Source organism: Streptomyces sp. NPDC107454, assembly GCF_055582885.1.
The window spans coordinates 107137-163043 of sequence record NZ_JBVJPA010000024.1 but is presented as its reverse complement, the minus strand read 5'-3'; the positions used below and the strand labels follow the sequence as shown (position 1 = coordinate 163043).

49 protein-coding genes and 3 pseudogenes (1 of these 52 running past the window's edge) are annotated in these 55907 nt (G+C 72.5%); 20 read left to right on the top strand and 32 right to left on the bottom strand.

What is annotated here, in order from left to right:
• From ACZ69M_RS44385 to ACZ69M_RS44375, 3 genes are all read left to right on the top strand, one after another.
• Positions 1-1270 carry the 3' portion of a SpoIIE family protein phosphatase gene (locus tag ACZ69M_RS44385; RefSeq protein ID WP_470059197.1) on the top strand. The gene continues 1205 nt to the left of window position 1, outside the view, so the window shows 1270 of its 2475 coding nt (coding positions 1206-2475); the start codon falls outside the window, past its left edge; the stop codon is at positions 1268-1270.
• A gap of 134 nt (positions 1271-1404) precedes the next feature.
• Positions 1405-2235, top strand: coding sequence for an alpha/beta hydrolase (locus ACZ69M_RS44380; RefSeq protein WP_470059195.1), 831 nt, complete (start codon positions 1405-1407; stop codon positions 2233-2235).
• Positions 2232-2951 carry an SDR family oxidoreductase gene (locus ACZ69M_RS44375; RefSeq protein ID WP_470059193.1) on the top strand — a complete coding sequence of 240 codons (720 nt, stop codon included), beginning with the start codon at positions 2232-2234 and terminating at the stop codon, positions 2949-2951. The genes ACZ69M_RS44380 and ACZ69M_RS44375 overlap by 4 nt, the downstream gene beginning before the upstream one ends.
• Before the next feature lie 107 nt (positions 2952-3058).
• On the opposite strand, the gene ACZ69M_RS44370 is transcribed toward ACZ69M_RS44375, so the two are convergent.
• The 7 genes from ACZ69M_RS44370 to ACZ69M_RS44340 all read right to left on the bottom strand — a co-directional run bounded on the left by ACZ69M_RS44370 (position 3059) and on the right by ACZ69M_RS44340 (position 12397).
• Complete coding sequence (locus ACZ69M_RS44370; RefSeq protein ID WP_470059237.1) at positions 3059-4798, bottom strand: RICIN domain-containing protein; 1740 nt, start codon at positions 4796-4798, stop codon at positions 3059-3061.
• 80 nt (positions 4799-4878) lie between these two features.
• On the bottom strand, positions 4879-7026 hold the full coding sequence (locus tag ACZ69M_RS44365) for a beta-galactosidase (RefSeq protein WP_470059191.1): 2148 nt from the start codon (positions 7024-7026) through the stop codon (positions 4879-4881).
• 36 nt (positions 7027-7062) lie between these two features.
• The gene (locus ACZ69M_RS44360; protein WP_470059189.1) at positions 7063-7998 is read right to left on the bottom strand and encodes a carbohydrate ABC transporter permease; all 936 of its coding nucleotides are present in this window, start codon (positions 7996-7998) and stop codon (positions 7063-7065) included.
• On the bottom strand, positions 7995-8930 hold the full coding sequence (locus ACZ69M_RS44355; protein WP_470059187.1) for a carbohydrate ABC transporter permease: 936 nt from the start codon (positions 8928-8930) through the stop codon (positions 7995-7997). The genes ACZ69M_RS44360 and ACZ69M_RS44355 overlap by 4 nt, the downstream gene beginning before the upstream one ends.
• 2 nt (positions 8931-8932) lie before the next feature.
• Positions 8933-10330, bottom strand: a complete 1398-nt coding sequence (locus ACZ69M_RS44350) for an ABC transporter substrate-binding protein (RefSeq protein ID WP_470059185.1) — start codon at positions 10328-10330, stop codon at positions 8933-8935.
• A 374-nt stretch (positions 10331-10704) separates the two neighbouring features.
• The gene (locus tag ACZ69M_RS44345) at positions 10705-11748 is read right to left on the bottom strand and encodes a LacI family DNA-binding transcriptional regulator (RefSeq protein ID WP_470059183.1); all 1044 of its coding nucleotides are present in this window, start codon (positions 11746-11748) and stop codon (positions 10705-10707) included.
• A gap of 244 nt (positions 11749-11992) precedes the next feature.
• Positions 11993-12397: a hypothetical protein gene (locus ACZ69M_RS44340; RefSeq protein WP_470059181.1), complete on the bottom strand. Its 405-nt coding sequence runs from the start codon at positions 12395-12397 to the stop codon at positions 11993-11995.
• Between the two features lie 164 nt (positions 12398-12561).
• Here ACZ69M_RS44340 and ACZ69M_RS44335 point away from each other — a divergent pair, with 164 nt between their 5' ends.
• Together ACZ69M_RS44335 and ACZ69M_RS44330 are read left to right on the top strand one after the other, a co-directional pair.
• Entirely contained in the window at positions 12562-12690 is a 129-nt protein-coding gene (locus tag ACZ69M_RS44335) for a hypothetical protein (protein ID WP_470059179.1), read from the top strand.
• Between the two features lie 66 nt (positions 12691-12756).
• Positions 12757-13278 carry a hypothetical protein gene (locus tag ACZ69M_RS44330; protein WP_470059178.1) on the top strand — a complete coding sequence of 174 codons (522 nt, stop codon included), beginning with the start codon at positions 12757-12759 and terminating at the stop codon, positions 13276-13278.
• Between the two features lie 112 nt (positions 13279-13390).
• On the opposite strand, the gene ACZ69M_RS44325 is transcribed toward ACZ69M_RS44330, so the two are convergent.
• Complete coding sequence (locus ACZ69M_RS44325; RefSeq protein WP_168515926.1) at positions 13391-13777, bottom strand: hypothetical protein; 387 nt, start codon at positions 13775-13777, stop codon at positions 13391-13393.
• Between the two features lie 212 nt (positions 13778-13989).
• Between ACZ69M_RS44325 and ACZ69M_RS44320 the strand changes: the two are divergent.
• Positions 13990-14130, top strand: a pseudogene (locus ACZ69M_RS44320) (TMEM175 family protein); the annotation flags it as partial.
• Positions 14131-14208: 78 nt separating this feature from the next.
• Here the strand turns inward: ACZ69M_RS44320 and ACZ69M_RS44315 are convergent.
• Positions 14209-15156: a DUF5996 family protein gene (locus tag ACZ69M_RS44315; protein ID WP_470059175.1), complete on the bottom strand. Its 948-nt coding sequence runs from the start codon at positions 15154-15156 to the stop codon at positions 14209-14211.
• 219 nt (positions 15157-15375) lie between these two features.
• Here ACZ69M_RS44315 and ACZ69M_RS44310 point away from each other — a divergent pair, with 219 nt between their 5' ends.
• Positions 15376-16230: an NmrA/HSCARG family protein gene (locus tag ACZ69M_RS44310; RefSeq protein WP_470059173.1), complete on the top strand. Its 855-nt coding sequence runs from the start codon at positions 15376-15378 to the stop codon at positions 16228-16230.
• A gap of 253 nt (positions 16231-16483) precedes the next feature.
• Here the strand turns inward: ACZ69M_RS44310 and ACZ69M_RS44305 are convergent, their stop codons facing one another.
• From ACZ69M_RS44305 to ACZ69M_RS44295, 3 genes are all read right to left on the bottom strand, one after another.
• Positions 16484-16654 (bottom strand): hypothetical protein, encoded by a 171-nt coding sequence (locus ACZ69M_RS44305; protein ID WP_037652668.1) that lies wholly within the window; start codon positions 16652-16654, stop codon positions 16484-16486.
• 158 nt (positions 16655-16812) lie between these two features.
• On the bottom strand, positions 16813-17388 hold the full coding sequence (locus ACZ69M_RS44300) for a transcriptional regulator (RefSeq protein WP_470059171.1): 576 nt from the start codon (positions 17386-17388) through the stop codon (positions 16813-16815).
• Between the two features lie 133 nt (positions 17389-17521).
• Complete coding sequence (locus tag ACZ69M_RS44295; RefSeq protein WP_470059169.1) at positions 17522-19027, bottom strand: helix-turn-helix domain-containing protein; 1506 nt, start codon at positions 19025-19027, stop codon at positions 17522-17524.
• 224 nt (positions 19028-19251) lie between these two features.
• Between ACZ69M_RS44295 and ACZ69M_RS44290 the strand changes: the two genes are divergently transcribed.
• Positions 19252-19986, top strand: a complete 735-nt coding sequence (locus tag ACZ69M_RS44290) for a hypothetical protein (RefSeq protein ID WP_470059167.1) — start codon at positions 19252-19254, stop codon at positions 19984-19986.
• A gap of 182 nt (positions 19987-20168) precedes the next feature.
• On the opposite strand, the gene ACZ69M_RS44285 is transcribed toward ACZ69M_RS44290, so the two are convergent.
• A complete protein-coding gene (locus tag ACZ69M_RS44285) occupies positions 20169-21092 on the bottom strand; it encodes an RNA polymerase sigma-70 factor (RefSeq protein ID WP_470059165.1) in 924 nt (307 codons plus the stop codon).
• Between the two features lie 105 nt (positions 21093-21197).
• Complete coding sequence (locus ACZ69M_RS44280) at positions 21198-21671, bottom strand: carboxymuconolactone decarboxylase family protein (RefSeq protein WP_470059163.1); 474 nt, start codon at positions 21669-21671, stop codon at positions 21198-21200.
• 256 nt (positions 21672-21927) lie between these two features.
• Between ACZ69M_RS44280 and ACZ69M_RS44275 the strand changes: the two genes are divergently transcribed.
• A complete protein-coding gene (locus tag ACZ69M_RS44275) occupies positions 21928-22749 on the top strand; it encodes a maleylpyruvate isomerase family mycothiol-dependent enzyme (RefSeq protein ID WP_470059161.1) in 822 nt (273 codons plus the stop codon).
• Between the two features lie 30 nt (positions 22750-22779).
• Here ACZ69M_RS44275 and ACZ69M_RS44270 read toward each other — a convergent pair whose 3' ends face one another.
• Both ACZ69M_RS44270 and ACZ69M_RS44265 read right to left on the bottom strand, forming a co-directional pair.
• Positions 22780-23316: a hypothetical protein gene (locus ACZ69M_RS44270; RefSeq protein ID WP_470059159.1), complete on the bottom strand. Its 537-nt coding sequence runs from the start codon at positions 23314-23316 to the stop codon at positions 22780-22782.
• A 216-nt stretch (positions 23317-23532) separates the two neighbouring features.
• Positions 23533-25413: a glycoside hydrolase family 15 protein gene (locus tag ACZ69M_RS44265; RefSeq protein ID WP_470059157.1), complete on the bottom strand. Its 1881-nt coding sequence runs from the start codon at positions 25411-25413 to the stop codon at positions 23533-23535.
• A 497-nt stretch (positions 25414-25910) separates the two neighbouring features.
• Between ACZ69M_RS44265 and ACZ69M_RS44260 the strand changes: the two genes are divergently transcribed.
• Together ACZ69M_RS44260 and ACZ69M_RS44255 are read left to right on the top strand one after the other, a co-directional pair.
• On the top strand, positions 25911-26387 hold the full coding sequence (locus ACZ69M_RS44260) for a hypothetical protein (protein WP_470059155.1): 477 nt from the start codon (positions 25911-25913) through the stop codon (positions 26385-26387).
• A 2-nt stretch (positions 26388-26389) separates the two neighbouring features.
• Positions 26390-27136 carry a hypothetical protein gene (locus ACZ69M_RS44255; protein ID WP_470059235.1) on the top strand — a complete coding sequence of 249 codons (747 nt, stop codon included), beginning with the start codon at positions 26390-26392 and terminating at the stop codon, positions 27134-27136.
• 177 nt (positions 27137-27313) lie between these two features.
• Here ACZ69M_RS44255 and ACZ69M_RS44250 read toward each other — a convergent pair whose 3' ends face one another.
• A complete protein-coding gene (locus tag ACZ69M_RS44250; RefSeq protein ID WP_470059153.1) occupies positions 27314-27544 on the bottom strand; it encodes a response regulator transcription factor in 231 nt (76 codons plus the stop codon).
• A 308-nt stretch (positions 27545-27852) separates the two neighbouring features.
• On the opposite strand from ACZ69M_RS44250, the gene ACZ69M_RS44245 reads away from it, so the two are divergent.
• Complete coding sequence (locus tag ACZ69M_RS44245) at positions 27853-30408, top strand: SpoIIE family protein phosphatase (RefSeq protein ID WP_470059152.1); 2556 nt, start codon at positions 27853-27855, stop codon at positions 30406-30408.
• A 27-nt stretch (positions 30409-30435) separates the two neighbouring features.
• On the opposite strand, the gene ACZ69M_RS44240 is transcribed toward ACZ69M_RS44245, so the two are convergent.
• A complete protein-coding gene (locus ACZ69M_RS44240) occupies positions 30436-31671 on the bottom strand; it encodes a PP2C family protein-serine/threonine phosphatase (protein ID WP_470059233.1) in 1236 nt (411 codons plus the stop codon).
• Positions 31672-31824: 153 nt separating this feature from the next.
• On the opposite strand from ACZ69M_RS44240, the gene ACZ69M_RS44235 reads away from it, so the two are divergent.
• The gene (locus tag ACZ69M_RS44235; protein ID WP_470059150.1) at positions 31825-32784 is read left to right on the top strand and encodes an amidohydrolase family protein; all 960 of its coding nucleotides are present in this window, start codon (positions 31825-31827) and stop codon (positions 32782-32784) included.
• A 78-nt stretch (positions 32785-32862) separates the two neighbouring features.
• On the opposite strand, the gene ACZ69M_RS44230 is transcribed toward ACZ69M_RS44235, so the two are convergent.
• The 6 genes and pseudogenes from ACZ69M_RS44230 to ACZ69M_RS44205 form a co-directional block, all read right to left on the bottom strand.
• On the bottom strand, positions 32863-33453 hold the full coding sequence (locus ACZ69M_RS44230; protein ID WP_470059148.1) for a hypothetical protein: 591 nt from the start codon (positions 33451-33453) through the stop codon (positions 32863-32865).
• A 152-nt stretch (positions 33454-33605) separates the two neighbouring features.
• Positions 33606-34070: a DUF1153 domain-containing protein gene (locus ACZ69M_RS44225; RefSeq protein ID WP_470059146.1), complete on the bottom strand. Its 465-nt coding sequence runs from the start codon at positions 34068-34070 to the stop codon at positions 33606-33608.
• 176 nt (positions 34071-34246) lie between these two features.
• Positions 34247-34840 (bottom strand): hypothetical protein, encoded by a 594-nt coding sequence (locus ACZ69M_RS44220; RefSeq protein ID WP_470059144.1) that lies wholly within the window; start codon positions 34838-34840, stop codon positions 34247-34249.
• Positions 34841-35951: 1111 nt separating this feature from the next.
• Positions 35952-37208: pseudogene (locus tag ACZ69M_RS44215) on the bottom strand (DUF6777 domain-containing protein); the annotation flags it as partial.
• A 248-nt stretch (positions 37209-37456) separates the two neighbouring features.
• Entirely contained in the window at positions 37457-38521 is a 1065-nt protein-coding gene (locus ACZ69M_RS44210; protein WP_470059142.1) for a serine/threonine-protein kinase, read from the bottom strand.
• 130 nt (positions 38522-38651) lie between these two features.
• The gene (locus ACZ69M_RS44205) at positions 38652-39965 is read right to left on the bottom strand and encodes an aminotransferase class V-fold PLP-dependent enzyme (RefSeq protein WP_470059140.1); all 1314 of its coding nucleotides are present in this window, start codon (positions 39963-39965) and stop codon (positions 38652-38654) included.
• 334 nt (positions 39966-40299) lie between these two features.
• On the opposite strand from ACZ69M_RS44205, the gene ACZ69M_RS44200 reads away from it, so the two are divergent.
• On the top strand, positions 40300-40848 hold the full coding sequence (locus ACZ69M_RS44200; RefSeq protein WP_470059138.1) for a hypothetical protein: 549 nt from the start codon (positions 40300-40302) through the stop codon (positions 40846-40848).
• 235 nt (positions 40849-41083) lie between these two features.
• Entirely contained in the window at positions 41084-41407 is a 324-nt protein-coding gene (locus ACZ69M_RS44195; protein ID WP_403704988.1) for an acyl carrier protein, read from the top strand.
• A 91-nt stretch (positions 41408-41498) separates the two neighbouring features.
• Here ACZ69M_RS44195 and ACZ69M_RS44190 read toward each other — a convergent pair whose 3' ends face one another.
• A complete protein-coding gene (locus tag ACZ69M_RS44190; protein ID WP_470059135.1) occupies positions 41499-42167 on the bottom strand; it encodes a nitroreductase in 669 nt (222 codons plus the stop codon).
• Positions 42168-42770: 603 nt separating this feature from the next.
• Between ACZ69M_RS44190 and ACZ69M_RS44185 the strand changes: the two genes are divergently transcribed.
• Complete coding sequence (locus ACZ69M_RS44185; RefSeq protein ID WP_470059133.1) at positions 42771-44246, top strand: condensation domain-containing protein; 1476 nt, start codon at positions 42771-42773, stop codon at positions 44244-44246.
• Positions 44247-44366: 120 nt separating this feature from the next.
• Here ACZ69M_RS44185 and ACZ69M_RS44180 read toward each other — a convergent pair whose 3' ends face one another.
• The 4 genes from ACZ69M_RS44180 to ACZ69M_RS44165 form a co-directional block, all read right to left on the bottom strand.
• Positions 44367-45245, bottom strand: coding sequence for an ABC transporter substrate-binding protein (locus ACZ69M_RS44180; protein WP_470059131.1), 879 nt, complete (start codon positions 45243-45245; stop codon positions 44367-44369).
• A gap of 65 nt (positions 45246-45310) precedes the next feature.
• On the bottom strand, positions 45311-46075 hold the full coding sequence (locus tag ACZ69M_RS44175) for an SDR family NAD(P)-dependent oxidoreductase (protein ID WP_470059129.1): 765 nt from the start codon (positions 46073-46075) through the stop codon (positions 45311-45313).
• Positions 46072-46689 carry a TetR/AcrR family transcriptional regulator gene (locus ACZ69M_RS44170; protein ID WP_470059127.1) on the bottom strand — a complete coding sequence of 206 codons (618 nt, stop codon included), beginning with the start codon at positions 46687-46689 and terminating at the stop codon, positions 46072-46074. The genes ACZ69M_RS44175 and ACZ69M_RS44170 overlap by 4 nt, the downstream gene beginning before the upstream one ends.
• Before the next feature lie 805 nt (positions 46690-47494).
• On the bottom strand, positions 47495-47632 hold the full coding sequence (locus ACZ69M_RS44165; protein WP_159055364.1) for a hypothetical protein: 138 nt from the start codon (positions 47630-47632) through the stop codon (positions 47495-47497).
• 207 nt (positions 47633-47839) lie between these two features.
• Between ACZ69M_RS44165 and ACZ69M_RS44160 the strand changes: the two genes are divergently transcribed.
• Positions 47840-48301 (top strand): DUF2871 domain-containing protein, encoded by a 462-nt coding sequence (locus tag ACZ69M_RS44160; protein WP_403705000.1) that lies wholly within the window; start codon positions 47840-47842, stop codon positions 48299-48301.
• A gap of 162 nt (positions 48302-48463) precedes the next feature.
• Here ACZ69M_RS44160 and ACZ69M_RS44155 read toward each other — a convergent pair whose 3' ends face one another.
• On the bottom strand, positions 48464-49084 hold the full coding sequence (locus ACZ69M_RS44155; RefSeq protein WP_470059124.1) for a TetR/AcrR family transcriptional regulator: 621 nt from the start codon (positions 49082-49084) through the stop codon (positions 48464-48466).
• A gap of 173 nt (positions 49085-49257) precedes the next feature.
• Here ACZ69M_RS44155 and ACZ69M_RS44150 point away from each other — a divergent pair, with 173 nt between their 5' ends.
• The gene (locus tag ACZ69M_RS44150) at positions 49258-50877 is read left to right on the top strand and encodes a condensation domain-containing protein (RefSeq protein ID WP_470059122.1); all 1620 of its coding nucleotides are present in this window, start codon (positions 49258-49260) and stop codon (positions 50875-50877) included.
• A 599-nt stretch (positions 50878-51476) separates the two neighbouring features.
• Here ACZ69M_RS44150 and ACZ69M_RS44145 read toward each other — a convergent pair.
• Both ACZ69M_RS44145 and ACZ69M_RS44140 read right to left on the bottom strand, forming a co-directional pair.
• A complete protein-coding gene (locus ACZ69M_RS44145; RefSeq protein ID WP_403703769.1) occupies positions 51477-52661 on the bottom strand; it encodes a glycosyltransferase in 1185 nt (394 codons plus the stop codon).
• 214 nt (positions 52662-52875) lie between these two features.
• Positions 52876-53196 (bottom strand): annotated as a pseudogene (locus ACZ69M_RS44140) (zinc ribbon domain-containing protein); the annotation flags it as partial.
• Positions 53197-53351: 155 nt separating this feature from the next.
• On the opposite strand from ACZ69M_RS44140, the gene ACZ69M_RS44135 reads away from it, so the two are divergent.
• Entirely contained in the window at positions 53352-54752 is a 1401-nt protein-coding gene (locus tag ACZ69M_RS44135; protein ID WP_470059120.1) for an NDP-hexose 2,3-dehydratase family protein, read from the top strand.
• A 29-nt stretch (positions 54753-54781) separates the two neighbouring features.
• Positions 54782-55747: a Gfo/Idh/MocA family protein gene (locus ACZ69M_RS44130; protein WP_470059118.1), complete on the top strand. Its 966-nt coding sequence runs from the start codon at positions 54782-54784 to the stop codon at positions 55745-55747.
• Positions 55748-55907: the final 160 nt, after the last annotated feature.

The following is a 55907-nucleotide window of genomic DNA, read 5'->3' as shown; positions in this document are numbered from 1 at the left end:
GGGCGTGGCGCTGTTCGTCCGCACAGAGGATCCCGTGCCGTTCCAGGAGGTCGATCTCCTCCTGGCCGAAGAGCTCGTCGGCCGCGCCGCGCAGTCGTTGAACAACGCCCGTCAGTACGCTCGCAAACACACCGCCGCCCTCACACTGCAACGCCATCTGCTGCCCCGCCGGCTGACCGGCGGCACAGCGGTCGAGGCGGCGTCGCGCTACCTGCCCGCGGACCTGGACCACGGTGTCGGCGGCGACTGGTTCGATGTGATCCCGCTGTCCGGCGCACGGGTGGCGCTCGTCGTCGGCGACGTGATCGGACACGGCCTCCACGCCGCCGCGACCATGGGCAGGCTCCGCACCGCCGTCCACACCCTCGCCACCATGGAACTGCCCCCCGACGAACTGCTGGCCCACCTCGACGACACGGTCCAACGACTGGGCGAGGAAGACGCCGACACCCCGGACCAGACCCCCGCGGTGATGGGCGCCACCTGCCTGTACGCCGTCTACGACCCGGCCACCCGCCGGTGCACCATGGCGCGGGCCGGGCATCCCCCGCCCGTGGTCATCGACCCGCAGGGACAGGTCACGTATCTCGACCTCCCCCCGGGAGCCCCCTTGGGCATCGGGCTGGGGGATCCCCCCGAATCCGTGGAACTGGAACTGGCCGAGGGAAGTGTCCTCGCCCTGTACACCGACGGCCTGATCGAGACCCGCGACCACGACATCGAAGAGGGAATGCGCCGGCTGGGCACCGTCCTCGCGCAACCGGGCCGGTCCCTGGAAGACCTCTGCGACATCGCGACGCAGTCCCTTCCGGACCAGGCACCGTGCGACGACGTCACACTCCTCCTGGTCCGCACCCGCTGCCTCAGCCCGGCCCGGGTTGCCTCCTGGAGGCTGCCCGGTGGCCAGTCCGCCGTCAGCAGTGCCCGCATTCTGGCAGCACGGCAACTGACGGAATGGGGCCTGCAGGGTCTTCAGGACGCCACGAGACTGATCGTCAGCGAACTCGTCACCAACGCCGTCCGCCACGGCACCGGACAGATCGAGCTACGGCTCATCCGGCACCAGGTCCTGACCTGCGAAGTGTCCGACGCCGGCCCCTGCACCCCGCGTCCGCGCCGCGCACGCAGCATGGACGAGAACGGCCGCGGCCTCTTCCTCGTCACCAACCTGTCCCGCAGGTGGGGCTCCCGCCCGGTACCGGGGGGCAAGGTCGTCTGGGCCGAACAAGACCTCCCCCACGCATCCGGCCCCCGGTCGGCGGCTGCCTGAGGCGAACCCGCCGGCCTCGCGAAGCGGGCTTCGCGGGGACGTCCGGCACACCTCCGGACCTCCATCGGTCCCACGTCCGACCGGCCGTCGGTCCGCCCGACCGGCCATCGGTCCACCCGCTAAGGAGCACACTGATGCAACCCGACACCATCGTCCTCGTCCACGGCTTCTGGGTGACGCCGCGGGCCTGGGAGAACTGGATCGCCCACTACGAGAACAAGGGCTTCCGTGTCATCGCCCCGCCCTACCCCGGCTTCGAGGTGGAGGTCGAGGCCCTCAACGCCGACCCGGCCCCCATCGAGACCGTGACCGTCCCCGCCATCATCTCCGCCCTGGAGAAGATCCTCACCGGGCTGGACCGGCCGCCGGTCATCATGGGGCACTCGGCCGGCGGCGCGTTCACCCAGATCCTGCTCGACCGCGGCTTCGGTGCCGCCGGGGTGGTGCTCAACTCCGCACCCACCGAGGGCGTGGCTGTCGTACCGCTGTCCCAGGTCCGGTCCACCTTTCCGGTGCTGAAGAACCCGGCCAACCGCCACCGCGCCGTCGGTTTCGACTACGGCCACTGGCGCTACGCCTTCACCAACACCTTCCCCGAGGACCAGGCCCGAGCGGCCTACGAGCGCTACCACATCCCCGCACCGGGCGGCATCGTGTGGGGCAGCGCCCTGGCCAACGTCCACCCCGGACACACCGACACCTACGTCGACTACCACAACGCCGGCCGGGCGCCCCTGCTCTTCTGCTCCGGCGAGCACGACCACCTCATGCCGCCCAAGGTGCAGCGGTCCAACGCCAAGCACTACAAGGCCGACGGCACCACCACCGAGGTCACCGTGTTCCCCGGCCGGTCCCACCTGATGCCCGCCCAGGACGGCTGGCAGGAAATCGCCGATCACGCCCTCGGCTGGGCACTCGCCCACACAAGCGACGCGCGGATCAGCGCGGCAAGGAGTGAATCATGACCCGCAGACGAGTACTCGTCACGGGCGCGTCCAAAGGCATCGGCCGCGCCCTCGCCGAGCAGCTGGCAGAAGAAGGCCATACCCCCGTGGGCATCGCCCGCAGCGCGCCGCAGTCCTTTCCCGGCGAGTTCCACGAAGCCGACCTTGCCGACCGTGCGGCCACCGGTCAGGTCCTGGCCGAAGTGACGGGCGCGGGACCGGTCGACGCCGTGGTCAACAATGTGGGGCTGGTGCGGCCCGCGCCCGTCGGCGAGGTCGCGCTGTCCGACCTCGACGCGGTTCTCGACATGAACGTGCGCACCGCGCTCCAGATCGTCCAGGCCGTCCTGCCCGGCATGCTCGAACGGTCCTGGGGCCGCGTGGTGAACGTCACCAGCCTGGTCACCCTCGGGTGGCCCGATCGAACGTCCTACGGTGCGGCCAAGGCCGCCATGGAGTTCTTGACGCGAGGCTGGGCCGGAGAGCTTGCCGCACACGGGATCACCGTCAACGCCGTCGCCCCGGGTCCCACCGAGACCGAGCTGTTCCGGCAGAGCAACCCGCCCGGATCGGCCGGAGCCGCCGACTACCTGGCGGCTGTTCCCATGAGAAGGTTCGGGCGCCCGGACGAGCTCGCAGCCGCCATCGCCTTCCTGCTCTCCGAGAAGGCGGGTTTCATCACCGGCCAGATCCTGCGCGTCGACGGCGGTGCGAGCATCGGCCGCAACAGCGCCTGAGAACGGCTGACACGGCAGGGCGGATCGGCGCTGTTGCGCACCTGGACCACCCCCCTGAGGCCCCGCCGGCAGGCGGCGGGGCCTCTCGGCGGGCCTGTGTGAGGCGGCTACCGGACGAGTTCCCAGTCCTGCGAGCCGTCCGTGAGCGCGTTCTGCAAGGTGAGCGGCGCGCCGTCGGACGGGCCGGTCAGGTACAGGTCCGTGTTCCTGACCGACTGGAGCCGGTAGAACCCGTCGGTGGTCTTGACGAGGTTCCAGCTGCCGGTGGCGCTGTTGTCGACCCACTGGCCGATCCGCTGCCCGGCCGTCGCGTTGCCGGTCCAGACGGCCGCCGCGCGGCCACCGGACTTGTTCAGCAGGCTCACGCCGCCGTTCGGCTCGGTCACCACGTGCCAGTACTGGGTGTCCGGGTTCGCCGCGGAGCCGGGGTCCTCCAGGACGACGTCGGGGACGTCCGCGTTGCCGATGTTCGCGTCGTTGGTCTTGTTCCCGGTGCCGATCACCTGGCCGGTCCTGCGGTTCACCAACTGGTAGTAGGCGCCACCCGATTGACCGAGGTCGGTCTCGGCGTAGGCGATCGTCGAGGTGCCCTGGTTGTTGAGGATCGCGATACGGCCCGTGCCGTCGACGTACTGCAGGCTGCGGCTGTAGCCGGCCTTCGAGGTCATCTGGTACTCCTTCCAGACGCCGTCGCTGCGTCCGCTCTCGTTGACCCACACGTTGCCGCTGCCGGCCGCGTTGTAGACCAGGCGTCCCCCGGGAAGCCTGATGACGACCGGGCTGCCACCCGTCGCGAGCGGCCGGGAGCCGGTGTCGACCGGCAGTGAGGTGACGGCTTCGCCGGTCGGGGAACCGCGGTAGAACTGCAGCGGGTTGTCGGCGATCACATATCTGGTGTTGGCTCCGCCGCCCCAGTACTCGAAGGTGAGCAGCCACTTGCCGTCCGCGGTGCGCACGACGTTCGCCATGCCCGGCCGTCCGCCGCCGATCTCCGTCCCGCCGCCTCCCGTGCTCTGGGTCAGGCCCGCGATGTCGACGACGGGGGCGCTCCACTGCGCACCGCGCCCGTCCCAGGTCTTGTGGGCGAGGATCTGGCCGTGCGAGTCGGTGGCGGTGGTGTTGGCGGGGTCCGGGGCCGGGACGCCGGTGGTCGCGCTGAAGCCGGTGTAGTCGTTCTCGTCGGAGTAGTAGCAGACGAGTCGGCCCTGGTAGACCATCAGGTACGGCTCCCAGACGGGGTCCACCTGCCGGTGTGTGTTGGCGGCGGCGATGTTCTGGCCGATCGCTCCCGCGCTGCCGCCCTGCCGGCCGCCGGTCGCGATGACGTTGACGACCTTCCACGTCGCGCCCTCGTCGGTGCTGGAGTACAGCGCGATGGCGAGGTCGCCGCGGTCGCCGTCACTGGAGGGCGTCCAGTGGGGGTCGGCCGCCTTGTGCTCACGGTAGTACTGGTCGTCGCCCGACACGACACTCGCCAGGAGGAGCGTGCCCTGCTTCAGGTTCCCGACGTCCTGCGGGAGCGTGTAGAGGTACGGATTCGTCCAGTTGCTCGTGTACTTGGCGTACTGGGGGTCGCTGGAGAGGTACGCGGGAGCCTTGACTTCCGACAGCGGCTGCCAGGTCGTTGCGTGGTCGTCGCTCCTGTAGACCGGAAGGGTCTGCCTGTCGGCGCTGCCCGTCGCCGGGACGACGGTGGACTTCTCGAACGACGCGACCAGGCGTCCGCTCGGCAGTTGCGCCGACTTCGGGTAGACGGCGCAGTTGCCGCGCCCCTTCAGGCACGGTTCGCTGCCGAGCTGGTAGAGGATCCCGCCCGTCGGGTTGTACGCCTGCGCACCGGTGGTCATGGGGATCGCCAGTATCGCGGCTGCCGCGAGGAACGTACCCAGTGCCTTTGCCGCTCGTCTTGCCTGCACAGCTTGCACGGCTACTCCTTCGGGGAGACGAGGACGCGTACGTCCCACGGGCTGAGGTCCAGCACGGTGCCCGCGGGAAGGGGGGTGCCGTTCAGGGCGTCGGCGAGGTTCACCGGAGCGTGGACGCTCGCGGGCTGCCAGCTCCAGTTGTGGACGATGTGGACGCGGCGGCCGTCGGGCGCTGTGCCGGTCGTCGCGGTGACGGACGCCGGCAGGTCCTGCCACGCGCTGCGGCGGGCCGGTGCCATCCAGGCGGCCAGTGCCCGGGCGAGGTCGCGGCCGGGCACGGTGCCGACACAGGTGACGCGGCCTTCGCCGTGGCGGCGGGTGGTGAGGGCGGGAAAGCGGCCGAAGTGCGGGTGCTCGTAGGTGGCGAGGACGTCGGCGTCGGTGACGGTGAGGCCGTCGGCCCAGTGGGTCGCCGTCGCGGTCCGCGGCAACGGGAGGGGGCTGTCGGGTGCGGCGCGGACCGGGAGGGCGTGGGTGAGGTTGCTGAATTCGTCGTACGTCACTCCCGCGGCGCCGGTGAGACGGGCGGGGGCCGCCTCGTGCCGGGCCCGGGCCTCGTGGTCGGCGTAGCCCGTGCGGGGGCCCAGGACCAGATGGCCGCCGGCGTGGGCGTAGGCGGCGAGCCAGTCGAGGGTGGTGTCCTCGGCGAGGTAGAGGGCGGGGACGACGAGGACGGGGTGGCGGCGGGCGGCCTCGCCGGGGGCCATGCCGTCGCGCCGGCCGCGCGGGTCGTGCAGCTGGCGGGCGTGGACGATGCGGACCTGCCGTCCGGCGTCGAAGGCGCCGCGGTAGAAGGGGTCGAGGATGCGGTGGTAGGCGGCCGGGTCCGGTGCGCCGTCGGGGGTCGCGAGGGGCGGGTGCTTCTGCATCAGCCACTTGCTGGGGGTGGAGTAGACGATCGTGATGTCGGCGTCGGGTTCGAGGCCCGCGACGAGCGGTCCTGCGGTCTCGAACTCCTCCCCCAGCCGGGCCAGTTCGGCGTAGGTGCGGCCCGGCCGGCCGCTGTGCGGCAGGACGCCGCCCCAGTAGGTTTCCGCGCCGAAGCGCAGGGTCTGCCACTGCCAGTACTCGATCATGCGGGCCCCGCGGCCGACGAGGGCCCAGGCGGCCTGGCGCCACTGGCCGTCGTAGGCGGGGCGGTTGTCCCAGGCGTAGCCGATGGAGGAGGCGTTGGTCTCGGTGACCAGGAACGGTTCCTGCCGGGAGGAGAACATCCAGTCGGCGGTCTGGTACAGCGACCAGACGCCGGTGCTCTGCCACTTCTGCTCGTGGCCGTCCGGTGTCGGGTCGGGCAGGAGCAGGCCGTCCTGCATGGCGTAGTAGGGGTTGCCGGTGGCGATGTCGAGGCGGTCGGTGAGCTCGTCGTCCTCCACGGCGGGGCGGGTGTAGGAGATGCAGGTGGTGACGAACTGCCCGGGGCGGGCGTACTCGCGGACGAGGTCGGCCTGCCAGCCGATGAACTCGGTGCACTGGCGGGCCTGGAACTCCCGCCAGGCGACGTCGTACTGGGGCTGCACGTTGCCGTCGGGCGTCCACAGGTCGGCCCAGGTGGACAGGCGGTGGGACCAGTAGACCAGGCCCCATTCGCGGTTGAGGGTCTCGACGTCGCCGTACTTGGCGCGCAGGTGGTCGCTGAAGCGCTGGAAGACGCCGTGGTTGTGGAAGAGCTCCAGGCCCGGTTCGTTGTCGACCTGGAAGCCGATGACGGCCGGGTGGCCGGCGTACCGGGCGACGATCTTGCGGATGATCCGCTCGGCGTGGAAGCGGAAGGCGGGGTGGGTGAAGTCCGCTTCCTGGCGGGCGCCCCAGCCGATGCGTTCGCCGGTGCGCCGCTCGCCGGTGATCTCCGGGTACTGGCGGGCCAGCCACGGCGGTACGGCGTACGTGGGGGTGCCGAGGATGACGGAGATGCCGCGTTCGTGGGCGCCGTCCAGCACCGGCTGGAGCCAGTCGAGTGCGAACCGGCCGTTCTCGGGTTCCCAGGTCGACCAGACCGACTCGCCGACCCGGATGACGGTGAAGTGCGCGTCGGCCATCAGGTCGAGGTCGGTCTTGAGCTGTTCGTCGGGCCGCGGGTCCGGGCCGTAGGCGGGGTGGTACTCGTGGTAGTAGGCAGCGCCGAACAGCACGCGGGCGGGCAGGTCCGCCATGGACAAACCTCCAGGGAGCAGGGGGTGTTGGGGGTGCTACTGCTTGACGCCGCCGGTGGCCAGGCCGCTCTGCCAGTACCGCTGGAGCATCAGGAAGGCCAGGACGAGCGGGACGATCGAGATGAGGGAGCCGGTCACGACGAGGGCGAGCATGTCGCTGCTGGCTCCGGCGCCGCCGTTCTGCGCCTGGTCGGCCCAGCGGGACAGCCCGACGGTGATGGGGTACAGGTCCGGGTCGTTGAGCATGATCAGCGGCAGGAAGTAGTTGTTCCAGGTGGCGACGAGCGTGAAGAGGATGACGGTCACCAGGCCGGGGGCCAGCAGCCGCAGCGCGATGGTGAGGAAGATCCGGAGTTCTCCGGCGCCGTCCATGCGGGCGGCCTCGATGAGGCTGTCGGGGACGGCGTCCTCGGCGTAGATCCGCATGAGGTAGAGGCCGAAGGGGCTGATGAGGGAGGGCAGGATGACGGCCCAGGGGGTGTTGACCAGGCCTGCCTTGGCGAAGAGGAGGTAGGTGGGGATCGCCAGCGCGGTGGTCGGGATCATGATCGCGCCGAGGACGAGGTTGAAGGCCGCGCCGTGGCCGCGGAAGCGGTACTTGGCGAAGCCGTATCCGGCCGCCGCCGCGAGCAGCGCGGCGCCCAGTGCGCTGGCCCCGGCGTACAGGACCGTGTTGAGCAGCCAGCGCCCGAAGACGCCGTCGTCCTGGGTGAAGGTGGCCTTGATGTTCGACAGCAGCTGCGGGGCGTGGGAGAACCACAGGCCGAAGCTGTTGAACAGGTCCTGGGTGCTCTTGGTGGAGGCGATCAGCAGCCAGAACAGCGGCAGCAGGAAGTAGGCCAGGGCGGCCAGCATGGCGATGGTGAGCGGGGTGCTGCGGCGGTGCGCCGATGAACGGCGCGGCGGGCGGGTCCGGGCGGGAACGCGCTTGGCCGCCGCGGTGGTTGAGGCGGTGGGCGTCACGGTGGTCATGCGGTCCTCCTGCGGTTCGCGGTGAGCAGGAAGGCGTACGACACGATCACGATGACCAGGCCGAGGATGAAGGACACCGTGGCCGCGTAGTTGGTCTGCTGGCTGATGAAGGCGACGGAGTAGGCGTAGAGGTTGGCGGTGTAGGAGCTGTCGATGACGTCCGGTGCGACCTTCATCAGCAGGCTCGGTTCGTTGAACAGCTGGAAGCTGCCGATCACCGAGAACAGCAGGGTGAGGGTCAGCGCCGGGCGCAGCGCGGGGAGTTTGACCGACCAGGCGATGCGCCAGGCGCCGGCGCCGTCCATGGCGGCCGCCTCGTACAGCTCGGCGGGGATGGTGCGCAGGGCGGCGTACAGGATGATCATGTTGTAGCCGACGAACTCCCAGGTCACGATGTTCGCGAGGCTGCCGAGCATCCAGCTGTCGCTGAGGAAGTGCGGGGCCGGCAGGTGGAGATGGCGGCTGATCTGGGCGAAGGGGCCGAAGTCGGGGCCGTAGAGGTAGCCCCACATGAGGGTGGCGATCACGCTGGGGACGGCGTACGGGACGAAGATGCCGAGGCGGATCACCCGGGCGAGGCGCAGCAGGCCGCTGTCCAGGGCGAGGGCGAAGAACAGGGCCAGCAGGAGCATCACGGGGACCTGGATGACGAAGAACAGCGCGACGCGGCCGATGCCCTTGAGGAGGAGGGGGTCTTTGAGGGCGGTGACGTAGTTGTCCAGGCCGACGAACGCCGAGCCGCCGATGAGTTTCTCCTGGAAGAGGCTCAGGTAGGCGGCGTAGCCGAGCGGGGCGAGGAAGAGGAGCAGGAACAGCGCCATGAACGGGGCGATGAACAGGGCTCCTGCGGTGCCGTGGCGCGGGCGGGGCGGGGACTTCGTGCGGCTGGTGCGGGCGGGCGCTGTGGTGGTGGCCGCTGTGGTGGTGGCCATCGTCAGCCTCCCTCGACCGTGAAGCCCTGGCCCTTGGCGAAGGTCGTGATGCGCGACTGCCACGAACCGAGGGCGCGGACGGTGTCTGACTTGTCGGCGAGGGACTTGCCGACGGTCTCGGTCCAGTCGGTGGCGACCCGGTCGAGGAACGGCGGCCACTGGAAGGAGGGGTTGACCTGGGTGCTGATGTCCGCGAAGACCTGGTTGACCTTCTGGCCTCCGTAGAAGGCGGGCGTGTCCCCGAGGAAACTCGCGTCCGCGAGCAGGGTCTTGGTCGCCGGGAAGAAGAACTGTTCGGTGGCGAACATCCTGGCGCTGGCGGGGTCGCTGTTGAGGAACTGCGCGAACACCGCCGCCTGGATGGGGTTCTTGGTGGAGCGGATGACCGCGGTGGTCGAGCCGCCCCAGTTGCCCGCGCTGGGCTTGGCGGCGTCCCACTGCGGCAGCGGGGCCGCGCGCCATGTGCCCGCGGTGGCCTTGGCGGAGCCGGACAGGAAGGCCGGGCCCCAGGCGCCGGTGAGCCAGGTGGCGTACTTGCCCTTGTTGAGGGCGGCGTACCAGGAGTCGGTGAAGTCCGGCTCGACGCCGATCACGCCTTCCTTGGCGAGGGCGCCCCAGTACTGGCCGAGTTTCCGGGAGACCGTGTCGTCGACGCTGATGGTGATGTCGCTCTTGCCGGAGGTCACGTACGGCTTGGCGCCCGCCTGCCAGAGCAGGCCGTGCCAGGCGGCGACCTGGTTGGCGGCGAGGTTGGTGAGGTAGATGCCGGGGTCGGCCTTGTGGAGCCTGCGGGCCGCGGCGGCGAACTCGTCCCAGGTGGTGGGGACCTGGATGCCGTGCCGGTCGAAGATGTCCTTGCGGTAGAGCATGCCCATCGGGCCGGTGTCCTGGGGGATCGCCCAGATCTCGCCGCCGCTGCCGGAGACCTGCCCCCAGGTCCAGTCGACGAAGGTGGACTTGAGCGCGGAGGCGCCGTACGGGCGCAGGTCCAGCAGGCTGTCGGTGAGGGTGAACGTCGGGATGGCCTGGTATTCGATCTGCACCATGTCCGGGGCGCCGCTGCCGGCCTTCAGCGCGGTGCGCAGTTTGGTGTACTCCGGTGTGCCCTGACCGGCGTTGACGACCTTGACCTTGACGGCCGGGTACTTCTTCTCGAAGAGCGCGACCTCCTTGTCGATGTTCGGGACCCAGGTCCAGAACGTCAGTTGGGCCGGGGTCTTCATGGCCTTGTCGATGTCGGCCTGGCCGACCGGCTTGGCGGAGGAACCGGCGGCGGAGCCGCCGTCGCCGCCGCAGGCGGACAGGGTGGCGGCCAGCGACAGCGCGCCCGTGGCGGCGAGGAGGCCCCGGCGGCTGAGGGGTGACGGGCTGGAGGAGGGGCTGGAGAAGGGTCCGGACATGGTGAACTCCCGCTGGAGGGTGTTGGGGACCGGCACACCGGGCGACGGCGTGCTGAAGCTGGATCCGGGTGGTGTCAGGCACGGTGTGGCGTGACGGGCGGGGCCGGGAGGGCGGGCCTGTCAGAGGTCGCGCCGGGGAGGGCGCGAGAGGAAACGGCGGCCGGTGCGGGGCCTGATCGGGGCCCGGGGAGCGGCAGTGGGTACTGCTGAGGAACTGGGCCGGGCTGAGCCGGCTTGGGCTGAGCTGAGCTGGGCTGGGCTGGCTTGGGCTGAGCTGAGCTGGGCTGGGCTGGCTTGGGGCAACGCCGGAGGCGGTGGATGGCTCTGGTGGGGGCGGACCTCCGTCGGTGAGGGAGACCCCGGTGGCCCGGGGGCTAGCGGGGCGGCGGGGGCGCGGACGAGGCGCGGACGACGAGTTCGACCGGCGGGTCGGTCATCGGCAGCGGGTCGGCCTGCGGGTTGTCGATGGCGTGCACGAGGAGCTTCAGGCCGTCCTGCGCCATGGCGTCGAACGGCTGACGCACCGTGGTCAGCGGCGGGGTCACGTAGGCGGCGACCGGGATGTCGTCGAAGCCGACCACGCTGACGTCCTGCGGCACGCGCCGCCCGGCTTCCGTCAGCGCGCGGATCAGGCCGATGGCCATGTCGTCGTTGGCGGCGAACACCGCGGTCACACCGGGGCCTGCGAGAAGTCCACGGCCGGCCGCGTAGCCGGAGGCGGCCGACCAGTCGCCCTCGGCGACCGGCGGCTCGGCCCGGCCGTGCGCGGCGAGCGCCTCGCGCCATCCGTCGAGGCGGTCCCGGGCGGAGTACCAGCGCTGTGGACCCGCCAGGTGGTGGACGGTGGTGTGGCCCAGCTCCAGCAGGTGCTCGGTGGCCGCCCGCGCCATCTGGCTGGAGACGATGCCGGCCGTCACCACATGGGGGGCGGCGAAGGGCGGGGGTGCGCCGAGGACGAGGACCGGCACGTCGACCCGTGCGGACAGGTCCGCGCCGTCCGCCTCGTCGATCGGCTCGGAGATGACGATGCCGTCCACGCCCTGGTCCAGGAGCGAGTCCACGGCCCCGGCGATGCCCGCCCTCTCGCCTTCCATGGTGTTGACCACACGCAGTGCGTAGCCGGTGTCCCGCACGGCACGCTCGACACCCATGAGCAGCGAGGCCGGACCGTACAGGGCGGTGCCGAGCGTCACCACACCGATGGACCGGGTGCGTCCGGAGGCCAGGGCGCGGGCCGCGTTGTTCGAGCGGTAACCGAGTTCCTCGGCCGCCGCCAGGACGCGGCGGCGCACGTCCGCCGAGACGTACGGCTCGTCGTTCATGACCCGGGACACCGTCTTCTGCGACACACCCGCCAGGCGCGCCACATCCACACTGCGCGGCGCGGCTCCCGCGCCGCGTCCTGCTCCTGGTGTCATGGTGTCTCCCGATCTTCGGCAGCCGCATCCTAGCCCCGGTCCGCTGTATGACTGCGCTGTCATGACTGCGCTGTCATATCTACGCAACGGGGCGGGGCGCGTCAAGACTTCGCGCAACATCTCTGCCGTCCGGAGCCGGGCGCCGGTGCGGCCGGTGTCCGGCATGGCGGTGCGGGGTACGCGGCTCCCACCGCGTACCCCGCACCGCCGGGGACGACGTTCTTCAGCCCGGCCCTAGCGGCTGCTATTCATTGCCGTTGTTGCCGTTGTTGTTATTGTTGTTGCCGTTGTTTTCACCGGTTTTGATGAACTTGACATTCTTGGTCATCGTGATGACCTTCTTGATCACGACACCCTTGGAATTCTTGGTTATTTTGGTCTTCTTGGTGATCGTGGTGATCTTGAGGCCGTCGATGGTCAGTTCCTTCTTGACCGTCGTTTTGGTGGTGGTGGTCGTACTGTTCTTGACCAGCCCCGCGATCTCGGCGGCCTGGTGACCCTGGTGGCTTGCCGTGACCGCGGCCACGGGCGCGGTGTGCGGCGTCGCCGGGGCGGCGAAAGCGCTGGAGGGCATCAGCGCGCCTCCTGCCGCCAGGGCGGTCGAGGCGGCAAGCATCACAAGGCGCTGAGTACGGGAAGTGCGGGTCATGGGAATTCTCCTCCGTGAGAAATAATCAGGGTTTCCGAACAGTCCTGACAATTCGCGGCCATTCGGTGAGGGCCAGCTTCTGCTGAACCGGCCCGCATCTCTATTAGGCACCGGCGGACGAAAGGAGTCATGCCCCTGGAATGCGTGGCAGGAGAACTCGGGACTTGACGGACGACGGCAGCTCCGCTGCGGACGCGCGGCACATCAAGCGGCACATCAAGGGGCCCGGAGCCGGGGCGGAACGGGTGCGGGCTAGCCTGGCAGTTCCGGGCCGGATCATCACCGGCACCTGACCGCCCGATGCCGGCGGAGCACCCCGCCGCTGTCCGCCCGGGACGGACGAGAACGGAGCAGCCGACGTGAGCGACGCCCAAGCCAGCACCCAGGAAGGAGCCGCGGCACCGGCGGCCGGTCTGCCCGATCCGGCCGATCTGCCCGAGCGGATACGCCGGCACCGGCGCCACACCCTGGAGCTGCTCACCGTCTGCGCCCTCGGCCTTGTCCCCTGGACGGTCCTGCTGGCGATGACGCTGCCGTCCGTGTACGAGGTCCGCCAGTGGCGCGTGACGTGGGTCGGATTCGACGCCCTGCTCATGGTCGCGATGGCGGCCACGGCGCTGCTCGGGTGGCTGCGGCACCGCGCTGTGATCGTGTCGGCGACCGCGACGGCGGTGCTGTTGGTCTGCGACGCGTGGTTCGACGTGTCGCTCGCTTTCGGCACCCCGGGGGTGTGGCTGTCGGCGTTGCTCGCGGCGTGTGTCGAACTGCCGCTGGCCTTCTACCTCATCCGCCGGGTGATGGGGATGATCTCGTTGGCGCAGTGGCCCCCCGCCAAGGCCGCCGCCGGCAGCAGCGGGCAGCCGGCCCGCCCGGACGCCTGAACTCGCCCTGCCTTCCCGCGGAGGAGACGGCATGATCGGGCACGACATGACATGGCAGGCCCTGACACCTGTCCCGTCAGGGCCTGAACTCCACGCGATGACCCGCTAGGACCTAGCGGTAGCAGTCCAGCACCGGGTCGGTCTCGCTGTAGATCGCGGTGTCCTTCATGAATCCCAGCTGACCGTTGTCGGCGACGGTCATCAGCCAGCGGGTCGGGTGCGGTCCGCCGACCCAGGCCTGGCCGTCCTCCTTGCAGTAGAACCAGCTCGGGTTGGAGTACATGTAGCCGACGATCTTGCCGGGGTCGGGGTAGGAGTGGTTGTTGCCGATGATGCCGTAGACGGGCGCGCCCGACACGTTGTTGCAGTACCACCTGATGCCGCCGTCGTTGGTCCAGCAGCCCGCGGCGGCATCGGCTGACGGAGCCGCCACCGCGCCGAACCCGACGGCCAGCGCCGCTGTCGCCAGCGCCGCGCCGATCTTCCTGTGAGCACGCATGCATTCCCCCGCGTTGTCGTGTCACCGAGCGGTGACCGGATCAAGGTGCGTCGAGGCACGGTGTGCTGCGGCCACTATGCCGAGCACGGGCCGCCCAGGTCGATCACTTCGATCCTGGTGGAATCGTGACCCCCGTGCGGGGCGCGGCCTGGGCCGTCTTCGGGGGAAACGCTCCGGGGTTGCGGGAGCGGGCGGTGCCGGAGGCCGGGGCGATGACAGAACCTGTTCACGGACCGGACAGACCGGGAGGAGGGGCGACGTCGTTCGGTGTGGAGCGCGATCCCGCCCGGGTGGTCGCGTTCAGCGACGGCGTCATCGCCATCGCCATCACGCTGCTCGTCCTGGAGATCCGCCCGCCCGCAATCCCGCAGCGGACACGAACCGTCCGGCCGCATGCCGAGAACGCGCCCACCCCGCGCGCGCCCGTCCCTCTACCGGTGCTGTCGCCACCGGTTCGGGTCCTCTTCCAGAGCCGCCCGGTCCCAGCCGCCGTGCTCCGCGGCGGCCTCGTAGGTCGTGTGCAGGAATCCGGCCACTGCCCGGTCCGGGTCGGCCGCGCCGCGCACCGCCTCGTACGGCAGGAGGAACTGGCCGAAGTCAGAGCTGTAGAACGCGTCGGCCGGGGTGACCGGGTGGCCGGCGAAGCCGCCCGGCTCGGGATAGGCGTACGCGTAGAAGGCTCCCTCTTCACCGCCGCCGGGCCAGAAGCCACAGCTGCTCAACTCGCGGGAGTAGCCCTCCACCATCACCCAGTCACCGCAGTGCGGGGCGCTGCCGGAATACGGCGGCGCCGCCCGTCCGGAGAACCTCGTGCAGGCCAGGTCCATGCCGCCCCAGAAGAAGTGCACCGGGCTCACCTTGCCGACGAAGTACGAGCGGAAGTCCCCCAGCACCCGGTTGGCCTGCAGCAGCTGCCGCCAGAAGAGCTGGGCGGCCCCCGGGTCGTAGGAAGTGTGCCGGTGGTCTTCGCCGAAGGGGATCGCCGGGTCCACCTCGTTGGGAGACGCCTGGATCTTTGTCTCGATTCCCAGCTCGCTCAGGGCCCGCATCGTCTCGCGGTAGAAGTCGGCCACCGGCCTCGGCTCCAGGGCCACGCTGCGGTGGGCGCCGTCGCTGCCGCGGATACGCAGCTGATGGTCGAGGAAGTCGAACTCGATGTCGAAGACCCCTGAGCGGTAGGGGATCGCCGACGTGGTGAGGCCGCGCGGGCTGACATAGAAGGTGACCTGCCACCAGTGATTGACCAGGGGCGCGTGGGCCAGCCGGATCTTGCCGACGATCTGGGTCCACATGTGCAGTGTGTCCCGGGTCTCGGTCCAGTCGGCGACGCGCAGCCGCGGCCACGTCGTCCGCGACGCCCCATCGGAGATCACGGCCACAGCACACTCCTCCCGGGACAGCCGGCCGACACCGACCACGCTGCCCTCCGCCGGGGATTCAGGCAACCCGGCAGGCCCCCGGCGCGCCTCACCGGCCACCGGCCCGGGACACTTGCATGCTCCACGGGCAGCCGTGCGCCCGCATCGCAAGGAGTGATCCCGCGGCTCGGTCCCACCCGCGGCAAGGCCCTCCGGGGCCGACCGGAAGGAGCTTTCGTCATGAATGTCGACCAGTCGGTACTGGTTCTCGGGGCGACCGGGGGGCAGGGCGGCGCCGTCGTCAGCGCGTTGCTGTCCCGCGGCGCCGCCGTCCGTGGCCTGGTCCGCAACCCCCGATCCGCTGCGGCCCGCAACCTGGCCGCGCGCGGCGCCGAGGTGGTGGGCGGAGACCTCATGGACCGCGAGTCCCTGGCCTCCGCCATGCGGGGCACAGCCGGTGTGTTCGCGATGACCACGCCCTTCGAGTCAGGACCGGCCGCCGAGATCGCACAGGGCCGGACCATTCTCGCCGCCGCCCGTCAGGCCCGTGTGCCACACCTGGTCTTCAGCTCCGTGGCAGGTGCCGACCAGGACACGGGCGTGCCGCACTTCGAGACCAAGGCCGTCATCGAGCGGGAACTGGCCGCAGGCGAGGTGCCCTACACGATCCTGGGGCCCACCTACTTCTTCGACAACGCCCTCGGCGGCGAGGACCGGATCCGCCAGGGGGTGCTCGATCTGCCCCTGCCACCGGACCGTCCGCTGCAGCAACTGGCACGCCCCGATCTGGGCGAGTTCGCCGCCGCCGTCCTCGCCGCGCCCGACGCGTTCGCCGGGCAGCGCATCGAGCTGGCCGGCGACGCCCCCACGCCCGATGACATGGCGGCCGCGTTGAGCACGGCAGTCGGTGTGACCGTCCGCCCCAACGAAGTACAGCTCGACGAGATCGGCAACGACGACATGCGAGCGATGTGGGCGTTCCTGCGTGGTCCCGGCTACCGCGTCGACCTGCCGGCGCTGCACGCCGCCCGTCCCCGTCTGCGCTGGACGTCGTTCGCCGACTGGGCCGAAAACGCCTTCGCAACGACACCGTGACCACGGTCCTGCCGGTCCGCTGGAAGCCACCGTCAGCAGACGCTCTGGGTGTGCCCGGGAAGTCCGCCGTGTTGGAGGTGCGCGGTTCCGGGCGCGCACAGCGGGCCTCCCGGCCACACCGTTCTCCTGCCCCGCTCCCCCGCCACCCGCGCCTCGGCGCCGGCATTTTCACGCAAGAGTCACATGCGTGCGGTGCGGCCCCGGACGTTGACGTCCGGGGCCGCACCGCACCAGGGGGTGGGAGTGCCGTTCGCTACCAGCGGTACCAACGGCCACGGCCGCCGCCGGTTCCGGCGGAACGCATGACGAAACCCAGCAGCCACACGGCCAGCACGATCACGGCCACGATCCACAGAGCCTTCAGCGCGAAACCGGCGCCGAAGAGAACCAGGGCAAGCAGAAGAACGAGAAGCAGGGGAACCATAGTTATCAACCTCCGAAGCAGCGAGTTCCCCGGCAACACCCCGCCATGCACCCGAAGTTTATGGGTTTCTTATCCTCCGGTGCGGGAATGCGCTACCGCCCCGAATCCTTCGCCCGTCCGGCTTCACCGTCCGGCGGGCGGGTCTGTGGAGCTGCGGGTCAGGCTGCGAAGCCGATGGTGGTGACGTATTCGTACTGGCCCCACTGGGAACCGAGGTCCACGACGGCCTCGTTGATCCAGGCGTCGTCGAGGGCCTGGTCGTCGGCGGCGGCCCAGGCCTCGACGATGCGGTCCCAGTGACGGACGTTGAGGGTGCGGAACTCGACGACGCGGTGCTGGGGCCTGGTGACCTGGGACTGGTTGAGCGGGTGGAACTCCACGCGGGTCCCGCGGCCTTCCCGGTTGAGGCGGCCGAGCAGGTAACGCGCGACGTTGCGCCGGCGCACCTGCAGGTACGCGCTCTCGATGTTGCGCAGGTTCTTCCTGGAGGGGCTCCGCCTGCCGTCCAGCCAGGCCTTCAGCGTCCGGTCGGTGACCGTCAGACCGGCCTCCCGGGCCGCGGCGCGGGCACGCTCCGAGCGGGTGAGGTAGTGGAGCCGGGCGAGGAGGCCGCGCCGGGCGGTGACCGGGGTGGCGACGAACCCTGCGAGCGCGTCGAGTTGCCGGGCCACGGCCTCGTGGCCCTTGATGCCGCGAGCGCCGAATTTGCCGAAATCATTGTTCCTTTCCGGCATTTCGTCTCCTCGCTTTCCCGGCAGCCGACTTGACGGGGCCTCATCGCCCCGTATTTCAGGGTGAGTCAAGAATACAGGATCGGGGGCGGCTGCATTGGGTTTCGGTGAATTCCGGCAGCAGCGGTCGGGAATGCTACGGCGTATCGGATCCGATGACGTACGTGTCCTTGATCTTCACTTCGGAAACGCCGCGTCCCTCCGGGAAGACCGCACGCCAGTCGCCGGTCACGTGGAGCTCGTCGGTGCCCATCGCACGGATGAGGGTGAGGCCCTCCTCGTACGCCTTGAACGCCTTGGTCCAGAGGTTGGCGAAGGCCTGTGAGCGGATGAGGTGCATCCAGTCGGGGCGGTACAGCTCGCGGTTGTAGTTCGACTCCCCCATCGTCGAGACGAACTTGGAGTACATCGCCTTGACGTATTCCAGGGTCACCTCGTCGCCGGTGTCGATCGCCCTGTCCCTGGCGTCCTTGAGGGCGATGCGGAACTTCTCCAGGAGGTTCTCCGTCGCGCCGGAGGTGAACGACTCGTGGATCTGGGGCGGGTCACACAGCCCGTACTTCGGGGAGGACAGGCGCAGCAGCAGCCGCAGGGTGGGTTCGGTGACCCACAGGGGACCTGGTTCGTCCCTGCTGCCCAGGGGGTTGGGGAGCGTGTGCTCGTGCTCCCAGGCCGGGGGTGTGATCAGGTGGACTCCGGCGCGGCGGCGGTCGTGCGGGAGGCCGGTGGTGTGTTCCAGCCGGCCGATCGGCAGGTGGGTCTTGAGCGCGGAGAGATAGGCGCCGTTGATGTCGAGCGCCGTCACCTCGTGCCGGCCCGCGGGGAGTTCGGGCCGGGTCCACTTCGGGCGGGCCTCCCAGATCTCGTCCGCGCCGCGGGCGGACTGCTTGCGCAGGACGTCCGGGATCCAGGGGTGCGCCACGATGTCGTAGCGGCCGCCTTTGCGGGTGGTGTCCAGCAGGGCCATCGCGTCCGGGATGGCGCGCTTGAGCAGGGCCGCGGTGGCCGCTTCCAGGTCGCCGGCGTGCTTGGCGAGTGCGGCGTTCACGGCGTCGCCGACCAGGTCCGGGATCTGGGCTGCGCTCTGGGCGCGGCGGCCGACGGGCACGAGCGGCGTGGCGGGGGCGTCAGGGGCGGGGCGGGGGGTGTGCTGTGCCGGGGCGGGCGGCCGCGCGGCGGGCTGTGCGGGTGCGGCGGTGGTGGGGGCCGGGGTGCATGCGGCGGGGTCCAGGTGCTGGGGGTATCCGGCGACCTCGTGGCGGGCGGGGTGTCCGCACAGCACGCAGGGCTGCGGCGTGGTGAGTTCGCCCTGCTCCTCGTGGTGCGGGGCGGCGGGTACCGGCTCGGAGGCGGCGGGTGCCGGCTCGGGGCCGGTGGTGTCTTGGGTGGTGGTGTCTTGGGCGGTGATCTTCGCGTCGGCGCCCTTGAGGAAGTAGGCGTACTTCTCGCGGGTCTCACCGCTGGGGTCGCGGCCGGATTCCCAGCCGGCGACCGTGGACGGGCTCACGCCGAGGGCGCGGGCGACTTCGGCGCGCGAGAGGCCGAGGGCCGCGCGCAGGGCCCGCCGCTGCTCGGGCGGCGGGAGGGGGGCGGGTTCGGCGGCGGCCGCGAGCAGTTGGTCGATCGCCTCGAAGTCGTTCATGCCGCTCCCGCGCCCCGGTGCGTGGTGCCGGTGCCGTCGGCCCCGGTGGCGGTGACCGTCCAGGAGCAGGCGTGGTCGGTGCTGGTCCACAGGGGGTGTGTCAGAGGCGGCAACAGGTGTCCTTGTGCTGGTGTCGATGCCTGCTGGTGAGGCTGGTCGGCATCGGCGCCCAGTGTATCGGTGCCTGTTCGAAGGGGCGGCCTTCACCGAGGACAATCGTCGCCATGAGTGACGGTACGGGTGATGCCGAGAGCCGCCTGGCGCGGATCGAGCGGCTGCTGGAGAGCGGTGAGCGTGAGGTGGCGCCCGCGTGGCGGCGGGCGACGCGGGGGGAGCCGCGGTGGGCGGTGACCGCGGTGATCCTGGTGGCGGTCGCTCTGCAGTGGATGCTGCCGCACCGGCTCGCCTTCCAGCCGTACTGGGCTTTGCCGGCCCTGGAGTTGGTGCTGCTGGCCGGTCTGATCGCGGCCAATCCCCGGCGGGTCGAACCGAGCACCCGGTGGCTGCGGTGGTGGGGGCTGGCTCTGACCGGTGTGATCAGTCTGGCCAACGGCTGGTCGGCGGTCCGGCTGGTGGCGGGTCTGGTCAACGGCACCGAGGCGACGGAGGCCGGGCCGCTGCTGCTGACCGGCGGCGGTATCTGGCTGACGAACGTCATCGTGTTCGCCCTGTGGTACTGGGAGTGGGACCGCGGCGGCCCGATGGCGCGGGTCCGCGGCCGGAGTCAGTACGCCGACTTCCTCTTCGTGCAGATGCAGAGCCCGGACACCGCGCCGCCGGACTGGGAGCCGGCGTTCCTGGACTATCTGTATCTGTCGTTCACCAACTCCACCGCCTTCAGCCCGACCGACGTGATGCCGCTGTCGCGGTGGGCCAAGATGCTGATGATGCTGCAGTCCTCGGTCTCCTTGGTGACGGTGGTGCTGGTGGTCGCCCGGGCCGTCAACATCCTCAAGTGACCAGGCCGCGTGGTCATGTGCGGGCGGGTGGCGGCCGGTGTGCGTGCCGTGCAGGGGGGCGCGCGGCGTCGGCAACACCGGCCTGGAGCAGTCGCCCGTCACGGTCACGTTCGCCCGCATCGGCCAGGCCTGTCGTCACCTGAGCTGCCGGTGGGCGAGCCGGTCCGTGTCACGCGCCGAGGTCAGTTCATCTGCCGGCGGGCCTGCCTCACCTCGCGGTCGACGGCCCAGGCGTCGGCGACCGGTCCGAGGTGGCCGAGCTTGTCGGGGTTGATCACCGTGCGGATGGTCTGGATCTGCCCGTCGAGCACGTCGAGGGCCAGGGTGTGGAGCACCTTGCCGTCCCGGTCGCGGAAGATCGCGCCGGGCTGGCCGTTGACCTCGTGCGGCTCGAACGTGACGTCGATCCGGCTCATCAGGGGGAAGACCGTGCCCAGCACCCGGGCCACGTTCCGCGCGCCCATGACGGCCTTGGCCAGCTGCGGGGCCTTGCCGCCGCCGTCGCCGACCAGTTGCACGTCGGCGGCCAGCAGATCCTTCAGGCCGTCCACATCGCCGCTCTTCAGCGCGTCGAAGAACCGCGTCGCCAGCGCGTGCCGCTCCTGCCGGTCCGCTTCGAACCGCGGCCGCCCGGCCTCCATGTGCCGCCGCGCCCGCACCAGCAGCTGCCGGCACGCCGCTTCCGAACGCCCCACCGCCGCGGCGACCTCGTCGAAGTCGAAGGCGAAGACCTCCCGCAGCACGAACACCGCCCGCTCCAGTGGGCTGAGCCGCTCCAGCAGCAGCAGCGCCGCCATCGACACCGAGTCGGCCAGCTCCACCGCCTGTGCCGGATCCTGATACGGATCGCTCAGCAGCGGCTCGGGAAACCACGGGCCCGTGTACTCCTCCCGCCGCACCCGTGCGGAGCGCAGCACATCGATGGAGATCCGTGTGACCGCGGCCGACAGGAAGGCCTTGGTCGACGTGGGCCGGGTCGACGAGCCGTCAAAACGCAGCCATGTCTCCTGCACCGCGTCCTCGGCCTCGCCCACGCTGCCCAGAATCCGGTAGGCGATCGAAAACAGCAGCGGCCGCAGTTCCTCGAACTCCTCGACCTTGCTCACGCCGAACTCCCTTCCCTCGCACGCCCCGCATCCGGCCGCATCCGCCGGCGCAGGCGTCTTCTGGTGCACTGTGGCACTGGTCAGCCGATGAAGGACTCGGGGTCCTCAGTGGAACTGCCCGGCCTCGTAGGTGCCGGCCGGCTGCCGGGTGATGATGTTCAGGCGGTTCACCGAGTTCATGAAGGAGACCAGGACCACCAGGGCGGTGAGCTGCTCCTGGTCGTAGTGCTTGGCGGCATGTGCCCACACCTCGTCGCTGACCCCGCCGGCCGCGTCCGCGACCCGGGTCCCCTCCTCCGCCAGCTCCAGCGCGGCACGCTCGGCCTCGGTGAAGACCGTGGCCTCCCGCCACGCCGCGACCAGGCTGAGGCGTACCGAGGTCTCGCCGGCAGCGGCGGCCTCCTTGGTGTGCATGTCGATGCAGACGGCGCATCCGTTGATCTGGCTCACGCGCAGCGCCACCAGTTCCTGCGTCGCGGCCGGCAGCGGTGAGTCCTTGAGCGCCTTGCCCGCCGACATGAAGTACTTGAGGGCCTTTCCTGCGGTCGGGTCGGCGAAGTAGTTCAGTCGCGCGTCCATGCTGTGCTCCTCTGAGGCCGTTGGTGGCTACACCCCCTGAGACGAGGTAGCCCGGCCTCCTGTGACATGGCCCGATGTGACCCGCGTCGGCGTTGTCCATGGTGAACGTCCGGGCCGGCCTCGTGGTTCAGGGGCTTGTCGCCGGCCTTGTCACCTGGTCTTCTGTACGCCGGGGTGATCCGTGACGCGTGTTCGCCCGCCGGCTGCGGGCAGAACCGGGCACCGGAGCGGGACCGGGAAGTGAGGATGAGGCGGCGTGGAACCAGTGGCGGGACCGGACGTACGGGGTGCGGTGCCCGAGGGGCTCGGTGCGGCGATACGGGATACGGCCGAGGAGATCGCCGCACTGTTGCGGGCGGGCGCCGGCATGGAACTGCGGGTGCCGCAGTCGCAGTGGAGCGTCGGGGAGGCGGCCGCGCATCTGGCACTGGCCAACGAGCTGATGGCGGACATCGCGGCGGGACGTGCGCGCAGCTACGGGGACGGCACGCCGCAGAGTCTCGCCGCGGCCAACGAGCAGGCGCTCGCCGTGTTCGGTGAGCGCGGGGCCGAGCCGCTGGCCGGGATGATCGTGGAGCAGGCCGGTGCGTGTGTGAAGGCGCTGGAGGAGCGGAGCGCGCAGGGGACGGTTCTCACTCCGCTGGGCCCGATGGAACCGGATGTGCTGGGGTCGTATCTGCTCACGCACATGCTGGGACACGGTTACGATCTCGCCCGTGCGCTGGGGCGTGCGCACATGATCGACCGGGAGCGGGTGCGGCTGACGCTGCCGTTCTTGATGACGGCGATGCCACGGGTGACCGACACGGCCCGCACGGCCGGGCTGAGCGCCTGCTACGCGATCCGCCTGTGGGGTGGCGGCCGGTTCGGTGTGCGGGTGGCCGGGGATGCGGTGTCGGTCGATGAGCGGCTGCCGGGGCGTGCGGACTGCACCATCCTCATCGAGCCGGTCACGTTTCTCCTGATGGCGCTCGGGCGCCGGGGCCAGTGGGGTGCCCTCGCTCAGGGCCGCATCCTGGTCGGGGGGCGCAAGCCCTGGCTCGCTCCGCGTTTCCCCGCTCTGTTCAAGGCGCCCTGAGCGCGACGGACCGCGGCGGCCGGCTGCCGGTCACCTGGGCTGGGGGGCGGTGACGGCCGGGGCGGCGCCGAGGAGGCCGAGGAGGGTCTCGCGGTGGAGGTCCGCGATCGGGCCGAGGAAGTCCGGGTGGCGCAGCAGGGGGGCCGCGCGGTGGTCGCGCGGGCTGGGGATGGTCAGCCGGCGCGCGTCGCCCACGCTGTCGGGGCCGTGGTGGGTGGCGGCCAGGCAGGCGGCGGCCAGGGCGGCGAGGTCGGCGTCGGCCAGCAGGCAGGCCGCCCAGCTGACGACGGTCTCGTCGACCTGGGTGCGCCAGGCGTGGGTGGCGTCCGTCAGCGGGGGTGCGTCGGCGCCGGTGACGAAGTCCAGCCGGCCGGAGCCGCCGGGGCCGAGCAGGTCCAGCAGTTCGGCGTCCAGCGCGGTGGGGTAGCGCAGGGCGGCGGCGATGGTGGCGGCGTGCCCTGCCTGGGCTTCGGCCAGGGCCTGGTTCAGCGGGCCGGCGGCCGGGGGGAAGGCCGCCAGCAGCCAGCGTGTGGAGGCGGCGATGACGGGCGAGAGCGTGGTGGGCATGGGGGACCGTCCTGTGCGTGTGCCCGCCTGTCCTGGGTGTTCCGGTGTGGGTGATCCGGTCGCGGGCACTGCGCGCCCGGGCGGGGATGTGCGTGGCGGACAACGGTACGGCGGCCTCCCACGGGGGCGACAGGAGCTGCGTCACAGCCGGGGGCGGTGGGGCGGCACGGCCGGGGGCGGGGTGCTGCCGCTCGCGGCGGCCGGGCCGGGTGCGGTCTAGCCGAGCATGCGGTCGAGGTTGAAGGCGGCGCTGATCAGGGCGAGGTGGGTGAAGGCCTGGGGGAAGTTGCCGCGCTGTTCGCCGGTGTGGCCGATCTCCTCCGCGTAGAGGCCGAGGTGGTTGGCGTAGGTGAGCATCTTCTCGAAGGCGAGGCGGGCCTCGTCCAGGCGGCCGGCGCGGGTGAGTGCCTCGACGTACCAGAAGGAGCAGATCGAGAAGGTGCCTTCCTCGCCCTGGAGGCCGTCGGGGCTGGCCTGGGGGTCGTAGCGGTAGACCAGGGAGTCGGACACCAGGTCCTCGCCGAGGGCGTCGAGGGTGGCGAGCCATTTGGGGTCGGTCGGGGAGATGAACTTCGCCAGCGGCATCATCAGCAGGGAGGCGTCGAGGATGTCGCTGTCCTCGTACTGGGTGAAGGCGTGGCGTTCGGCGGACCAGCCGTGGCTCATGATCCGCCGGTAGATCGTGTCGCGGACGGCGCCCCAGCGGACCATGTCGGCGGGCAGGCCGCGGTGCCGGGCCAGCCGCATGGCGCGTTCGATCGCCACCCAGCACATGAGGCGGGAGTAGAGGAACGTCTTGCGGCCGCCGCGGGTCTCCCAGACTCCCTCGTCGGGCTGGTCCCAGTGGTCGCACACCCAGTCGACGAGCTCGCTGATGCTGTCCCAGTGGGCGCTGGAGATGGGCTTGCCCCACTTGTCGTAGAGGTAGAGGGAGTCGATGAGTGCCCCGTAGATGTCGAGCTGGAGCTGGTCGACGGCGGCGTTGCCGATGCGTACGGGGGCTGAGCCGCGGTAGCCCTCGAGGTGGGGCAGTTCGCGTTCGGGCAGGTCACGGCATCCGTCGATGCCGTACATGATCTGCAGGGGGCCGGTGGGTCCGCACGGGCCGTCGGGGGCGCGCTGGACGTGTTCGGTGACGAAGCCCATGAAGGCTTCGGCCTCGTCGGTGAAGCCGAGTCTGAGCATCGCGTACACGCAGAACGCGGCGTCGCGGATCCACACGTAGCGGTAGTCCCAGTTGCGTTCGCCGCCGATCTGTTCGGGCAGGCTGGTGGTCGGCGCGGCGACGATGGCGCCGGTGGGGGCGTAGGTGAGGAGTTTGAGGGTGAGGGCGGAGCGGTGGACCATTTCCCGCCAGCGGCCGCGGTAGCGGGACTGGGACAGCCAGCGGCGCCAGTAGCGCACGGTCGCGTTGAATTCTCGTTCCGCCTCGGCGACGGCGCAGAAGCGGGGGGCCACGTCGCCGCCGATCTTGTCGATGGTGAAGACGGCCGCCTCGCCCTCGTGCAGTTTGAACAGGGCCCAGACGTCCGGGCCATCGACCTCGATGGGCACGGTGGAGGTCAGGGCGAGGCGCAGCGAGGCGGAGGTGAAGACCGCCTGGCGGGCCTCGGCGTGCACGGTGTGGGGTGCGGTGCCGTACTCGAAGCGGGGGGCGACGCGGGCGCGGAAGGGGAGTGCTCCGCGGACGCACACCACGCGGCGGATGAGGCGGTGGCGGTCGGCCTCGCGTGAGTCGTCGACGACGGGCATGAAGTCCTGGATCTCGCCGACTCCGTCGTCCGCGAAGAAGCGGGTGATCAGGACGTTGGTGTCGGGGAAGTAGAACTGTTTGGTGCGGGTGGGGACGTCGGGGGCGAGTTCGAAGGATCCGCCCCGTTCGGCGTCGAGGATCGAGGCGAAGACGCTGGGTGCGTCGAAGCGGGGGCAGCAGTACCAGTCGATGGTGCCGTTCGTGCCGACGAGGGCGGCGCTGCGCAGGTCGCCGATCAGGCCGTGCTCGGCGATGGGCAGGTAGCCGGGGGTGCCGGTGCCGCGGGGGCCGGCGTAGGTCCGGTCGCTGTCCTTCGCTCCGGCCTCAGGAGTTGCTTCAGCCACGTCAGCCTCCTTGGGCTTCGCCCGAGCCGCCCCCTGGTGTCCAGGCTAGCGAGTTGTCGCGCCCGTGGGCCTGCGGAGAGCGGCTGGAGCGGGGGCCTCTCCCCCGCAGCACAGGAGCGTGGCCCCGCCCGTCGGGCGAGGGGGTCCCGGACGGCGCGGTGAGGGCGGTACGCCACCGGCCGGACGGCGTGGCGCGGCCGGACGGCGCGGCCCGGGCGGACAGGCCATGCGGGCAACCTGCCTGCGGGCACGGCTTTCTGACGGTCGGTCAACTGCGCTGGCCGCATGTCGGCGGCCGGCCCGGCGTTCAGTGAGGAACGGGCGGGACGGGGCTGCGGTCTCCTGCGCCGGGCGGCCTGATGCCGGCCGTTGGGCCGGGGCCCGTGCAACCGCCCGCCCTCACTTGATCGTCCCCGCCCCCGGGGAACCGTGACGGGAGGGGATCATGTGGTGCGGGATCACATACGTCCTGAGGACGAGGGCCGGGGGAAGCTGACGTGAGCGTCCTGCTGTGTCTGCTGGTCGTCCTGGCCGCGGTCGTCTCCGGCGTGGTGTTCCTGGGCCGGGGACTGGCCTGTGTCTGGAGAGGCGGGCTCGCGCGCTCGCTCCGCGGTCTCGCGTACGTCGTCGCGGCGGGCGCGGCCGTGATGTACGCCTGGGGAATGCTGTACGTCGCGGGCGCGGCGCTGGACGCGGAGGACGGCGGGGCGGACTCGTCGCCCATCCGGCCGTGCCGCACGGGTGTGCAGGAACGCGACTACCGGATCGACGACTACCACGTCTGGTGGGTACCGGTCCGGTTCGTGTGCCATCGAAGCGACGGGACCACCTATGACCGGGAGGTCCCCGGATACGTGAACCCGGCGCTGGCCGGCCTCACGGTCACCGGAGCGGCCCTGGCCGTATACGCCCGGTCCGTGTCCGCCCGGTCCGCCTCCGCCCGGCCCGTGGACGAGCGCACGCAAAGGCCGTGAGCATGCTGGTGTTCTACGCCGTGCCGCTGGCCGGCCTCTTCCTGTTCGCGGCCGGATCCGTCGCGTACCTCCTGTGGACGGCCCGGCGCCGTCCGTCCCGGCAGGTCCGCTGGGCCGTCATCGGCGCGGGTGTGGCGGTGCTCGGATACGCGGGTGCCGTGGCGTACGGGCTGGCCTTCGCCGATCCCGTGCAGGTGTGCGGCCAGAAGACCCTCGACAACGACTTCCCGCTGGTGCGCGTGCGCGTGGACGCCTTCCCGCCCGACGTCAGCTGCTACTGGAGCGACTCGGGGACCCATGGACCGTCGCACCCCACGGTCCTGGGCACGTGGGTCATGTGGGCGGGCACCGGGATTCTGGTCGTGGCCCTCTCCGTCATCCTGATCGGGCGGAGGTCGCGGGCCTCGCGCTGGGTGCGGGCCGGTGCGATCTGGTCGCCGCTGGTGGCCGCCGTGATCTGGGTGACCGGCGTCGGCCCCGCGATGGAACTCTCACAAACCGAGCTCTACGACGAGTGCCTGCACGACAAGACGGTCCCGCCGGAGACCAGGCTGATCCGGATCGACGTACCGGACATCGAAAGAACGGTCTTCCCGCCCTCCCTCACCTGCACCTACTCCGACAGTGAGGCCGACCTCCTCGCGCCCGAGCGGACCGGCCTGCTCGGGTGCGGCGTCGCCTTCGTGGCGTTCACGGGGGCCGCCCTGTCCCAGGCCGCACGGGCGGGCCGGTCCGGGCCGGGCATGTGAGACGTGGCCGGGCACGGCCTGCCGGGTACCGGGGCGGCGCGGGAACGGCGCCGGGGCGGCGCTGCTGACGGGGCCGGGCCGAGGGGAGTTCGGCCCGGGCCGGTGAGCAGCGGCGGTGCGGCGCTCACCTCGCGGTCGCGGGAAGCGTGGTGGTCACGGTCGCGGGGAGCGTGGTGGTCACAGGCCCATGGAGATGGCCAGCCGGGTGAGTTCGGCGGTGCTGTTGATGTTGAGCTTGGCCCGGATACGGCGGAGGTAGGCGTCGACGGTGTGCTTGGAGAGCCCCATGTGGCGGGCCGTCTGCAGGTAGGTGCGCCCTGCGGCGATATGTCGCAGCGTCTCCTGCTCGCGGGGGGCCAGCGCGGGGACGGGGGCTTCGGCGTGCGACGTGGCGAGTGTGAGGCTCATGGGATTTCCTCCGACGTGTCGGCTCGGTCGTCGCTGCTCACACCCTTGAAAGCAGGGGACATATGACCGAATAAGGCTTTTTGTCCGCTTTACATAAAGAGTGGCCGGGGTACTTCATGACGGTGTCCGCCGACTGTCACAGGCCTGTCACAGGCGATCCCCGCGGGTTTGCCGCGGCGCGGTCACGGACGGGGCGGCGGGCCGCGCCCCCGGTGACGGCGCCGGGTTGGTGCTCCGTGCCCCCCGGGATCATGCTTGTCAGGAGAGCCCCCGGCCGTGCAGGTTCCCGAAGGGCGAGATGAGCGGCGATGGAGCGACTTCCCACCCATCCTGGTGAGCGGCCACACGAGTCGGACGCCTCCCCCGGTACGGCCCGCACGGCCCCTCCCGCTTCCCCTCCCACGGCCAGCGCCGTCGTCGACGCGCGGGGCATCGTGACGGAGTGGAGCGAAGGCGCCCGGCAGTTGCTCGGCTATCCGCCCTCGGAGGTCGTGGGACAGCCCGCCGCCCGTCTGCTCGCCGACGACGCCGGCACGGCCGGCGCGGCGGTGCTGCGGGAGGCGGCCGGACGGGAGCGGTGGAGCGGGACCGTGGCACTGCGGCACCGCGACGGCCGCCGGCTGCGGCGGGAACTGCTGGCGCACCGCCGTACGGCGGACGGCCCCGTCACCGAGTGGCTCGTGGTGTCCGCCATGACCGGCACACCCGAGGGACAAACGCCCGCCGGCACACCCGAAGGAGCAACAGCCGGGGGCGGGACACCCGGGAACGAGGCACCCGGGAGCGAGGCGGCAGGAAGCGGGGCGCCCGGGAGTGGCCGGCTGGGGGAATGGGCGTTTCGCCAGGCGCCCTGTGTCCTGGCCGTCTTCGACGCGGACCTGCGGCTGGTGCGGGCCAACGCCGGTATGGAGCAGGTGCTGTCGCTCACCGAGGAGCAGATGCGGGGGCTGCGTCTGCCGGAGATCGTGCCGCATCCGGTGAGCGACGAGACCGAGGCGAAGATGCGCCGGGTGCTGGAGGGCGGCGGCCCGCAGCATCTGCGGGCGGGCGCAGGCCCCGCGGGCGCCGGGGCGGACGACGCCTGGTCGACCTCTCTCGTCCCGCTGAAGGACCCCGCCGGGCGCGTGCGCGCGGTGTGCCTGGCGGCGCACCAGCGGCTCCAGGAGCATCTCGCCCGGCAGCGGATGCTCCTGCTGAGCGAGGCCTCGGCCCGCATCGGCACCACCGCGGACAGCGGGCGCACCGCGCAGGAACTGGCCGACATCGCCGTCCCCCGGCTCGCGGACTTCGCCGCCGTCGATCTGCTGGACGCCCCCCGGCACGGCGTCGAGCCCTCCCCCGCCGCCCCGGCCAGGCCCCTCGCCGCGACCCGTGCCGCGGTGCGCTCGGTCCTCGACGACGGCCCCGCCGCCTCCGCTGCGGGCACAAAGACCCTCTACCCGGCCCTGTCACCGGTGGCCCGGTGCCTGGCCCAGGGCCACGGCGCCCTGTACGACGCGGCCGACCCCGACCTCCTGCGGTGGGCGCGGCAGGACCCGGCGGCCGCCCGGCTCCTGGGCAGCGGAACGCACTCGGTGATGGTGGTGCCGATGCGGGCCCACGGCGCCACGCTCGGCGTGGCCCTCTTCGGCCGGCACCGGCGCGCGGAGCCCTTCGAGGCGGACGACCTGTGGCTGGCGGAGGAACTCACCGCCAAGGCGGCCGTCAGCATCCACACCACCCGCCGCGACAGCCGGGAGCACACCAGCACCATGACCCTGCAGCGCAGCCTGCTCCCGCAGACGCTGCCCGACCAGGGGGCCCTGGACATCGCCACCCGCTATCTGCCCGCCGGCACCCGGGCCGGCGTGGGCGGCGACTGGTTCGACGTCATTCCGCTGTCCGGTGCGCGGGTGGCCCTGGTCGTGGGCGACGTGGTCGGCCACGGCATCCGCGCCTCCGCCACCATGGGCCGGCTGCGCACCGCGGTGCGCACCCTGGCCGATGTCGACCTGCCGCCCGACGAACTGCTCACCCACCTCGACGACCTCGTCCTGCACCTGTCCGCCGACGAGGGCCACGCGGACGGTGCCGCCGAGAGTGCCGGGGGCATCGGCACCACCTGTCTGTACGCGGTCTACGACCCGGTCTCGCGCCGCTGCGCCCTCGCCCGGGCCGGCCACCCGCCGCCCGCCGCGGTCACCCCGGACGGCGCCGTCCGTTTCCTCGACGTCCCGGCCGGCCCGCCGCTGGGCCTGGGCGGCCTGCCGTTCGAGACCTTCGAGACCGAACTGCCCGAGGGCAGCCTCCTGGCCCTCTACACCGACGGTCTGCTCGCCGCCCGCGACCACGACATCGACGAGGCGCTGGACAAGATGTTTGCCGCCCTCGCCCGCCCCGCGAAGACCCTCGACACGGTCTGCGACAGAGTCCTGACCGCCATGCTGACCCACCGTCCCGACGACGACATCGCCCTGCTCGTCGCCCGCACCCGGGCCCTGCACGCCGACCGGGTCGCCGCCTGGGACCTGGCCTCCGACCCGGCCGTCGTCGCCCGGGCACGCAAGCACGCCACCGAACAGCTGACCGCCTGGGGGCTGGAAGACGCCGCCTTCATCACCGAACTGACGGTCAGTGAACTGGTCACCAACGCCATCCGCTACGGCCGGCCGCCCATCCAGCTGCGGCTGATCCACGAGGACTCCACGCTGACCTGCGAGGTCTTCGACTCCAGCAGCACCGCCCCGCACATGCGGCGCGCCCGGACCTTCGACGAGGGCGGGCGGGGCCTGCTGCTGGTCGGCCAGCTCGCCCGGCGCTGGGGCACCCGGCACGCCCTCACCGGCAAGACCGTCTGGGCCGAGCAGTCCCTCTCCCCCGGCTGACCCGCCTCCCGCATAGGGCCGCGGCCGCTAAAGGCGCACGACGACCAGGGCGACGTCGTCGTGTCCGCCGCTGCTGACACCGAGGCGGGCGAGCAGCGTGTCGGCCAGGCGTTCGGGAGCAAGACGGGTGTGGCGGGTGAGCGTGTCGGTGAGCAGGCGCAGGCCGACGTCGATGTCCTCCCCCCGGCGTTCGACCAGCCCGTCGGTGTAGAGCACGAGGGTGTCTCCCGGGGTGTAGGGCAGCTCGGCCTGGGGGCGGGACACATGGCGGGGGCGGGCGCCCAGCGGGGGGTCGGTGGCCTGGTCGAGCAGGTCGAAGGAGCCGTCGGGGTGCACCAGGACGGGCGGGAGATGGCCGGCGCTGCTGTAGCGGACGCGGTGGACTTGGTTGTCGATGACGGCCTCGGCCGCGGTGGTGGCCAGCGCCCCTTCCACCGAGCGGGCATACAGGCCCAGCACCTCCAGCGCTCTGGCCGGCTCGCGCAGGGCGCGGACCGCCGCGGACAGGGCGCTGCGGAGCATGCCCATCGTCGCGGCGGCCTCCAGGCCGTGCCCGACGACGTCACCGACGGCCACGGCGAACCCGCCGGGCAGATCGACCACGTCGTACCAGTCGCCGCACACGTTCAGGGACCCGGCGGCGGGCAGGTAGCGCACCGCGATGTCCTGGTGGCCCGCCAGGTCGGGCGAGTGCAGCATGGCCTCCTGCAGGGTGACGGCGACCTGGCGTTCCCGGGCGTGTGCCTTGCGCAGTTCCTCGTTCAGCTGCTGCAGTTCGCGCGCCCGCGCATACAGCTCGGCCTCCATCGCCTCCCGCTCGCCCAGCACGCTGATCCTCCGCGCGCGCAGGGGGCGGGACAGGACGAACCCGGTCACGTCCTCCACCCGGTGGATGATCCACTCCACCTCTCCGTCCGGCCCGAGCACCGGGGTGTTGATCGGCGACCACCAGCGCTCCTCGAACTCGCCCGGACGGTCGGCGAGGGGGATGTCGTACTTCTGCACCGCCATGGTGTCCGGTTCCTTCGAACGCAGCACCCAGTGCAGGGAGGCGTTCAGATTCCGCACCCCGTCGGCGCCCGGGTCCGCGGGATTGTCGGGGAAGGCGTCGAAGAGGTACCGCCCGACCAGTTCCGTCCGGGGGCGGCCGGTCGCCAGGAGGTAGGCCTGGTTGACGTCCACGATCACCAGGTCGGGGCCCAGCACCAGGTACGGGCTGGGGGTGGCGGCGAACAGCGCCCGGTAGTCGATCCGCTCCCTCACCACGCGCGCGCTCCCTGCCGTTGCGACGTCACGGTCCTCACCCCCGCCCGTGAACCCACTCGACCACGACACGGGGCCGCCCGCGCTGCGGGAACCCCGGCCCCGGTCCGCCGCCGGCTGGACCGCGCCGCTGGGCGGGCGTTCCATCGAAGGGTGGCTCCTTTACGTGTCGACGTGCACGCCCACCTGTGGACCGCGGGCTATCTCGACCGCCTCGAGCGCCTGGGGAAGACCGATACGGGCACCCAGCGCGGGATCGGCGCCGACGCGACCGCGGCCGATCTGGACCGTCGTCTCGCGCTGATGGACCGGGCGGGCATCGACCTCCAGGTGCTCTCGGTGGCCCCGCAGTCCCCGCACCTGGCCAAGGAGTCCGACGCCGTGGCACTGGCCGGCGCGGCGAACGAGTCGTACGCGGAGCTTGCGGCCCGCTTCCCCGGACGCTTCCGGATCTTCGCCGCGCTGCCCCTCCCCCACATCGACGCGGCCCTGCGGGAACTCACCCGCGCCTTCGACGACCTCGGGGCGGTCGGTGCCGGCGTGACCACGACCGTGCTCGGCCGCACACTCGCCGATCCCCTCTTCCATCCCCTCTACGAGGAACTCGACCGGCGCGGCGCCGTCCTGTGCATCCACCCGGCCGGCGAGGGCGCCGCCAGCCCGCTGATCACCGAGCACGCCATGACCTGGATGGTCGGGGCGCCGGTCGAGGACACGGTGGCGGTCATGCATCTGATCCTCGCCGGGATCCCCGCCCGCTGTCCGCGGATGCGTGTCCTGGCCTCGCACCTGGGAGGGGCACTGCCGCTGCTGCCGCGCCGGCTCGACGACCACCTGGCCTTCGAGTCCCCCCGAACGCCCGAGCGGCCCTCGGTCGCCGCCCGCCGCCTCTGGTACGACACGGTCAGCCATGCGCATCCGCCGGCACTGGCCGCCGCGGCGGCGTCCTTCGGGGCGGACCGCCTCGTCCTGGGCACGGACTTCCCCTACGAGGACAAAGAGGTCTTCCTGCGGGCCGTGGACCACATCGCCGACTCGGGGCTCACCCCGGAGGAAGCCACGATGATCCTCGACACCAACGCGGCGAACCTGCTCGGCCTGTCCGCGCCCTGACCCCGCGCCTTGACCCCGCGGGCGCAACCAGCTCCCACCGCACCACGGGCCGGCCCCCTCGGAGGGGGCGGGCGGACGTCAGCCGGCGCCGCCGGTGCCGCCGCGGCCGCCCGTGCCGCCGCTCTCACAGCCGAGCCCGAGGCAGATCCCGCCGGTGCCGCCCTTGCCGCCGCGGCCGCCGTCGCCGGTGCCCACCGCGGCTCCGCCCGTACCGCCGGTGCCGCCGTTGGCGCTGCCGCCGCAGATCCCGGCGCAGATCCCGCCCTTGCCGCCGATACCGCCCTCGCGGCCCGGCGCGCCGGTCGTGCCGGTGCCGCCGTTGGCGCTGCCGTTGCACAGCCCGGCACAGATCCCGCCCTCGCCGCCGTTGCTCCCGTTGACGGTCCCGTTGCAGTTGCCCGCACACACCTGGTCGCCGATCCGCACGTTGTCGTCGCCCACCTTGATGGTGCCGAACTGACCACTGCCGAACTGGCCGCTGGTGAACCGGCTGCCGCCCGGCTGGGCGCTGTCGGCGGGGAGCTGCCGGGCGGCGGCCACCACGGCCGTATGGCTCTGCGGCACCGGCGCGGCCATCGCGGCCGGCGCCAGCGCGCCGGCCGCCACACCGGCGGTCAGAGCGGTCGAGACCGTGAGGCCGAGACGGACCTTCCAAGAACGCATACGCATGACATTCCTCTTCCCAAAGAATTATTTTCCGTACTGCGGTTTCCGCTGTATCGAATAAACCCGATCAAGGGCCTCGCCGTCACGGCCCGGGAATTCGGGGCTTGACAGGAACGCCCCGGCCCGCACCGGGCCGGGGCGTCGGAGAAAGTTCCTCAGGAGCCGAAGAGGGAATTCAAACCCAGCAGCGCGGCCCAGTCCCCGTCGCGGAACTGCTTGTCCCAGGTGTCGAACTCCTTCTCGGAGATCTTGTACTTCTTGGTGACGTCGGCCTTCTTCGCCTGCCCGGACTCCACGGTCAGCACGATCCGTATCTTGTCCACGCCCGTGAGCTCCGACTTGGGCTTGTCGGGCAGGTCGTCGAACTTGAAGCAGCCGAACTGGCCGGGCTTGCCGGGCTCCCCCGGCTGACCGGGCTCACCGCCCTTGCCGCCTTCCCCTCCCTTGCCACCTTCCCCGCCCTTCCCGTCATGGCCGCAGTGGGACGGGTCGGCCGGGGCCATCTGACTGGTGCCTGTGGTGACACCCGGCGCCGCCTGAGCTGCGCACGCGGTGCCGGTGGCGAGGGCCACCGAGGCCACCGCCAGGACGAGCGGACGCTGCCAGCGAGTTCTGGACATGGGGGTTCTCCGTTTTCCTTGAGCGAGGTTGTGGTTCTGCGGACGCAGCGCCGGCCGTCCGGCTCCGCGTCCTGGTCAATGGGGGTGCAGGGGTGCGGGGGTGAGGGGTGCGGGGGGTGTGGGGTCCGGGTGGGGCGGAGGCTGTGCGGGCCTCCGCCCCGCCCGGGGCGGAACGGTCAGAAGATGCTGCCGCCGCCGGCGCCACCGCCGCCGCCCAGGCCGCCGAAGAGGACGCCCAGCCCGCCCGCGCCGCCCTTGCCGCCGCTGCCGCCCTGGAAGACACCGAAGCCGCCGTTGCCGCCCTTGCCTCCGTTGCCGCCGATGACACCGTCGCCGCCGGAGCCGCCGGAGCCGGCGGAGCCGCCGAACAGGCCGGTGCCGCCGTCGCCGCCCCTGCCTCCGTTGCCGCCGATGACACCGTCGCCGCCGCCACCACCGCCGCCGCCACCGCCGCCGGACAGGACGCCGTCGCCTCCGTTGCCGCCCTTGCCGCCGTCGCCGCCGACGCCCAGGACGCTGCCGCCGCCGGAGCCCCCGGAGCCTCCGCCGCCGCCGACGAAGCCGCCGCCTCCGGCACCGCCGTCACCGCCTGCGCCGCCGCCGTGGACGAAGCTCACGACATGCGCGGCAGGCATCGGGGCGGCCATCGCGGCGGACGCCGGAAGGACGATGCCCCCGGTGATCACCGCGGCCGAGGCGGCGAGTGTCGCGAGGCGGAAGCCCCGGCGCTTGGAACGGACATCGCTGTGGGTGTGAAAAATACGGGTCATGGGTTCTCTCCTACCGATCAAGGGGACTCTTCTGCCCGCCCCTGAAATTCGGGACGACAGCCGGCGGACCGTTTTACCGGGACCGCCACACCGGGATAATTCGCGGTTTCGGTGAAAGAGAAAACCCTCTGCCGAAGATTTCCGTCCTACCGTCCTGCCTCATCTATTTTCCGGATTTCCTTTCCGGTGAGGCCCGCACTTCAAGTAGGCCCCACGGGCACCGCACGGTCACGTTCCGAGGAGTCGTGACTTGACCCAGCGCGACAAGTCGGGTAAAGCACGCAAAAAGACGCCGCACGGTGGTCCTGGGACACCGTGCGGCGTATGTGCGCCAGCGCTGCTAGGACCCCTCGGGGCCGGGCGGTTGCTGCTGCCCTGTGTCGGCGGGCGGGGGTCCGGAATTCTGGGGCGCCGTGTTCTGGGGCGCGGAGGACAGGGGGGCCGAGGACAGGGGCGGAGGCGCGGAGGTCTGGGGCGCGGACGTCTTTGGCTCGGGCTGCGAGGAGGGCGGCTCGGAGGACGGGGCCTGCGGCTTCGAGGACTCCTTGGACGACGGAGAGGACGGCTTGCCCGACTCCGACGAGGACTTGTCCTTCGACGGTGACGACTCCTTGCCGGACTTCGACGACTCGGAGGACTTGGAGGCCTTGCCCGACTCCGACGGCTTGCCCAACTCGGAGGACTTCGACGGCTTACCCGACTCCGACGGCTTCGACGACTTGCCCGACTCGGACGGCTTACCCGACTCCGAGGACTTCGACGGCTTACCCGACTCCGACGGCTTACCCGACTCCGACGGCTTGCCCGACTTCGAGGGCTTGCCCGACTCGGAGGACTTGGAAGGCTTACCCGACCCCGACGGCTTCGACGACTTGCCCGACTCGGACGGCTTGCCCGACTCCGAGGACTTCGACGGCTTACCCGACTCCGACGGCTTGCCCGACTTCGAGGGCTTGCCCGACTCGGAGGACTTCGACGGCTTACCCGACTCGGACGGCTTGCCCGACTCCGAGGACTTGGAAGGCTTGCCCGACCCCGACGGCTTCGACGACTTGCCCGACTCGGACGGCTTGCCCGACTCCGAGGACTTCGAGGGCTTGCCCGACCCCGACGGCTTCGACGACTTGCCCGACTCCGACGGCTTGCCCGACCCGGAAGACTCCGAGGGCTTACCCGACCCCGACGGCTTGCCCGACCCGGAAGACTCCGAGGGCTTACCCGACCCCGACGGCTTGCCCGACCCGGAAGACTCCGAGGGCTTGCCCGACTCCGACGGGTTCGACGGGTTGCCCGGTCCCTGCGAGGTGTTGCCGTTCGAGGGTGTCTGTTCCCTGCCCGGCGTGGACGGCTTCGGTGACGGCGGGGGCGGCGGCGGGGGCGGTGTCGTCTTCTTGTCGTGCTCGCCACGGTGGTCGCCCTGCTTCCGGGTGAACCATTCGCCCTTCTTCTGGTCCGCCACGACGAACTTCTTCACCGGGCGGGGCGCCGGCGCGACGACGACCACGTGCGAGGACCGGTAGCCGGACCACGACTGGCCCACCGGCCTGGGGGCGGCACTCTGCTGCGCGGCCGGCGGTGTCAGCGGATTCCCGCAGGCGCAGCGCACCCGCGGTACCCCGCGGTCGTCGACCAGGACGGCGGTCCCCGCCTGCAGCACGGCCTGATAGCTGGTGGCAGAACCGTTGCGGTAGCCGTGGTTGGTGACCCGGGTGTCCGCCCGTAGCCGTACGGGGGTGAGGGTGCGCAGATAGCCGGGGACGGCGGAGGGCCGGATGCCCAGCACCGAGGCGAAGGCCGCGTTCTTCGACGGGTCCGCCTTGAGAGCGGTGATCTGCTTCTCCACGTCGCAGCTGGCGACGTTGCGTGTCCCGCCGTAGAGGCCGGGGGCGTCACCGCTCACGCTCCGTACCGCGGTGCCCGTGCCCGTGGCCGTGCCCGTGGCCGTGGAGGGCAGCGAGGGTGTCGCCGTCGGCGCGGTGCCCTCCTTCGCGGTCGACTCCGTGAACGGGTCCGCGCCCGTGCTCCCGGCGGACTGCAGGAAGACCTCGCCCCGCTGCTGGTTCGAGGTGTCGTCGGAGCGGGTGAACACGAGGATCAGGGCCACCGCTGCCACGATCGCGGTGGCGACCACGGCCACCCGGGGCGCGGACTTCCACCACGGGTGGTGCGGGCCCTCGTCGCCGCCCCGGCCCCCGCCGCCGGGTCCGCCGGGCGGTCCGGCCGGCGGTCCCGACCGCCCGCCGCCGGGGCGGGTCTCGGCTTCCGGGGGTATGGGCCGGTCCGGCTGGGAAGGCCCCGCCAGCGGCCCCGACGGAGGACCTTTGGGACGCCCGGACGGCGGTTGGGACGACGACGGTTCGATGCTCACGAGCTCCACTCCCGGCATCGGGGCCTGCGGCACACAGGCCAGCGGCACAGCCTCAGGAAACCCGCAACACAACCTCCTGCCGTCGGCCCCGCGCCCGCCCCCTCACCCTCCGGCCGTCGGTTCCTCTTCACACCATTGTGTGCGGCCGTCCCGCACACCTCGCAAGCCGACGGCCCCGCACCCCGGCAGGAGCGGGCAGGGCCAAACCGGGGCGTACGGCGTGCCCCGGCCGGGTGTACGGCGTGCGGCTATCCGGGCGTACGGCCGAAGACCGGCCGGGCCCACCGCGGCGGATCCGGCACCGGCTCCGGCACCGGCACCGGCTCCGGATCGGGTGCCCGCGCGGGTTCGGCGACCGCGGGGACCACCTGGGTCGGCGCGTGCACGTCCTTGCCGACAGCGGCAGCGGCAGCGGCGGGGGCAGCGGCAGCGGCGTCCGTGCCGCCCGCGCCGCTCGCGGCGGCCCGCAGTGCCGCCACGAACTCCAGGCAGGAGTCGTAACGGTCCTCGGGGACCTTCGCCAGGGCCTTGGCCAGCACGCCGTCCAGCGCCGGCGGGATGCCCGGCCGTTGCTCGCTCAGGGGCGGCGGCTGGTCGTACTGGTGCGCCCACAGCAGTGCCATGTCGTCGTCCCGCTGGAAGGGCGGGCCGCCCGCGAGGGTTTCGTAGACGACGCAGGCGAAGCCGTACAGGTCGCACCGGCCGTCCACCGGGCGGCCCGAGATCTGCTCCGGGGCCACGTAGTCGAGCGTGCCGACGAACTCGCCGACGGTCGTGAACCCGGTCAGCGACAGCGACTTCTTCGTCAGCCCGAAATCCGTGAGGTAGACGTACTCGGGATGATCGCTGTCCGTGCCCCGGGCCACCAGGATGTTGCCGGGCTTGACGTCCCGGTGCACCAGATCGTGTTCATGGGCCGCGTCCAGCGCCGACGCCACCTGCCCGGCGATCCGCAGCGCGGTCGTCACCGGCAGCGGGCCGTCCCGGTCGAGCAGGGCCCGCAGATCCAGCCCCGAGACGTACCGCATGGCGATGTACAGGACACCGTCCGTCTCACCGGCCTCGAAGACCGGCACGATGTGCGGGTGGTCGATGGCGGCGGCCACCAGCGACTCGTGCGTGAAGCGGCGCCGGAAGGTGTCGTTGCGGGCCAGTTCCGGGGCGAGCAGTTTCAGCGCGACCGTACGGTCCAGACGCAGGTCCTTGGCGCAGTACACGACGGCCATGCCCCCGCGGCCGATCTCGCGCTCCACCCGGTAGCCCGCGATCTGCGCCCCGATCAGGCCCGAGGCCCGGCCGGAGTACAGCTCCATGCCCCCCGACCCCGCGCCCATCACACACCGCCGCCGGAACCGACTCCCGGAGCGGGTCCCGGCGCAGCCGTGTGGACGGGCCGCTCACCCATGCCCGAATTCTATCCAGCGCTTTCTCCGGGCGCTTGGGTCAGGGCGTGGGGCACAGGGTCAGGTGGCGGCGGGCGGACGGCCGGGGCCCCGCGGGCGGGACCGGGGCGGGGGCAAGGGCGGGAGGGGGAGTGGGGGCGGGAGGGAGGGCGCGGGCGGGGCGGGGGCGTTGCGCACCGGCGGTCTCCTCGCGGACGACTTCCCGCAGGGCGCGGCCGAAGCGGGCGATGTCCTGGGGGGTGGTGTCGGGGCCGAGGGAGGCGCGCAGGGCGGTGGTGGCGCCGGAGCGGGGCAGGTGGAGCGGGGTTTCCTGCGCGACCGTCTTCCACAGGACGACGCCGCGGGCCGCCAGCCGGCGGCGGACGAGCGCGGCGGGCAGGTCGCGGTGGCGGAAGGCGAGGATGGCGGACTGGACCCGGCCGGGGGCGATCAGTTCGGTGCCGGGGCACTCCTCGACGGCGGCGCGCAGGGCGGGCAGGAGCCCCTGCCCGGCCAGGCCGGCGGGCCCGTCGGGGGTGGCCGTGGGGGTGGCGGTGGCGGTGTGGTGGGCCAGGGCGGCGTTCAGGCCCACGACGGCCGCGTTCGGCGGCAGGGGGCGGTGGGCGGCGGCGTCCTCGAACGCGGCACGCAGCCGGGGCGCCAGGACAGCGAACCCGACGGCGTACGGGCCGCGCAGGAACCGCCAGCCGTCCCCCGTCAGCAGCTGGCAGCCGATGCGGCCGGCATCCACGGGGAGCTGGCCGACGGAGTAGGAGGCGTCGACGGCGTACACGCACCGGTACGGGGCGAGGATCTGCCCGATCTCCTCGACCGGGTTGACGATTCCGCAGCCGGAGGGGACGTGGACGACCGAGACGAGGGCGACGTCGTCGTCGATGTGCCGGGCCATCCACTCCAGGTCCAGGTCGCCGTCCTCGCGCAGCGGGACGACCTCCACCGTGCAGCGGGTGCGGTCGCGCAGGGCGTAGAGGGCGGTCAGGCGGGCGGCGCTCTCGTAGGGGGTCGTCCAGACGCGCTCGCCGCGGCCGGGGGCGAGGCAGGAGACCAGCGCGTCGAAGGCGCCGGCGGCGTCCGTGACGACGGCGGTGTCGGCGGCCGGGACGCCGAGCAGCGCGCCGAGACGCTCGTGGACCTCGGTGCGCAGGACGTCCTCGAGGTCCTCCTCGAGCTCGTGCGGGCCGTAGCGGTCCTCGCGGCTCGCGCAGTCGGCGACGAGTGCGCGGACGGCGGCGGGCATGGTGCCCCAGCCCGCCGTGTCCAGGTGGACCGTCCGGCCCTCCTGGTCCGCGGGCTCCGTGCGGTCCGTGCCGTACGTGTGGTCCCTGTGGTCCGTGGATGACGGCGTCGCGTTCATTTCCGGGGCCTCCCCCCGCTGTCGCCAAATATTGCCAACTTGCTTGGCAATAGATTGCCTAGCCTGAGGCCGCGATGGCAACGGGGGCTCCGGCGGCGCTCTAGCGGAGGGGCCGCGAAAGTGCTGCTCAACCCCCTCGGGTCCGGCTCCGCACGCCCCAAGGAGCGGGGTGTTTGACAAACTTTGCCAGGCATCTGCGCAGGCGGTACGGCGTCTCTCGCCGGCCTCCAGCCCATCTCCAGCGAATACCGAGCAGATCCCGAGGAGGCGTTGCCAAGCTTCTTGGCAAGAAGTTACCAACGCAGATTCGCTTCATTGCCACGGAGGAGCTGTCATGAAGAACCTCGTCGCCCGCCTCGCCGTCACCGCCGCCACTGCCGCCGTCGCCTCCGCCGTACTCACCGCCGGCGGCATCAGCACCGCCGCGGACGGCATCGGCTGGCCCAAGGCGGCGAGCACCACGACCGCCGCCTCCGCGGAGGGCAACATCGGCTGGCCCAAGACCACCGCCACCGCCTCCGCCTCCGATGGCATCGGCTGGCCGAAGGTCACTGTCGTCTCGGCGAACGGCGACATCGGCTGGCCCAAGGCCACCACCGTCTCGGCGAACGGCAACATCGGCTGGCCCAAGGCCACCACCGTCTCGGCGAACGGCAACATCGGCTGGCCCAAGGTCACCGTCGTCTCGGCGAACGGCAACATCGGCAGGCCGAAGGCCACCACCGTCTCGGCGAACGGCAACATCGGCTGGCCGAAGGCCACCACCGTCTCGGCGAACGGCGACATCGGCTGGCCCAAGGCCACCGCCACCACCGCCTCCGCCTCCGCCTCCGCCACCGACGACATCGGCTGGCCGGTCGCGGCCGGCAGCGCGGCCGTCTGAGGATGCCGCCCGCCCCCGCTCCCCGTACGGCATCCACCGGACCCCCGCCCACCGGACCACCCGCCGAACCCGTGAGGCCCCCGCCGGCAGCAGCACCGTGGCGGGGGCTTCGGTCATGACCGGGGCGGGCCTGCGGCGGCCTGAGCGGGCGTCCACGGCGGCTCGAGCGGGATGCGGCACGGTGCTGCCCGGAGCACCGCTTCGCCTCGCCCGCGTCCCGGAAGGAAGTCGCCCAATGACCCACACCCCGTGGAACGCGAAATTCGAGGACGTCCTGCGCCAGGGCCTGCCGGGGCTCGGCAAGGACAAGGAGCCCGCCGCCGACGTCCCGATGGAGGCCTACGGGCTGGACTCCATGGCACTCATCGGCATCGTCAGCGCGCTGGAGTCCGCGTTCCGCGTCAGCCTCGCCGGCCAGATCGTCGTCCCGGTGCACGCCCTGACCGCCGGCCACCTCTGGGGCATCCTCTCCGCCGCGCTGGCCCCGGCATGGGACGAGAGCCGGCCTGCCACGTCCGCCCGCCGCACGCGCGACCTGGGCCCCTGGGCCGTGGCCTGAGCGCCGACAGCATGCCGGCCCCTGATGCCTACGGACCACGTATGTGCGCGTGGCGGGAAACGGCGCCCTGGCCGGCCGAGGGCGGGCGGTGTCAGTAGTCGCCGACGAACGTGACCGTCTCGTCGAGCGGCGCCCGGCCCGTACGGGTGTAGCCCACCGTGACGTCCTCGAACCCGATCGACATGCCGCAGAAGAGGATGAGCTCGTCCGGGGGTGACAGGACCTCCGCGACGGTCGTGCGGAACTTCGCCCATGCCATCTGCGTGCAGCTGTGCAGCCCTTCGGCGCGCAGCAGCAGCATGACGGTCTGCAGATACATGCCGAGGTCGGACCACTGGGCCGGGCCCAGGTCGCGGTCGATGTAGCAGAACAGGGCGGCGGGGGCGCCGAAACAGTCCCAGTTCGCGGAGGCGGCCCTCTGGCGCGCCTCTATGTCCTCGCGCGGAATGCCGAGTGCGCCGTAGCGCTGCTCGCCGAAGGCGGATCGGCGTTCGCGGTACGGGGACTTCAGTATGGGCGGGTACTGCTCGTACTCCGGCTCGTCCCAGGGGTCGCCCGCGGCCAGGCGCTCGCCGGCGCGCTTCTTGAGTTCGGCCAGCGGTCCGCCGGTCAGCACGTAGATGTGCCACGGCTGGAGGTTCGATCCGGACGGTGCCCAGGCCGCGCCGGACAGCACCCGCTCCAGGACATCCCTCGGGACGGGCCGGTCGGTGAAACCACGCACCGCCCGCCGGCTCGTGACCGCCTCATAGACGTCCACGATCGTCCACCTCCCTCCGCTCAACGCACCACTTTCGTTTCACTCAATATAGTATCACTCAATACCATCTCATGTCCAACTATATCCGCATACAAATCCTCTGCCCTGATCCCCGGAGGGCACCTTCATCTACCGCGGCCTCGCCGCCGGCCCCGTCCCGCGCATCACCGCCGCCGCCCGATCCTCCGCGTCATCGAGGAGCCGGAGCGGGCGGACGCCGTCCTGACCGGCGCTCCGCTGTACAGCCGCTCGATCCCGTCGCCCTTCAGGGCGTGCGCCGTTGTCGCCGGGCGCGGCGGCTCCTCCGCACCCGGCGCCCCGCGCGAGGGCTACGAGTTCGCGCAGAACTGCCAGGAGGCCGTCCTCAAAGACACCCTAGGCCTGGACCTCGACTTCATCGTCCCGGAGCTCACCATGCCCCCGCGGCCCGGCCATGTCCGGGCCGGCCCCTCCCAGACCCCTTGCGGCGACACCGCGAGGAGGGCAGGGGCTCGAGTGGTGCTCCAGCGGTCCGAGACAGCCCCTCAGGATCCCGTTGCCAGGATCCTGGCAAGGTTTTGCCAAGCCTTCCTTCTGTAGCCGCTGTCGAAGGAGCGAGCCGCGATGTCACTCTCCGGTCAGAAGCCGCCCGGCCGCCCGGTCCCCTCCGCACTGACGACACGGCCGGCGCTGCCGCACGCCGCGCCGCCCGCGTCCGGCGCCGAACCGCCCGGCACGCCCCTGCAGGAGATCGTCCGCGACCTGTTCGCCGAGGCGATCGGCGTGCCGCGGCGCACCGTCCACGCCGACTCCGACTTCTTCCGCATCGGCGGGCATCCCGCGGCCGCGGCCCGGCTGCTGGCCCGGGCCCGCCGGGTGCTGGGTGCCGGCCTGGACGACCGCGCCCTGCGCGAGGCGCCCACCCCGGCCCGGTTCGCCGCGGCGGCCGGCGAGCGGCCGGCCGCCGCCACGGGGCCCGCCGGGGCGCTCGGCGAGGCACTCGACGGGGAGGGCAGCACGGTCCTGCCGCTGCGGCTGCGCGGGGCACTGAACGCAGGGGCGCTGCAGGAGGCGCTGGGCGATGTGGGGCACCGTCACGGGGCGCTGCGCAACAGCCGGCTGGGCTCGGCCGGCACCCGGCTGCGCGCCCTGGCCGCCGAGGACCACCTGCTGGAGCTCACTCTCCCGGCCGACCTGGTCGACCTGTGGTCGCACACCCCGCTGGCCGCCGAACTCGCCCTGGCCTACCGGGCACGGGCCGCGGGCCGGCCGCCGCGCTGGGAGGGCCCGGTGCCCGAGGCGGCGCCCCGGGCGAGGGCCGGTGACCTGGCGCCCACCGTGCCGCCGGGCAGCCGGCCCGCCCCGGCCGACGCCCGTGTCGGCCGCCTCGCCCTCGACTGGGACGCCGGCCTGCACCAGCGGCTGGCCCGGCTGGCCGCCACGCAGGGCGCCACCCTGTTCATGGTGGTGCACGCCGCGCTCGCGGCCCTGCTCACCCGGCTCGGCGCGGGCCCCGCCATCACCGTGGCCGCGCCGGTGCCGGCCCGTGACAGCGCCGCCCTGCGCCGGGCCGTGGGCCCCTACGGGCGGGTACTGGCCCTGTCCGTGGACACCTCCGGCGACCCGGCCTTCACCGTGCTGCTGCGCCGGGTACGCGCCGCGGACCTCGCCGCCTACCGCGCCGGCACCGCGGCGCTGGCCCGGCCCGGCGGCATCGCGCTGAGCGTCCTGGCGGACAGCGGCGAGGCGTACGAGGCGGCCGGGCTCACCGTGCGGGCGGCCCCGCCCCTGCTCCCCCTGCGGGCCGCGGCCCTCGGCCTGATCCTGACCGAACGGCACACGCCGGCCGGCGCGCCCGCGGGCATCGCCGTCACCGCCGCCTACCAGTGCGACGCCGTCGGCGAGACGGCCGCCGCCCGCCTGACCGGGCAGCTGGCCGCCCTGCTCGAGGCCGCTCTCGACGCTCCCGCCGCCGCGCTGAGCCGGCTGGGCGGCGGGACGAGGCCGCCGCTCGCCCCGGCCGGGGCCGGGGAACACACCACCTCCTCCCCCGCCCGCCGTCCGGCGCCCGCGGTGACGCCGGTGCCGGTGGCCGGGTGAGCCCGGGTGGCTCTGCGGCCTGCGATCCCGGGGCGGGCCGGGCCCGGTCCCCGGGAGGCGGGCTCGAGACGCCCTGCCGGGCATCCCCTGCACTGGGGCAGCGCCGGCGCCGGCGGGCTCCTAGGGCGCGGTGGCTGCAGTGCGGTAGAACTCGGCCGCGGTGACGGTGGCGGGGACGCCGAGTTCGGTGGCGACCGCGGTGATCGCGCCGGCGCCGACGGCGGGGTCGGCCTGGCCGCCGGTGGTGAAGTACGGCGCGATGAACGTCTCGTAGTGGGCCCGGACCTCGTCCGCGGTGTGCCGGCCGAGGAAGGTCTGCATGTGCCGCACCGTGGTGTCGGGTTCGTCGTGGATCACCTGCAGGGCGCGCCGGTGGGCTCGTACGACGGCCTGGATCCCGGGGTCGTCCGGGCGGATGCGGGTGGGGTCGACGGCCACGCCCACGGTGGGGATCCGGAAGTGGCCGCCGACCCAGGCCAGTACCTGCCAGCCGTGCTCGGCGGCTATCGCCTCCGGTGCCATGGTGCTGCCCACCAGGGCGGCGTCGATGCTGCCCTCGTGCAGCCGGCGCAGGTCCATGCCGTAGTCGCCGGGCGGGCGGACGACGGTGTGGATGTCGCGGTCCGGGTCGAGGCCGGCCCGGCGCAGCACGATCCGGGTGAAGCACCCGGGTGCGGTGCGGGGGGCGTGCACCGCCAGCCGCCGGCCGGCCAGGTCGGCCAGGGAGGTCAGGCCGGGGCGGGCGAGGAACCAGAACAGCGGGCGGGTGGTGTTGACATGGAGTGCGACCCAGGGGATGCCGTCGGTCAGCCGGGACAGCAGTGCCCGGCCGAGCCCGATGGTGGCGCCGCGGCGCAGCCGCTCCTCGTCCCAGGAGCAGCCGTCGCGCAGCGCGACGTGGACGCCCTCGTCGGCGTAGTAGCCCTGCTGGTCGGCGATGTGGGCGACCAGTTCCTCGTGCAGGCCCCGCCCGACGTAGGCGAGATCGACCGTGTACATGAACGTTTCCCTTGATCGTGTCACAGGACAGCGGGGCGTCAGTACCGTCAGTACCGTCGATACCGTCAGTACATGGACATGCCGCCGTTGACCACGGCCGTGGTGCCGGTCATGAAGGCGTTGTCCTCGCCGGCGTAGAAGGCGACCGCCTGGGCGACGTCGTCCGGGTGTGCCAGGCGGCCCAGCGGGGTGGCGGCCACCTGGCGCTGCTTGTGCTCGTTGTCGAACACATCCGTCATGTGGGCCATGCGGGTGTCCTCCACCGGGCCGGGCGCGACGATGTTGACCGTGACGCCCTGCGGGCCCAGTTCCTGGGCGAGGTAGCGGGCGAACTGCTCCAGTGCGGCCTTGGCGGTGCCCAGCGCGATCATGTGATCCCGGGGCCGGCGGCTGAGGCCGGTACCGATGTAGATGATGCGTCCCCAGCCCTGTTCGGTCATGGCGGGCAGGACGGCTTTGGTGACCGCGAACGCCGCATGCATCTCGGCGTCGAGCTTGCCGCCCAGTTCTTCCCACGTCATGTCCTGGAACGACTTGACCGCATACGGGATGAGCGCGTTGTGCACGAGCACGTCGATGGCGCCCCATGCCGCCTGGACCTGCCCGACCATGCTCTCGACCGCCGCCGCCTCGCGCACGTCGGCCTGTACGGCCATGGCCTGGCCGCCCGCGGCCTCGATACCGGCCACGATCTCCCCGGCCGCCGTGCCGCTGCGGAGGTAGTTGACCACCACGCGCATCCCCCGGGCGGCCAGCAGACGCGCGGTGGCCGCACCGATTCCGCTGCTGGCCCCTGTCACCAGGGCCACCCTGCCGCTTGTCCCGGTCATGGGTCCACCTCCTCATCGCGGGCCGTCGGAATGACCGCCTCGAGTGGTTCGTCGCCGGTGGCGGGGTGTGCCGGGCGGATCGCCCCGTAGAGCACGGTGTCGACGCTCGCCCGCAGCAGATCGGCCGCGGTCCGGCCGAGTTCGCGCGGCAGCTGCGAGGTGAGCAGCCGCTCCAGCGCGCCGCGGGTGATCTCACTCAGCAGCTCGGGCGGCGCCGACAGCAGTCCCTGCCGGTGCCCGTCCCGGAACAGTTCACCGAGCCGCCGGTAGACCACCGCGTCCACGCGCTGCTCCACGTACCGGCGCAGCACCGCATCACCCCGTCCCGCCGCGAGCTGGGCCGCGCCGATCCGCCCGAGCTCACTGCCCGCCGCGATCAGAAACCGCTGGACCCGCACACCGAACGGCTGCCCTTGCGCGTCCTGGGCCGCCGCCAGCGTGCGCTCCACCGCCGCGAACTGCCGGTCCAGCACCGCGGCCAGCAGGCTGCGTTTGTCCGGGAAATGACGGTAGATCGTCTTCTTGCTCATCCCGAGCTCACGGGCGAGATCGTCCATGCTCACCCGCACCGAACCCGGCGCGAAGAACAGCCGGCCGGCCGCCTCCACGATCACGTCAGCCCGCTGCCCGCCCCTCTCGGAAACTGGGGAAACTAATTCGGTTTCCATAGTTTCCAGGATGACTTCTCCGCCTTTGTGCCGCCAAAGCGGACCTTTACGTCGGACACGGGCGAAGTGGGCGGGGACCGTACGGGTCGCAGGTCCTGAAGGTGCAGGTCGCGTCGTACGCCATCAGGTTCCCGCTCGGCGCCGGGAGCCCGAGCCTCCGGCTGAGCGGTGCGGCCATCGGCCCGCAGTCCTCAGCGGCGGGTTCGTGGAGATCCACCGCGAAGGGCCCGATCGCTTCAGCCCGAAGCCGACCGGCGCACCGGCGCCGATGGTGCAGTCCTGCGGCAGCCACGGGCTCATCAGCCTGAATCGCAGGCCGAACCGCCCGGTGCAGAAGTCGGACCGGCCGCCGCGCGCGCTCGCCCTGCGTCGGGCCGGACCGGCCCCGGCGGGGAGGGCCGGACGGTCGCTGAGACCAGCCGCGGGCTGCGCGACGGGGGCCGTATCGGCGGGGGCGGCGGCTCGGCGGGCGAGAGGGAAGCGGGGCTGATCGGCAGTGGTGCGGCATGGTCGTCAGCCTGCTGTCCACCGCCCGCCGACCGCCATCGGTGACGCCCCTGCCCCGCCCTGAGCCGGCCCTGACGCCTTGTCAGGGTGCGGCCCCGGACGGAGAGCGGCCGGCATCCGCGGACGCGGAGGTCTCCACGGCGGCCGGGCAGCACGACGGCAGGGGGGGAGGACGACGTTCAGGCCCCGGGCCGCCGCCGGCGGCAGCGGGAGGCCGGCCCGCCGCAGGCGCTGCGGAGGTGTGTCATACGGCCTCTTCCGGGTCCTTGGGGGACGGCGGGGTGACGGGTCCGGGCGTGACCTGTGCGCTCGCCGCGCCCGCGGCGGCCAGGAAGAGTCCGGTGACCGCGGCGACGGCCGCGACCGTACGGGAGTGCCTCATGCGGGTGCCTTTCGTCTGCGTGGGCTTTGCGTGGACGAACCTCGACGCCCCAGCCTGGCCCGGGGCGTCGCAGAGGTCCTCGAGACCTGCTCGAGAGGAGCTCGAACGATCTCCCGAATCGGGCGAAGCGTTCGTTCCGGAGTGCTTCAATGGCCCCCGGCAGAGCCTGAATTGACCAGCACTGACCGGCAGGGAGCGAGCACGGGGATGCGGAAGTCGTACTACGCGGCACACGTCTACATGATCCTGGGAGTGATCTCCGGGCTGTATTACCGGGAGTTCACCAAAGCCAACGATTTCACCGGCGACACCCAGCTGGCGCTCATGCACACCCATCTGCTCGCGCTGGGCATGATGGGTTTCCTCATCGTCCTCGCCCTGGACAAGCAGTTCACCCTGTCCGGGACGAAACTGTTCACGTACTTCTTCTGGTTCTACAACGTGGGCATCACGATCACCGTCGCCATGATGTTCGTCCACGGCACCGAGACCGTGCTCGGCGACCATGTCCCCGAGGCGGTGCCGCTGACCGCGGGCCTCGGGCACATCCTGCTCACGGTGGGACTCATCCTGCTGTTCGTGCTCCTCGGCAAACGGCTGAACGAGTCCGCCGGGGCGGGCCCCGCCGAACCGGAGCAGGAGAAGGAGACGGCCAAGAGCCCCGTCTGAGAGCCCGGCCTGAGGGCCCCCGTCCGACATCCCGGTCCGGGAGTCCGGTCCGGGCCGGCTGCGGCCCGGACGCATCCCGCCCGTCCTGGACGGGCCGGGCCGCCGTCCCGGGCCTGGCCGGCCGGGCGGCTGTTCGCGGCAGGAGGGACCGGGCCCTGCGGGTCAGACGGGCTGGGCCGCCGGGCCCAGCAGCGCGTCGGTCAGGGCGGCCAGCCGCTGCCGCGCCGGATCCGGGCGCAGGCGGCCCGCCCGGGTGAGGGCGGCCAGGCCGTGCCAGGCACTCCACAGGACCTCCGCGAGCAGCCCGCCGTCGCGGCCGGCCGCGACGGGCTCGACGGCCTGCCTGATCTCGGCGAGGACGTCCGCGAGCGGCGCCGGCGTGCCGGCCGCCCCGCTGGTGTCCTCGCCGGTGGCGTCCTCGCCGGTGTCCTCGCCCGGGTCGAGGGTGAGCATGGCCTCGTAGAGGACCGGTCCACGCTCGGCGAAGTCGGCGTAGGCGCGGGCGACCGCGCCCAGCGCCTCCTGCGGGTCACCGGCTGCCTCGCGGGCGGTGCGCAGCGCGGCGGCGAGTTCGGCGAAGCCCTCCAGGGCGACCGCGTGGACGATGGCGTCCTTGTTCTTGAAGTGCTGGTAGAGCACCGGCTGGCTGTATTCGATACGGTCCGCCAGGCGCCGCGTGGTGACGTAGTCCCAGCCTTCGGACTCGGCCATCTCACGGGCTGTGGTGAGGATCAGCCGGTGGCGCTGGGCCTGCTCGCGAAGGCGTCGCTCTCGGGGCGTCATGAACCGGACTTTAGCACTTTCGGCGAAAATCCAGCTGTCAGTGATAGAGTCCCTGCCTTTGAAATCGGCTGCTGCCGTACGGGACCGGCGGCGCTGTGCGGGGCGGGTTCGAGCGGGCTTCGAGGAACGGGCGCCAGCATCGGGGCACGACTGCCCACAGAGAGGGCCATCCCATGCTGACCCCGACTCCCCTGGAGGAGCTGCTCGACCTGGCCGCGGACGTCATCGGCTGCGACCGGCGCACCCTGCCGGCCGGGGCCGCGGGTTCTCCCTTCATCACGCTGGGCGGCGGCCTCGCGCAGGCCGTGCGGCTGCAGGCGCGCGCCGGCCGGCAGCTGGGCCTGGCCGTGGACCTGGCGCAGCTGCTGGGCCCCGCCCCGCTGGCGGACGTACTGGCCCGGGCCGTGCCCGTCCCGGCCGCGGTGCCCGGACCGCCCGCGGGCGCAGGCGCGGTGCGGGCGTTGCTGCCCGGGCAGCGGGCGGCGCTGGCCGCCGAGCGGGAGGCGGGTGCCGGTGCGGTGTGCCGGGTGCTCAGTGCCGAGCTGGCCGGACCGCTCGACGCGGGCGCGCTGCGCCGTGTGCTCGCCGCTCTCGGTGCGCGGCACGAGGGCCTGCGGACGGTGTTCGCGGATGCGCCGCACGGTCCGGTGCGGCGGGTTCTCGCCGCCTGCGCCCCGCCGCTGGTCACTCTGGAGGCGGCGGGAGCGGGCGGGGGCGGGGACCCGGTGGCGGCGGTGCACGGGTATCTGGCCGCGCGGGCGCGGCAGTTGGTCGGCCGGCCGGGCCGGCCACCGCTCGTCTTCGCCCTGAGCCGTCTGGCCGGGGGTGCGCATCTGCTGTCGTTCGTGTACCACGACGCGGTGGCCGACGGCTGGTCGGCGGCGCTGCTGTGGCAGGAACTGCTCGCCGACTACGACCGTGCCGTGCACCGGCGTCCGCTGGTGCGGGCGGTGCGGCCCGGGCCGGATACGGCGGGGCGCGCCGCGGTGGCCGGCCGGCCGGGCGGGCTGCGCGCGGCGGCCGGGCGGGCCGAGCGGCTGCGCGGCTTCCCCGCCGCCGTGGACTGGGCGGAGGGTGCGCCGCGGCCCGCCGTGTTCGATGTCCGCGGCGAGCGGCTGCACGTCGGCCTCGACGTGCAGCTGCGGGACGCGGCCGATGCGACGGCCCGGCGGGCCGGTGTGCCGCACGGCACGGTGCTGCTGGCGGCGTGGGCGCTGGCCGTGGGCCGGCGCGCGGGCCTGGAGCGGCTGCTGGTGGGCTGCGAGGTGCCGCGCCGTGCCACGGCGGCGCTACTGGGCACCCTCGCGCCGTGCTCGGCGACGGTGCCGGTGGGCTGTGAACTGGAGGGCGGCGTCGACTACTTCCTGCGCGGGATCGCCTGCGCGTTCGGCGAGGCCCTCGGCTGCGCGGACCTCGACACCGCCGAGCTGGCGCGCGAGCTCGGGGTGCGCCCGGACCGCTCCCGGCCCGTCCTGACGCCGGTGACGTTCGCGGCCCGCGACGAGCTGCTGCCCGCGCGCGTGCGGGCGGGCGCCTTGAGCGCGCGTTTCCATCACGGGCACGCGGGCGCCGTCACGGCGGACGCCGCGCTGACCGTGCTGCGCTGGCGCGAAGACCCGCTGCTGCGCCTGGAGTTCGCCCCCGCGGTGCTCTCCCGCACGCGGGCCGTGCGGCTGGCCCGCGAGATGCGCGGCGCGCTGGCCGCGCTGACGGCGGCGCCCCCGCACACCCCGGTCGAGGACCTGCTGCCCGCCCCGGCCGGCGCACGCGGCCTTGCCCTGCCGCTCCCCTAGCCCCGTACCCGCCGTCGTGCCGTGCGGCGGCGGGGGCGTCCGGTGCGCGCGTGCCGGGGGAATGCACGCGCGCACCGGAGCCGGTGCCCGGGCGGCCGGCGGGCCGGCGCCCGGGGGGCGGGGTGCGTATCCCTCCGGGGGTTGGGCGGGATACGCACCCGAGGCGGACTCGGCCGGGCGGACCAGGGCCCCGGGGAGGGGACGGCTCCCGGGAGCGGGAACCGTCCCCCTCCCGGCGTACGGGAGTCGGTCCTGCGGCGGAGCGGGAGTCACTCCTTCTACGGACGGGACACCCCCCGGGGGGTGAGCGCCCCGGAGGCGCGGCCAGGAGCCCCGGGCACCTTGCCCCCCAGGGGCCTGGTCTGCAGGCCCCGGCCTGGGGCCGGGTCCCGCCCCGGGGACGGGGACCAGGCCCCCACAGGCCGGGGCCAGGCACGCCGGGCCGGGGCGGGGATCCGGCGCCCGGGACCGGGGCCGGATGCCCGCAGGCCGGGGCAGGCGCCGGGACCGGGGCCGGATGCCCGGGGGCCGGGGGCAGGCGCCGGGACCGGGGGCGGATGCCCGGGGGCCGGGGGCAGGCGCCGGGACCGGGGGCGCCGTCAGGTCGTGAACTGCGGGAGGCGGGTGGCGGTTTCGGCGGGGGCGGGCATGGAGGCGATCTCGGTGGCGACCTTGCGGGCCGCGTCGCGGTAGGTCTCGTCGCCCAGGATGCGGCGGGCCTGTGCGGTGACCGCGCCGGCCGACAGGTCGGCGGCGTAGACCACCTCGCCCGCGCCCGCGTCGCGTACGGCGGCGGCGTTGGCGGGTCCGTCGGCGCCCTGCGGGAGGATCAGCTGGGGCAGTCCGGCCGCGAGCGCGGCCAGGGTGGTGCCGGCGCCGCCGTGCTGGACGACCAGGGCCGCCCGCTTCAGTGCCTCGGGCTGGGCCACCCACGCGGCCGCCACCACCCGCTCGGGCAGTTCGCCCAGGTCGGCGACGTCCACCACCGGGCCGGTGGCCACCAGGACCGGCACCTCGAGCGGCAGCAGCCCTTCGATGACCGTGCGCAGGACGTCCACCGAGCCCAGTGCGGTGCCCAGGGTCAGGTAGACGAAGGGGCCGTCCGCGTCCCGGATGGCCGCGGGCAGTTCGCCCGGCTCGCCGTAGGCGACGGGGCGCTGCTCGACGCGGGGCAGCGGGGCGGCCAGGAAGCCGCGGTCCTGGAGGGAGGGCGGGCAGATGTCGATGTAGGTGCGGGCCAGGGCCAGCAGCTGGCCGCCGGGCACGTGCACGCCCAGGTCGGCGGCGGTGGCCAGCAGTTCCTCCTGGATGCGGGCCTCCTCGGGGCCCATCGCCATCACGCCCACGCCGTGCGCGACGGCGGGCACGCCCGCCAGGTGCGCGGCGAAGGCGGCGCCGGGGTTGAGCGCCTCGTAGACGACGAGGTCGAAGCTCCCGCCGGCCAGGACGGGGGCGAGGTCGGCGGCCACCCAGCGGGGCAGCACCGAGCCGAACACCTTCACATGCAGGTCGGCCAGTACCTCGGGCGGCACGTCCTGGGCGCCCAGGTCGCCGTCGCCCTCGCCGTGTTCGAGGCCGGCACTGCCGCGTACTGCTTCCATGAACGCCTCGGGAACCGAGCGGCCCGCCGCCACCGGCTCGAGGCCGGCCGCCCGCAGGGCCGGGTGCAGCTGCTCGCCGGTGGCGAAAGCGACCTCGTGGCCCGCGGCGCGCGCGGCCTTCGCCAAGGGAAGCAGGGGATACACGTGCCCGAAGTTGCCCGCGCTGGCAAAGAGGATTCTCATACCGCCCCACGGTAGGGACGCCCCCACCCTTTGTCTAGCAGTGACAGGAGACATAGCACCGGCAGGCACGGGGGTTCGAGCGGGCGTGCGGGGCGTTTCGAGGCGCTCTCCAGTCACAGCCGATCGCCCTGGCGGATCGTCGTGGCGGCGACCTGGCCCTGGGCGCGCGGCACACGGCGAAGGAGTCACGGCTGTCGACTTCCTCCTCCGCCCAAAGGCGGGGGCTTCCAGCGGTCGCCCGCTGGGTTTCCTGGTTCATCGCCGACTGCCCCGTCCGGGAGGACTCCCGTTGAGGTCTTACACCGCCTCCACAGGCAGACGCCGCCGGCCCGGCGGCCAGGATGTTGCGTGCCGCGTCCACGTCACGGCCGTGCACGGTGCCACAGCCGCACGTCCGCTCCCGGACGTCCAGCGGCAGTTTCCCGCGAACCGCGCCGCAGGTCCCGCACAGCTTCGAGCGGGGAGACAGCTCGGCTGCCTGCGCGCCGGCCGGACAGAAGCGGTACTTGAACGCCCGCCTCACACGAGTGGTCACAGCCCGCAAACCAGCGCATCAGTTTGGGACCGCCTGACGGTCTGTCGGGTGTGGACGCCGAATCGCCCTGGCGGCGCTTCCCCTTTCCCTGCCCTGCTCCGCAGGAGTCCGATTCCTCCCCCGCCTGAAGGCAGGGGCTTCCCCGGAGGTTCCCGATGACCATCACCCAGGCGGTGCCCCCCGGCACCCTCACCCCTCTGGGGCGGCGCTTCACGCTGTCGGCCCAGACCCTGGACAGCCCGGTGACGCCCAATCCGGTCTTCCGCGAATGGTTCGCCGAGCAGCGCCGCACCAACCGCTACGAGGTGCGGCGCATCCCCTTCCGCGACCTGGCCGGCTGGCGCTTTTCGGACTCCACCGGCAACCTCGTGCACGACAGCGGCCGGTTCTTCTCCGTGGAGGGCCTGCAGGTGCGCGCCGAGTGGGACGGGCACGCCGCGTCCTGGTCGCAGCCGATCATCAACCAGCCCGAGATCGGCATCCTGGGCATCGTCGTCAAGGAGTTCGACGGCGTCCTGCACTGCCTGATGCAGGCCAAGATGGAACCGGGCAACCTCGAGACCGTCCAGCTGTCCCCCACCGTGCAGGCCACCCGCAGCAACTACACCGGCGTGCACAAGGGCGCCCGGGTGAACTACATCGAGTACTTCGCCCCGCCGCGGACCGGCTCCCGGGTGCTGTTCGACTCCCTGCAGTCCGAACAGGGCTCCTGGTTCCTGCGCAAACGCAACCGGAACATGGTGGTCGAGGCCCTCGGCCCCGTCCCCGCGCACGAGGACTTCGTCTGGCTGACCCTCGGCCAGATCCACCAGCTGCTGCGCGAGTCGAACGTGGTCAACATGGACGCCCGCACCGTGCTGTCGCTGATCCCCTCGCACGCCGACGAAGGGCCCCCGCTGCACAGCATGGAGCACCTCCTCAACCGGCTCACCGAGATCAAGGCCCACCGCGAGCTCGTGCAGACCAGCATGCCGCTGGCCGCCGTGCAGGGCTGGCGGCGCACCGAGGACGCCATCGCCCACGACAGCGGCCACCACTTCACCGTCATCGCCGCGTCCGTGGCCGCCGCCAACCGCGAGGTCACCCGCTGGACCCAGCCCCTGCTCGCGCCGGCCGAACAGGGCCTGTCGGCGTTCCTGGTGCGCCGCATCGGCGGCGTGCCGCACCTGCTCGCCCACGCCCGCTCCGAGGCCGGCGTCCTGGACGTGGCCGAACTCGGCCCCACCGTGCAGTGCCAGCCCGGCCGCGCCCTGACCCTGCCCCTCCCCCGCCGGCCCCGCTACCTCGACCTCGTCCTGCGCGCCGATCCCGGCACGCTGCTGTACGACACCGTGCAGTCCGAGGAGGGCGGACGCTTCCACCACGCCGGCAACCGCTACGTCCTGATGGAAGTGGGCGGCGAGTTCCCCGTCGACGTACCCGGGGACTTCCTGTGGGTGACCGTCGGCCAGCTGTCCGCCCTGCTGCGGCACAGCAACTACCTCAACATCGAGGCCCGGACCCTGCTGAGCGGACTGCGCGCGGCCTGGGCCCGCGGCGGGGCGTACGCCCGGTGAACGGGCCCGTGCGCGTACCAGGAGCGGGCGTGCTGCGGATCGGGGTGCTGGGCTGCGCGGACATCGCCGAGCGGCGCATGCTGCCCTCGATGGCCCGCCAGCCGCTCGTCGAGGTGACCGCGATCGCCAGCCGCAGCCTCGCCAAGGCGCGGGCGTTCACCGGCCGGTTCGGCGGCACGCCGGTGGCCGGCTACGCCGGGCTGCTGGAGCGCGACGACGTGGACGCCGTCTACCTGCCGCTGCCGCCCGAACTGCACGTGGAGTGGACCCTGCGGGCCCTCCAGGCCGGCAAGCACGTGCTGTGCGAGAAGCCGTTCGCCGCCCGTCTCGCGGACGCGGACAAGGCGGTGTCCCTCGCCCGCGAGCGCGGCCTGCTGCTGATGGAGAGCTTCATGTTCCTCCACCACTCCCAGCACGCCCGCGTCCAGAAGCTGCTCGGCGACGGGCTGATCGGCGAACTGCGCCTGTTCGGCTCCGAGTTCGGCATCCCGCTGCGCCGCGACACCGACGGCACCCTGCGGCGGGCCAGCACCCTGCCCGAGGTCGCCGCCTACCCGCTGCGCGCCGCCCAGCTCTTCCTCGGCCCGCACCTGCGGGTGGCCGGCGCCCACGTGAGCCCCGCCACCGCGCAGGGGCCCGCGCCCGCCGGCGGCGCCCTGCTGACCGCCGCCTCCGGGGCCACCGCCCAGCTCGCCTACGGCGTCGAACACGCCTACCGCAGCGGCTACGACCTGTGGGGCAGCCAGGGACGGCTGCGCCTGGAACGCGCCTTCAGCACCCCCGACGAGCACGTCCCCGTCCTGCACGTCGAACGCGGCGGCACCGTCCGCGAGATCCGCCTCGCCCCGGACACCCACTTCACCAACATCGCCGGCGTCTTCGCCCGGGCCGTCCTCGGCCGCGAGGACTTCACCCCGCACACCGAGGCCCTCCTCGCCCACGCCCGGCTCACCGACGCCGTCGAACAGGCCGCGGCCCGCCCCGGCCCCGTATAGACAACACACGGACGCCCCGGCCCCGTACCAGCTCACGCACGGGCGGCCCGGGGGGGGGGGGGCGTTGGGGGGGGGGAGTTTTTGTGTTGGGTGGTGGAGGGCTGGGGTGTTGGGTGGGGGGGGGGTTGTTCGGGGGCTGGTTGGGCGAGCAAACCCCCTA

What these genes read in the sequence shown, in the direction of transcription:
- ACZ69M_RS44380 (WP_470059195.1), top strand. Translation starts at nt 1,405, where the DNA reads ATGCAACCCGACACCATCGTCCTCGTCCACGGCTTCTGGGTGACGCCG.
- ACZ69M_RS44375 (WP_470059193.1), top strand. Translation starts at nt 2,232, where the DNA reads ATGACCCGCAGACGAGTACTCGTCACGGGCGCGTCCAAAGGCATCGGC.
- ACZ69M_RS44370 (WP_470059237.1), bottom strand. Translation starts at nt 4,798, where the DNA reads ATGACCACCGGTGCGCAGGCGTACAACCCGACGGGCGGGATCCTCTAC.
- ACZ69M_RS44365 (WP_470059191.1), bottom strand. Translation starts at nt 7,026, where the DNA reads ATGGCGGACCTGCCCGCCCGCGTGCTGTTCGGCGCTGCCTACTACCAC.
- ACZ69M_RS44360 (WP_470059189.1), bottom strand. Translation starts at nt 7,998, where the DNA reads ATGACCACCGTGACGCCCACCGCCTCAACCACCGCGGCGGCCAAGCGC.
- ACZ69M_RS44355 (WP_470059187.1), bottom strand. Translation starts at nt 8,930, where the DNA reads ATGGCCACCACCACAGCGGCCACCACCACAGCGCCCGCCCGCACCAGC.
- ACZ69M_RS44350 (WP_470059185.1), bottom strand. Translation starts at nt 10,330, where the DNA reads ATGTCCGGACCCTTCTCCAGCCCCTCCTCCAGCCCGTCACCCCTCAGC.
- ACZ69M_RS44345 (WP_470059183.1), bottom strand. Translation starts at nt 11,748, where the DNA reads ATGACACCAGGAGCAGGACGCGGCGCGGGAGCCGCGCCGCGCAGTGTG.
- ACZ69M_RS44340 (WP_470059181.1), bottom strand. Translation starts at nt 12,397, where the DNA reads ATGACCCGCACTTCCCGTACTCAGCGCCTTGTGATGCTTGCCGCCTCG.
- ACZ69M_RS44325 (WP_168515926.1), bottom strand. Translation starts at nt 13,777, where the DNA reads ATGCGTGCTCACAGGAAGATCGGCGCGGCGCTGGCGACAGCGGCGCTG.
- ACZ69M_RS44310 (WP_470059173.1), top strand. Translation starts at nt 15,376, where the DNA reads ATGAATGTCGACCAGTCGGTACTGGTTCTCGGGGCGACCGGGGGGCAG.
- ACZ69M_RS44305 (WP_037652668.1), bottom strand. Translation starts at nt 16,654, where the DNA reads ATGGTTCCCCTGCTTCTCGTTCTTCTGCTTGCCCTGGTTCTCTTCGGC.
- ACZ69M_RS44300 (WP_470059171.1), bottom strand. Translation starts at nt 17,388, where the DNA reads ATGCCGGAAAGGAACAATGATTTCGGCAAATTCGGCGCTCGCGGCATC.
- ACZ69M_RS44295 (WP_470059169.1), bottom strand. Translation starts at nt 19,027, where the DNA reads ATGAACGACTTCGAGGCGATCGACCAACTGCTCGCGGCCGCCGCCGAA.
- ACZ69M_RS44290 (WP_470059167.1), top strand. Translation starts at nt 19,252, where the DNA reads ATGAGTGACGGTACGGGTGATGCCGAGAGCCGCCTGGCGCGGATCGAG.
- ACZ69M_RS44280 (WP_470059163.1), bottom strand. Translation starts at nt 21,671, where the DNA reads ATGGACGCGCGACTGAACTACTTCGCCGACCCGACCGCAGGAAAGGCC.
- ACZ69M_RS44270 (WP_470059159.1), bottom strand. Translation starts at nt 23,316, where the DNA reads ATGCCCACCACGCTCTCGCCCGTCATCGCCGCCTCCACACGCTGGCTG.
- ACZ69M_RS44255 (WP_470059235.1), top strand. Translation starts at nt 26,390, where the DNA reads ATGCTGGTGTTCTACGCCGTGCCGCTGGCCGGCCTCTTCCTGTTCGCG.
- ACZ69M_RS44250 (WP_470059153.1), bottom strand. Translation starts at nt 27,544, where the DNA reads ATGAGCCTCACACTCGCCACGTCGCACGCCGAAGCCCCCGTCCCCGCG.
- ACZ69M_RS44245 (WP_470059152.1), top strand. Translation starts at nt 27,853, where the DNA reads ATGGAGCGACTTCCCACCCATCCTGGTGAGCGGCCACACGAGTCGGAC.
- ACZ69M_RS44230 (WP_470059148.1), bottom strand. Translation starts at nt 33,453, where the DNA reads ATGCGTATGCGTTCTTGGAAGGTCCGTCTCGGCCTCACGGTCTCGACC.
- ACZ69M_RS44225 (WP_470059146.1), bottom strand. Translation starts at nt 34,070, where the DNA reads ATGTCCAGAACTCGCTGGCAGCGTCCGCTCGTCCTGGCGGTGGCCTCG.
- ACZ69M_RS44220 (WP_470059144.1), bottom strand. Translation starts at nt 34,840, where the DNA reads ATGACCCGTATTTTTCACACCCACAGCGATGTCCGTTCCAAGCGCCGG.
- ACZ69M_RS44210 (WP_470059142.1), bottom strand. Translation starts at nt 38,521, where the DNA reads ATGGAGCTGTACTCCGGCCGGGCCTCGGGCCTGATCGGGGCGCAGATC.
- ACZ69M_RS44205 (WP_470059140.1), bottom strand. Translation starts at nt 39,965, where the DNA reads ATGAACGCGACGCCGTCATCCACGGACCACAGGGACCACACGTACGGC.
- ACZ69M_RS44200 (WP_470059138.1), top strand. Translation starts at nt 40,300, where the DNA reads ATGAAGAACCTCGTCGCCCGCCTCGCCGTCACCGCCGCCACTGCCGCC.
- ACZ69M_RS44195 (WP_403704988.1), top strand. Translation starts at nt 41,084, where the DNA reads ATGACCCACACCCCGTGGAACGCGAAATTCGAGGACGTCCTGCGCCAG.
- ACZ69M_RS44185 (WP_470059133.1), top strand. Translation starts at nt 42,771, where the DNA reads ATGTCACTCTCCGGTCAGAAGCCGCCCGGCCGCCCGGTCCCCTCCGCA.
- ACZ69M_RS44180 (WP_470059131.1), bottom strand. Translation starts at nt 45,245, where the DNA reads ATGTACACGGTCGATCTCGCCTACGTCGGGCGGGGCCTGCACGAGGAA.
- ACZ69M_RS44175 (WP_470059129.1), bottom strand. Translation starts at nt 46,075, where the DNA reads ATGACCGGGACAAGCGGCAGGGTGGCCCTGGTGACAGGGGCCAGCAGC.
- ACZ69M_RS44165 (WP_159055364.1), bottom strand. Translation starts at nt 47,632, where the DNA reads ATGAGGCACTCCCGTACGGTCGCGGCCGTCGCCGCGGTCACCGGACTC.
- ACZ69M_RS44160 (WP_403705000.1), top strand. Translation starts at nt 47,840, where the DNA reads ATGCGGAAGTCGTACTACGCGGCACACGTCTACATGATCCTGGGAGTG.
- ACZ69M_RS44155 (WP_470059124.1), bottom strand. Translation starts at nt 49,084, where the DNA reads ATGACGCCCCGAGAGCGACGCCTTCGCGAGCAGGCCCAGCGCCACCGG.
- ACZ69M_RS44150 (WP_470059122.1), top strand. Translation starts at nt 49,258, where the DNA reads ATGCTGACCCCGACTCCCCTGGAGGAGCTGCTCGACCTGGCCGCGGAC.
- ACZ69M_RS44145 (WP_403703769.1), bottom strand. Translation starts at nt 52,661, where the DNA reads ATGAGAATCCTCTTTGCCAGCGCGGGCAACTTCGGGCACGTGTATCCC.
- ACZ69M_RS44135 (WP_470059120.1), top strand. Translation starts at nt 53,352, where the DNA reads ATGACCATCACCCAGGCGGTGCCCCCCGGCACCCTCACCCCTCTGGGG.